This window comes from Aeromicrobium camelliae (genome assembly GCF_003850045.1).
In the GTDB taxonomy this organism is placed as follows: domain Bacteria; phylum Actinomycetota; class Actinomycetes; order Propionibacteriales; family Nocardioidaceae; genus Aeromicrobium; species Aeromicrobium camelliae.
The window spans coordinates 57,672-112,804 of sequence record NZ_RQJX01000008.1 but is presented as its reverse complement, the minus strand read 5'-3'; the positions used below and the strand labels follow the sequence as shown (position 1 = coordinate 112,804).

59 protein-coding genes, 1 tRNA gene, 1 pseudogene and 1 riboswitch (2 of these 62 cut by a window edge) are annotated in these 55,133 nt (G+C 70.5%); of the genes and pseudogenes, 36 read left to right on the top strand and 25 right to left on the bottom strand.

Going from position 1 to position 55,133, the window contains the following annotated elements; genetic code table 11:
• Positions 1-264: the 5' portion of a phage holin family protein gene (locus EHW97_RS07825; protein ID WP_124236605.1), read on the bottom strand. Its footprint begins 138 nt before the window's first position; only the first 264 of its 402 coding nucleotides appear in the window; the start codon lies at positions 262-264; its stop codon lies beyond the left edge, outside the window.
• Between the two features lie 136 nt (positions 265-400).
• Here EHW97_RS07825 and EHW97_RS07820 point away from each other — a divergent pair, with 136 nt between their 5' ends.
• A complete protein-coding gene (locus tag EHW97_RS07820; protein ID WP_166367439.1) occupies positions 401-1,537 on the top strand; it encodes an NAD(P)/FAD-dependent oxidoreductase in 1,137 nt (378 codons plus the stop codon).
• Here EHW97_RS07820 and EHW97_RS07815 read toward each other — a convergent pair.
• Positions 1,516-2,259, bottom strand: coding sequence for a PDC sensor domain-containing protein (locus EHW97_RS07815; RefSeq protein WP_166367438.1), 744 nt, complete (start codon positions 2,257-2,259; stop codon positions 1,516-1,518). The genes EHW97_RS07820 and EHW97_RS07815 overlap by 22 nt on opposite strands.
• On the bottom strand, positions 2,244-2,999 hold the full coding sequence (locus EHW97_RS07810) for a FadR/GntR family transcriptional regulator (protein ID WP_124236602.1): 756 nt from the start codon (positions 2,997-2,999) through the stop codon (positions 2,244-2,246). Before EHW97_RS07810 ends, EHW97_RS07815 begins: the two co-directional genes overlap by 16 nt.
• Before the next feature lie 205 nt (positions 3,000-3,204).
• Here EHW97_RS07810 and EHW97_RS07805 point away from each other — a divergent pair, with 205 nt between their 5' ends.
• From EHW97_RS07805 to EHW97_RS07780, 6 genes are read left to right on the top strand one after another with little or no spacing between them, the layout of a single operon-like run.
• The gene (locus tag EHW97_RS07805; RefSeq protein WP_166367437.1) at positions 3,205-4,749 is read left to right on the top strand and encodes an aldehyde dehydrogenase family protein; all 1,545 of its coding nucleotides are present in this window, start codon (positions 3,205-3,207) and stop codon (positions 4,747-4,749) included.
• Positions 4,746-5,939, top strand: coding sequence for an aminotransferase class III-fold pyridoxal phosphate-dependent enzyme (locus EHW97_RS07800; protein ID WP_208001948.1), 1,194 nt, complete (start codon positions 4,746-4,748; stop codon positions 5,937-5,939). The genes EHW97_RS07805 and EHW97_RS07800 overlap by 4 nt, the downstream gene beginning before the upstream one ends.
• Positions 5,936-6,694 (top strand): amino acid ABC transporter ATP-binding protein, encoded by a 759-nt coding sequence (locus tag EHW97_RS07795; protein ID WP_124236600.1) that lies wholly within the window; start codon positions 5,936-5,938, stop codon positions 6,692-6,694. The genes EHW97_RS07800 and EHW97_RS07795 overlap by 4 nt, the downstream gene beginning before the upstream one ends.
• Positions 6,694-7,335: an amino acid ABC transporter permease gene (locus EHW97_RS07790; protein WP_124236599.1), complete on the top strand. Its 642-nt coding sequence runs from the start codon at positions 6,694-6,696 to the stop codon at positions 7,333-7,335. Before EHW97_RS07795 ends, EHW97_RS07790 begins: the two co-directional genes overlap by 1 nt.
• 5 nt (positions 7,336-7,340) lie before the next feature.
• Entirely contained in the window at positions 7,341-8,006 is a 666-nt protein-coding gene (locus EHW97_RS07785; protein ID WP_124236598.1) for an amino acid ABC transporter permease, read from the top strand.
• A gap of 37 nt (positions 8,007-8,043) precedes the next feature.
• A complete protein-coding gene (locus tag EHW97_RS07780; protein ID WP_124236597.1) occupies positions 8,044-8,880 on the top strand; it encodes a substrate-binding periplasmic protein in 837 nt (278 codons plus the stop codon).
• Between the two features lie 158 nt (positions 8,881-9,038).
• Here the strand turns inward: EHW97_RS07780 and acs are convergent, their stop codons facing one another.
• The 4 genes from acs to EHW97_RS07760 all read right to left on the bottom strand — a co-directional run bounded on the left by acs (position 9,039) and on the right by EHW97_RS07760 (position 13,916).
• Complete coding sequence (acs, locus tag EHW97_RS07775) at positions 9,039-11,003, bottom strand: acetate--CoA ligase (protein WP_124236596.1); 1,965 nt, start codon at positions 11,001-11,003, stop codon at positions 9,039-9,041.
• A 116-nt stretch (positions 11,004-11,119) separates the two neighbouring features.
• Positions 11,120-12,772 carry a solute symporter family protein gene (locus EHW97_RS07770; protein ID WP_124236595.1) on the bottom strand — a complete coding sequence of 551 codons (1,653 nt, stop codon included), beginning with the start codon at positions 12,770-12,772 and terminating at the stop codon, positions 11,120-11,122.
• Positions 12,769-13,107, bottom strand: a complete 339-nt coding sequence (locus EHW97_RS07765; RefSeq protein ID WP_124236594.1) for a DUF485 domain-containing protein — start codon at positions 13,105-13,107, stop codon at positions 12,769-12,771. The genes EHW97_RS07770 and EHW97_RS07765 overlap by 4 nt, the downstream gene beginning before the upstream one ends.
• 179 nt (positions 13,108-13,286) lie before the next feature.
• Positions 13,287-13,916, bottom strand: coding sequence for a LysE family translocator (locus EHW97_RS07760; RefSeq protein ID WP_124236593.1), 630 nt, complete (start codon positions 13,914-13,916; stop codon positions 13,287-13,289).
• 126 nt (positions 13,917-14,042) lie between these two features.
• Here EHW97_RS07760 and EHW97_RS15960 point away from each other — a divergent pair.
• Positions 14,043-14,369: pseudogene (locus tag EHW97_RS15960) on the top strand (AraC family ligand binding domain-containing protein); the annotation flags it as partial.
• Positions 14,370-14,545: 176 nt separating this feature from the next.
• On the top strand, positions 14,546-14,872 hold the full coding sequence (locus tag EHW97_RS15735) for a helix-turn-helix domain-containing protein (protein WP_341770287.1): 327 nt from the start codon (positions 14,546-14,548) through the stop codon (positions 14,870-14,872).
• Positions 14,873-15,046: 174 nt separating this feature from the next.
• Here EHW97_RS15735 and EHW97_RS07745 read toward each other — a convergent pair whose 3' ends face one another.
• Genes EHW97_RS07745 through EHW97_RS15520 form a run of 3 tightly spaced genes read right to left on the bottom strand, consistent with a single transcriptional unit; the run spans position 15,047 to position 17,086 of the window.
• On the bottom strand, positions 15,047-16,159 hold the full coding sequence (locus EHW97_RS07745) for an MFS transporter (protein WP_208001946.1): 1,113 nt from the start codon (positions 16,157-16,159) through the stop codon (positions 15,047-15,049).
• Positions 16,160-16,206: 47 nt separating this feature from the next.
• Positions 16,207-16,761: an NAD(P)-dependent oxidoreductase gene (locus tag EHW97_RS15525; protein ID WP_279432307.1), complete on the bottom strand. Its 555-nt coding sequence runs from the start codon at positions 16,759-16,761 to the stop codon at positions 16,207-16,209.
• Positions 16,762-16,765: 4 nt separating this feature from the next.
• Complete coding sequence (locus EHW97_RS15520) at positions 16,766-17,086, bottom strand: NAD(P)-binding domain-containing protein (protein ID WP_208001944.1); 321 nt, start codon at positions 17,084-17,086, stop codon at positions 16,766-16,768.
• A gap of 179 nt (positions 17,087-17,265) precedes the next feature.
• Here EHW97_RS15520 and EHW97_RS07735 point away from each other — a divergent pair, with 179 nt between their 5' ends.
• The 3 genes from EHW97_RS07735 to EHW97_RS07725 are packed head-to-tail and all read left to right on the top strand — an operon-like array spanning position 17,266 to position 19,633.
• The gene (locus EHW97_RS07735; RefSeq protein WP_243696344.1) at positions 17,266-17,595 is read left to right on the top strand and encodes a cupin domain-containing protein; all 330 of its coding nucleotides are present in this window, start codon (positions 17,266-17,268) and stop codon (positions 17,593-17,595) included.
• Positions 17,592-19,019, top strand: coding sequence for a CoA transferase (locus EHW97_RS07730; protein WP_124236589.1), 1,428 nt, complete (start codon positions 17,592-17,594; stop codon positions 19,017-19,019). Before EHW97_RS07735 ends, EHW97_RS07730 begins: the two co-directional genes overlap by 4 nt.
• Positions 19,016-19,633 carry a hypothetical protein gene (locus EHW97_RS07725; RefSeq protein ID WP_124236588.1) on the top strand — a complete coding sequence of 206 codons (618 nt, stop codon included), beginning with the start codon at positions 19,016-19,018 and terminating at the stop codon, positions 19,631-19,633. The genes EHW97_RS07730 and EHW97_RS07725 overlap by 4 nt, the downstream gene beginning before the upstream one ends.
• A gap of 95 nt (positions 19,634-19,728) precedes the next feature.
• Here the strand turns inward: EHW97_RS07725 and EHW97_RS07720 are convergent, their stop codons facing one another.
• The 6 genes from EHW97_RS07720 to EHW97_RS07695 are packed head-to-tail and all read right to left on the bottom strand — an operon-like array spanning position 19,729 to position 24,250.
• Positions 19,729-21,231: a sodium/solute symporter gene (locus EHW97_RS07720; protein ID WP_124236587.1), complete on the bottom strand. Its 1,503-nt coding sequence runs from the start codon at positions 21,229-21,231 to the stop codon at positions 19,729-19,731.
• Positions 21,228-21,617, bottom strand: a complete 390-nt coding sequence (locus EHW97_RS07715; RefSeq protein WP_124236586.1) for a DUF485 domain-containing protein — start codon at positions 21,615-21,617, stop codon at positions 21,228-21,230. The genes EHW97_RS07720 and EHW97_RS07715 overlap by 4 nt, the downstream gene beginning before the upstream one ends.
• On the bottom strand, positions 21,614-22,339 hold the full coding sequence (locus EHW97_RS07710; RefSeq protein WP_208001943.1) for a LytR/AlgR family response regulator transcription factor: 726 nt from the start codon (positions 22,337-22,339) through the stop codon (positions 21,614-21,616). The genes EHW97_RS07715 and EHW97_RS07710 overlap by 4 nt, the downstream gene beginning before the upstream one ends.
• Before the next feature lie 38 nt (positions 22,340-22,377).
• Positions 22,378-22,986: a CbiQ family ECF transporter T component gene (locus tag EHW97_RS07705; protein ID WP_208001942.1), complete on the bottom strand. Its 609-nt coding sequence runs from the start codon at positions 22,984-22,986 to the stop codon at positions 22,378-22,380.
• The gene (locus EHW97_RS07700; RefSeq protein ID WP_243696343.1) at positions 22,983-23,666 is read right to left on the bottom strand and encodes an energy-coupling factor ABC transporter ATP-binding protein; all 684 of its coding nucleotides are present in this window, start codon (positions 23,664-23,666) and stop codon (positions 22,983-22,985) included. Before EHW97_RS07700 ends, EHW97_RS07705 begins: the two co-directional genes overlap by 4 nt.
• On the bottom strand, positions 23,663-24,250 hold the full coding sequence (locus EHW97_RS07695; protein ID WP_124236585.1) for a biotin transporter BioY: 588 nt from the start codon (positions 24,248-24,250) through the stop codon (positions 23,663-23,665). The genes EHW97_RS07700 and EHW97_RS07695 overlap by 4 nt, the downstream gene beginning before the upstream one ends.
• 66 nt (positions 24,251-24,316) lie before the next feature.
• Between EHW97_RS07695 and EHW97_RS07690 the strand changes: the two genes are divergently transcribed.
• Together EHW97_RS07690 and EHW97_RS07685 are read left to right on the top strand one after the other, a co-directional pair.
• Positions 24,317-24,808, top strand: a complete 492-nt coding sequence (locus EHW97_RS07690) for a TetR/AcrR family transcriptional regulator (RefSeq protein WP_124236584.1) — start codon at positions 24,317-24,319, stop codon at positions 24,806-24,808.
• A 161-nt stretch (positions 24,809-24,969) separates the two neighbouring features.
• Complete coding sequence (locus EHW97_RS07685; protein ID WP_124236583.1) at positions 24,970-25,908, top strand: hypothetical protein; 939 nt, start codon at positions 24,970-24,972, stop codon at positions 25,906-25,908.
• Positions 25,909-25,993: 85 nt separating this feature from the next.
• Here EHW97_RS07685 and EHW97_RS07680 read toward each other — a convergent pair whose 3' ends face one another.
• From EHW97_RS07680 to EHW97_RS07670, 3 genes are read right to left on the bottom strand one after another with little or no spacing between them, the layout of a single operon-like run.
• Positions 25,994-27,451, bottom strand: a complete 1,458-nt coding sequence (locus EHW97_RS07680) for a GuaB1 family IMP dehydrogenase-related protein (RefSeq protein ID WP_124236582.1) — start codon at positions 27,449-27,451, stop codon at positions 25,994-25,996.
• Positions 27,452-27,498: 47 nt separating this feature from the next.
• Positions 27,499-28,629, bottom strand: a complete 1,131-nt coding sequence (locus tag EHW97_RS07675) for a sensor histidine kinase (RefSeq protein WP_124236581.1) — start codon at positions 28,627-28,629, stop codon at positions 27,499-27,501.
• Between the two features lie 4 nt (positions 28,630-28,633).
• Positions 28,634-29,317: a methyltransferase domain-containing protein gene (locus tag EHW97_RS07670; protein WP_124236580.1), complete on the bottom strand. Its 684-nt coding sequence runs from the start codon at positions 29,315-29,317 to the stop codon at positions 28,634-28,636.
• Positions 29,318-29,365: 48 nt separating this feature from the next.
• Here EHW97_RS07670 and EHW97_RS07665 point away from each other — a divergent pair, with 48 nt between their 5' ends.
• Entirely contained in the window at positions 29,366-30,079 is a 714-nt protein-coding gene (locus EHW97_RS07665; RefSeq protein ID WP_124236579.1) for a Fic family protein, read from the top strand.
• 226 nt (positions 30,080-30,305) lie between these two features.
• Here EHW97_RS07665 and EHW97_RS07660 read toward each other — a convergent pair whose 3' ends face one another.
• The gene (locus EHW97_RS07660) at positions 30,306-31,103 is read right to left on the bottom strand and encodes an HAD family hydrolase (protein WP_124236578.1); all 798 of its coding nucleotides are present in this window, start codon (positions 31,101-31,103) and stop codon (positions 30,306-30,308) included.
• Positions 31,104-31,240: 137 nt separating this feature from the next.
• Here EHW97_RS07660 and ssd point away from each other — a divergent pair, with 137 nt between their 5' ends.
• The 8 genes from ssd to EHW97_RS07620 all read left to right on the top strand — a co-directional run bounded on the left by ssd (position 31,241) and on the right by EHW97_RS07620 (position 36,187).
• Entirely contained in the window at positions 31,241-32,272 is a 1,032-nt protein-coding gene (ssd, locus tag EHW97_RS07655; protein ID WP_124236577.1) for a septum site-determining protein Ssd, read from the top strand.
• A 5-nt stretch (positions 32,273-32,277) separates the two neighbouring features.
• A complete protein-coding gene (locus EHW97_RS07650; RefSeq protein WP_124236576.1) occupies positions 32,278-33,435 on the top strand; it encodes a TadA family conjugal transfer-associated ATPase in 1,158 nt (385 codons plus the stop codon).
• The gene (locus EHW97_RS07645; RefSeq protein ID WP_124236575.1) at positions 33,432-34,232 is read left to right on the top strand and encodes a type II secretion system F family protein; all 801 of its coding nucleotides are present in this window, start codon (positions 33,432-33,434) and stop codon (positions 34,230-34,232) included. The genes EHW97_RS07650 and EHW97_RS07645 overlap by 4 nt, the downstream gene beginning before the upstream one ends.
• A gap of 119 nt (positions 34,233-34,351) precedes the next feature.
• Positions 34,352-34,918 (top strand): type II secretion system F family protein, encoded by a 567-nt coding sequence (locus tag EHW97_RS07640; RefSeq protein ID WP_166367436.1) that lies wholly within the window; start codon positions 34,352-34,354, stop codon positions 34,916-34,918.
• 108 nt (positions 34,919-35,026) lie between these two features.
• Positions 35,027-35,206, top strand: a complete 180-nt coding sequence (locus EHW97_RS07635) for a DUF4244 domain-containing protein (RefSeq protein WP_124236573.1) — start codon at positions 35,027-35,029, stop codon at positions 35,204-35,206.
• A gap of 56 nt (positions 35,207-35,262) precedes the next feature.
• The gene (locus EHW97_RS07630) at positions 35,263-35,505 is read left to right on the top strand and encodes a DUF4244 domain-containing protein (RefSeq protein WP_124236572.1); all 243 of its coding nucleotides are present in this window, start codon (positions 35,263-35,265) and stop codon (positions 35,503-35,505) included.
• 14 nt (positions 35,506-35,519) lie between these two features.
• The gene (locus EHW97_RS07625; RefSeq protein ID WP_124236627.1) at positions 35,520-35,837 is read left to right on the top strand and encodes a TadE family type IV pilus minor pilin; all 318 of its coding nucleotides are present in this window, start codon (positions 35,520-35,522) and stop codon (positions 35,835-35,837) included.
• On the top strand, positions 35,834-36,187 hold the full coding sequence (locus EHW97_RS07620; RefSeq protein WP_124236571.1) for an Rv3654c family TadE-like protein: 354 nt from the start codon (positions 35,834-35,836) through the stop codon (positions 36,185-36,187). The genes EHW97_RS07625 and EHW97_RS07620 overlap by 4 nt, the downstream gene beginning before the upstream one ends.
• Here EHW97_RS07620 and EHW97_RS07615 read toward each other — a convergent pair.
• Positions 36,168-38,483, bottom strand: a complete 2,316-nt coding sequence (locus tag EHW97_RS07615; RefSeq protein WP_243696342.1) for a DEAD/DEAH box helicase — start codon at positions 38,481-38,483, stop codon at positions 36,168-36,170. The two genes, EHW97_RS07620 and EHW97_RS07615, sit on opposite strands and share 20 nt — an antisense overlap.
• Positions 38,484-38,586: 103 nt before the next feature.
• Between EHW97_RS07615 and EHW97_RS07610 the strand changes: the two genes are divergently transcribed.
• Positions 38,587-38,931 (top strand): STAS domain-containing protein, encoded by a 345-nt coding sequence (locus EHW97_RS07610; protein WP_124236569.1) that lies wholly within the window; start codon positions 38,587-38,589, stop codon positions 38,929-38,931.
• Complete coding sequence (locus EHW97_RS07605; protein WP_166367434.1) at positions 38,928-40,406, top strand: DUF7059 domain-containing protein; 1,479 nt, start codon at positions 38,928-38,930, stop codon at positions 40,404-40,406. The genes EHW97_RS07610 and EHW97_RS07605 overlap by 4 nt, the downstream gene beginning before the upstream one ends.
• Positions 40,407-40,424: 18 nt before the next feature.
• On the opposite strand, the gene EHW97_RS07600 is transcribed toward EHW97_RS07605, so the two are convergent.
• The gene (locus EHW97_RS07600) at positions 40,425-41,618 is read right to left on the bottom strand and encodes an MFS transporter (RefSeq protein ID WP_166367433.1); all 1,194 of its coding nucleotides are present in this window, start codon (positions 41,616-41,618) and stop codon (positions 40,425-40,427) included.
• 127 nt (positions 41,619-41,745) lie between these two features.
• On the opposite strand from EHW97_RS07600, the gene topA reads away from it, so the two are divergent.
• The 5 genes from topA to EHW97_RS07575 all read left to right on the top strand — a co-directional run bounded on the left by topA (position 41,746) and on the right by EHW97_RS07575 (position 48,629).
• Positions 41,746-44,442 carry a type I DNA topoisomerase gene (topA, locus tag EHW97_RS07595; protein ID WP_124236567.1) on the top strand — a complete coding sequence of 899 codons (2,697 nt, stop codon included), beginning with the start codon at positions 41,746-41,748 and terminating at the stop codon, positions 44,440-44,442.
• Between the two features lie 65 nt (positions 44,443-44,507).
• A complete protein-coding gene (gene aqpZ, locus EHW97_RS07590; protein ID WP_124236566.1) occupies positions 44,508-45,215 on the top strand; it encodes an aquaporin Z in 708 nt (235 codons plus the stop codon).
• Positions 45,216-45,280: 65 nt separating this feature from the next.
• On the top strand, positions 45,281-45,925 hold the full coding sequence (tmk, locus tag EHW97_RS07585; RefSeq protein WP_124236565.1) for a dTMP kinase: 645 nt from the start codon (positions 45,281-45,283) through the stop codon (positions 45,923-45,925).
• Complete coding sequence (locus EHW97_RS07580; protein ID WP_124236564.1) at positions 45,922-47,091, top strand: DNA polymerase III subunit delta'; 1,170 nt, start codon at positions 45,922-45,924, stop codon at positions 47,089-47,091. Before tmk ends, EHW97_RS07580 begins: the two co-directional genes overlap by 4 nt.
• Entirely contained in the window at positions 47,088-48,629 is a 1,542-nt protein-coding gene (locus EHW97_RS07575; protein WP_124236563.1) for an alpha/beta hydrolase, read from the top strand. Before EHW97_RS07580 ends, EHW97_RS07575 begins: the two co-directional genes overlap by 4 nt.
• Before the next feature lie 6 nt (positions 48,630-48,635).
• Here the strand turns inward: EHW97_RS07575 and EHW97_RS07570 are convergent, their stop codons facing one another.
• The gene (locus EHW97_RS07570) at positions 48,636-48,926 is read right to left on the bottom strand and encodes a chorismate mutase (protein WP_124236562.1); all 291 of its coding nucleotides are present in this window, start codon (positions 48,924-48,926) and stop codon (positions 48,636-48,638) included.
• Positions 48,927-49,018: 92 nt separating this feature from the next.
• Between EHW97_RS07570 and EHW97_RS07565 the strand changes: the two genes are divergently transcribed.
• Positions 49,019-49,094: transfer RNA gene (locus EHW97_RS07565), tRNA-Thr, on the top strand.
• 44 nt (positions 49,095-49,138) lie between these two features.
• On the opposite strand, the gene EHW97_RS07560 is transcribed toward EHW97_RS07565, so the two are convergent.
• Positions 49,139-50,326, bottom strand: a complete 1,188-nt coding sequence (locus tag EHW97_RS07560) for an acyltransferase family protein (RefSeq protein ID WP_166367432.1) — start codon at positions 50,324-50,326, stop codon at positions 49,139-49,141.
• A 32-nt stretch (positions 50,327-50,358) separates the two neighbouring features.
• Positions 50,359-51,516: a pyridoxal phosphate-dependent aminotransferase gene (locus EHW97_RS07555; RefSeq protein ID WP_124236560.1), complete on the bottom strand. Its 1,158-nt coding sequence runs from the start codon at positions 51,514-51,516 to the stop codon at positions 50,359-50,361.
• 213 nt (positions 51,517-51,729) lie between these two features.
• Between EHW97_RS07555 and EHW97_RS07550 the strand changes: the two genes are divergently transcribed.
• The 5 genes from EHW97_RS07550 to EHW97_RS07530 all read left to right on the top strand — a co-directional run.
• Complete coding sequence (locus EHW97_RS07550; protein WP_124236559.1) at positions 51,730-52,383, top strand: sortase domain-containing protein; 654 nt, start codon at positions 51,730-51,732, stop codon at positions 52,381-52,383.
• A gap of 42 nt (positions 52,384-52,425) precedes the next feature.
• Positions 52,426-53,070, top strand: a complete 645-nt coding sequence (pyrE, locus tag EHW97_RS07545; RefSeq protein ID WP_124236558.1) for an orotate phosphoribosyltransferase — start codon at positions 52,426-52,428, stop codon at positions 53,068-53,070.
• Positions 53,067-53,684, top strand: a complete 618-nt coding sequence (locus EHW97_RS07540) for a TrmH family RNA methyltransferase (RefSeq protein ID WP_124236557.1) — start codon at positions 53,067-53,069, stop codon at positions 53,682-53,684. Before pyrE ends, EHW97_RS07540 begins: the two co-directional genes overlap by 4 nt.
• 43 nt (positions 53,685-53,727) lie before the next feature.
• Positions 53,728-53,837: riboswitch (cobalamin riboswitch) on the top strand.
• A gap of 72 nt (positions 53,838-53,909) precedes the next feature.
• The gene (locus EHW97_RS07535; RefSeq protein ID WP_124236556.1) at positions 53,910-55,010 is read left to right on the top strand and encodes a CbiQ family ECF transporter T component; all 1,101 of its coding nucleotides are present in this window, start codon (positions 53,910-53,912) and stop codon (positions 55,008-55,010) included.
• On the top strand, positions 55,007-55,133 hold the 5' end (the start) of the coding sequence (locus tag EHW97_RS07530; RefSeq protein WP_124236555.1) for an ABC transporter ATP-binding protein. 1,466 nt of this gene lie beyond the right edge of the window; 127 of the gene's 1,593 nt are visible here — the first part of the coding sequence; its start codon is at positions 55,007-55,009; the stop codon falls past the right edge of the window. Before EHW97_RS07535 ends, EHW97_RS07530 begins: the two co-directional genes overlap by 4 nt.

Genomic DNA, 55,133 nt, shown 5'->3' with positions numbered 1-55,133 from the left:
GATGAGGAACGCCCACGCCGGGTGGAGTCCGGTCATGGTGAGGAAGAAGCCGATCGTGATCGACGCGAGGATCACGACGAGCAGCAGAATGAACGCCGCCACCGCGAGCAATGCCGCACCGATCCCGCCTGCCCGGACGCTCACCTTGAGCTCGGACTTGGCCAGCTGGATCTCGTGCTGGACCAGCGACGAGAAGTCGCGCGTGACGTCGGCCACCAGGCGGCCGATCGTGGGGTCCTCTGTGACGGGCTGACGTTCGCTCATGGCATGAGCCTACCGAGAAGCGCGGCGACGGCCAGCGGAATGCTCATGCGGCCACGATGTGGCGGGGGCCACCGACGGCGTAAACCTACAGCATTGTATGTTTATCGCGATCTTTTCCCCGCTGACAGGAGTGCCCATGAGCCAGCCGCGTGTCGTCGTCATCGGCGCCGGAGTCCTCGGACTGTTCACCGCCTACGAGCTGACCGCGGCGGGTGTCACGGACGTCGTCGTGCTCGAGGCGTCGCACCCCGGCGACGGGTCCTCCGGCCGATCGGTGGGCATGGTCGAGACGCAGTATCTGACCTTCCCCGACGTCCAGGTCCGCGCCTACGGGCGTGAGGTGTACGCGGCCCTCGAGCGCGACCACGACCTGCACTTCGTACACGGCGGCTACCTGCGGCTCGGACGCCAGCAGGCCGACATCACCGCCTTCGAGAAGAGCCTCGAGCACCAGAAGGCGTGCGGGGTCGATGACGCCGTCATCCTCTCGCCCCAGGACATCGCCGAGCGGTGGCCGCACATCGTCGTGGACGATCTGGTCGCGGCGCAGTTCGGCACCTGGGACGGCTACGTCGACGGCTACGCCGTGTCGCAGCTGCTCGCCGGCATCGTCAAGGGCCGCGGCGCGACCGTCGTGGCGCGCGCCGAGGTGCTCAGCGCCCAGCGCACGGGGGATGTCTGGCGCCTCGATACTGCGCAGGGCGTCTTCGAAGCCGAGGTCGTGGTGAACGCGGCCGGGCCGTGGGCCGGCCACGTCGGGGACCTCCTCGACGCGCCCGTCCCGCTGCTTCCCCAGCTGCACGGCGCCCTGACCATCGAGCTGGGCGCTCCGCAGCCGTTCACGCCCTTCGTCATGGACTATGTGCCGGGTTCGGGCACGGACGGCGTCTACTTCCGCTCCGAGCGCGCCGACCAGCTCATCGCCGGCCTGCACACCGACGAGGCGATCAAGGACCCGGTCTCCCCGGACGTGCCGCTCGGCGCCATGGGTATGGATCAGATCGAGCGGGTTATCACCTTGCTGTCCGAGCGTCTCGTGGGCGCCGACGACATGGAGATCGGCCGCAGCTGGTCCGGCATCTACCCGATGACGCCCGACCACCAGCCGATCGCCGGATGGCACCGAGACGCACCCGGCGTGGTGTGCGCGCTCGGCGCGGGAGGCTCGGGAATCCAGCTCTCACCCGCGGTCGGCCGGCTCGCCGCCGACGCGATCCTCGGGCGCTCCAGCGACTTCGAGATCGACTGGAGTCACGAGCGCTTCGGCGATTGATCGTCGAGCCGGGCGAGGGACCAGTTGAGTTCGTCGATGGTCTCTCGCCCGGTGACGTCATGGCCGAGTGAGGCGATCCGCGAACCGGTGTCGATGCTCGGGTCGCTGGAGACGACCACCCGGTCCTCGTCATCGAGGAGCGCGGAGACCTCCGTCTCGCGAAGCACGCCCTCGGCGAGGTCCAGGTAGCGCCGGGTGTCGAGATCGGCCGCGACCACGCCGACGCGCCGGTCGTCGACGACCAGCGCGATGGCCGCCGTCAAGGTGATGTCGTCTGTGCCCCACGAGTCGACGTAGGGCCCGAACAACGCAGGGCGACCGGTCGTCATCGGCACCCGGAACCAGCGCAGATGGCGCACGTCGTAGAACGAGTCCGACTGCGGGTTCGTGACGTGACGCTTGCGGCTCACGTGGCCGTCGCGGCGGATCCACCACGCCATCGACGCCGTGCCGTCCATCGACTCCTCGCCGATGACCGCGGCGCCGACGCCCGTCGCGAGCTGGTGGGTGACCAGCACGCGTTCGGCAGCCGGAGCAAGGGCCGCCCAGGACGCGACGTCGTCGAAGGGGCGGGCGAGGGTGAGGTCGACATCGCGCCGGCAGGCCTCGGCCAGCGCCTCGAGCGCGTCGAACAGCGGCTCGGTGAGGGCGATGATGTCGCGCGCCGCGCGGCGCAGACCGCGGTCGGAATGTTCCCCGGTGGTGTTCACGGCACTGGCCATCCTTCCGATCGCATGACGGTGGCACGCACCGCGACCCGGTCGATCGCGGCGGTCGCGTGGCGGCGCGCGGCATCGCCGTCGGCCTCCCGCACGGCGATCATCAGGTCCTGCAGGATCTGGGCGACCTCCGCGCGCAGTTGCTGGTCGGTGTAGACGAGCGTCAGCACGGGGGCGTACTCGACTTGCAGGTTGATCATCGCGCGGCTGAGGCGTACTGACTGCGAAGCCGCTGCGAGCTCGATGAAGAAGCGGCTGTCGGCGCGCCGGGACTCGACCTCGTCGCCGGCAGCGGCGAGCCGGATGGTGCCGCGCGCGAGGAGGGCGACGTCCTCGGTGGACGCGCGGGCGACGGCGAGCGAGGCGGCCTCGCAGGCGATGGCGCGTCGCCAGTCGGCCAGGTCGCGAAGGTCGAGCCGGGAGAAACGGGCGACCTGTTCGAGCGCGACGCGCAGCTGATTGGGCCGCGGCGCGCTCACCACGGTGCCGCCGCCGCGGCCTCGCCGGGTCGTGACCATGCCTTGCGCCCGCAACTGCGTCAGCGCCTCGCGCAGCGTCACGTGCGAGACGTTGAACTGCGCGGCCAGATCGGGCTCGGGCGGCAGTTGCTCTCCCTCGCCCAAGATGCCGAGCGAGATGGCGATCCGAAGCCGCTCGGCGACGGCGTCCGCCCGGCCCTGGTCGGCCAGCGGCGCGAACAGGACGCGGCGGGTCAGCGTCGAGAGCAGGTCATCGCTCTGCACGTCGCCTCCCTCGCCTGGTCCGCCGGTCGCGGCAGTCTATCCAGCGCTCCGTCCGGACCGCGTCGAGCTGGTGGTTCGCCGTCCGTTCTCGGGCCCTGCGCCGGTAACGACTGTGTTACAGGGCACACCCCCGCTTGGCTTTCAAATATACAGCGCTATATGTTTAGCGACATCACCACGGACGACGACTAGGGCAGGAACTGACATGACGGAACCTACGGTCAACTACGCGTCCTCCTCGCTGGGGGACGACGCGCTCGAAGCAGCCTTCGAGGAGGCGCTGCGCGCCATCCGCGCCGAGCGGCCCGCACCTCAGCCTCTCGTCATCGGCGGCGAGGAGCTCCACACCGGCGACGTCATCGTCCGTGAGGACCCGTGCCACGCCGGCGTCGTCATCGGTGCGGCACACGTCGCCACCACCGAGGACGTGACCCGCGCCGTGGCGGCGGCGAAGACCGCCGCCGGACCCTGGCGCCGCACGCCCTACGCGGAGCGGGTCGCGATGCTGCGCGCCGCGCGCGAGGACATCGCCCAGGAGATCGCCTACCTCTCGGCCGTCGTGTCGGCGGAGACGGGCAAGACCCGTCTCGAGGCCGTCGGCGAGGCGACCGAGGTGCTCGACATGATCGCGCACTACTGCGATCTCATGATCGAGAACGACGGCTACTGCGCGCCGCTCAAGCCCAGCGGCGGCGACACCAACTTCGACGTCATGGTCCCGTACGGCGCTTTCGCGGTGATCTCGCCGTTCAACTTCCCGGTCGCGCTCTCGATCGGCATGATGGTCGCCGCGCTCGTCACCGGCAACACCGTCGTGCTCAAGCCGTCGGACAAGACGCCCCGCTCGACCGCCGAGATCGCCGCGATCCTGCGTCGTCACCTCCCGGCGGGCGTCCTCAACGTCCTCAATGGCGGCGCCGGGGTCGGTCAGGCGCTCGCGAAGAGCGACGTCGACGGCATCGCGTTCACCGGCTCGGCGCACGTCGGCTGGGAGCTCGTCGCGACCCGCAGCCCCTCCGGACTGCCCCGCCCCGTGCTCGCCGAGATGGGCGGACAGAACCCGGCCATCGTCGCCGCCTCGGCCGATCTCGAGGCCGCGGCGCAGGGCATCGTCCGTTCCGCCTTCGGGCTGTCGGGCCAGAAGTGCAGCGCGTGCCGGCGTGTCGTCGTGGACCGTCGCGTCGCCGACGACCTGATCGACGCGCTGGTCCGCGAGACCGAGAAGCTCGTCGTGGGTGACCCGCTCGACCGGGATTCGAACCTCGGTCCCGTCATCGACGACTCCATCGCTGCACGCATCGACGAGGCCATCGCCACCGCGCAGCAGGACGGCCGCGTCGTCACCGGCGGCCGCATCGACCGTCCGGGCAACTTCTTCGCGCCGATCATCGTCACCGACCTGCCGCTCGGGCACCGTCTCACCCGCGAGGAGCTGTTCGCGCCGTTCCTCGCCGTGACCGCGGTCGACGACTTCGACGCCGCGCTCGCCGAGGCGAACGCCGTCGACTACGGCCTCTCGGCGGGTGTCTTCACCGGCGAGCAGGCCGAGATCGACCGCTTCCTCGACGAGATCCAGGCCGGCGTCATCTACGTCAATCGCGCGGCCGGTGCGACGACGGGCGCCTGGCCTGGTGTCCAGTCGTTCTGCGGCTGGAAGCTCTCGGGCTCGACCGGCAAGGGCGGCCTGGGCCTGTGGTACCTGCCCGGCTTCATGAAGGAGCAGAGCCGGACCTTCGCGGGGCAGCAGTGACCGGCGTCCAGGACTACGAGGGCCACCCGCTCGCCGAGCGGGCGCGCGCAGTCATGCCGCGTGGCAACACGCGGACGACGCTGTTCGTCCCGCCGACGCCGCCGTACGCGGTGTCGGGCAGCGGCCCCTATGTCCTCGATCAGCGCGGCCACCGGGTCATCGACTGCAACAACAACTACACCGCGCTGATCCACGGTCACGCCTTCGCCCCGGTGGAGAAGGCCGTCGCGGAGCAGTTGCCGCACGGCACCGCGTTCGGTCTGCCGACCGAGACCGAGGTTCAGCTCGCCGAGCTGCTCGCCTCGCGCACCGGCCTGCCGATGTGGCGGTTCTCCAACTCGGGAACCGAAGCGGTCATGACAGCCGTGCGGGCCGCTCGCGCGGCCACCGGGCGCGAACTGCTCGTGCGGTTCGAGGGCAGCTATCACGGCACCTCTGATGCCGTCGTCGCTGCGAACGCCCCCGGTGTCCCCGAGGCGGTCGCCGGGACGAGCCTGGCGCTGCCGCAGGGCGACGCCGAGGCGCTCCGCGAGGTCATGCGCACCCGCGGCGACGAGGTCGCGGCGGTACTCATCGACATCATGCCCAACCGGGCAGGGCTCGTCCCGGCGGCAGCGGAGTTCGTGACGCTCGTGCGCGAGCTGACCCGCCAGCACGGCGCACTCATGATCGTCGACGAGGTCATCACGTTCCGGATCGCCGAGGGCGGCCTGCACCGCGAGTACGGGATCGAACCGGACCTCATGACCGTCGGCAAGGTCATCGGCGGCGGATTCCCCGTCGGCGGGCTCGGCGGGACGGCCGAGGTCATGGCGATCTTCGACCCGCTGCGCGAGCTGGGAGTCTCGTGGGGTGGCACCTTCAGCGCCAACCCGATGTCGATGATCGCCGGCCGGGTGGCCCTGGAACACTTCACTGCCGAGGCCATCGAGCGCCTCAACTCGCTGGGCGACCAGCTGCGATCCGGCCTGACCGAGGCCGGTATCGCTGTCAGCGGACGGGGGTCGTTGACGCGTATCCGAGAGGACGTCGACCTACCCCGCCTCTGGTGGGCCCTGTACGGCGAAGGCGTTCTCGCGGGCACCAACGGTCTGCTGGCGTTGTCCACGCCGATGACCGATGACCACGTCCACACCGTGACCACCGCAGTGGTGACGGCTGTGCGCGGCCTTCGAGGAGGAAACCAGTGAAACAGGCAGAGTCGATCCTGTCCTTGCGCGACGTCGAGAAGACGTTCGCCGGGCACAAGGCCGTCGACGGGGTGTCGCTCGACATCGCACGCGGCGAGGTCGTCGCCGTCATCGGCCCCAGCGGTTCGGGCAAGAGCACGATGCTGCGCTGCATCAATCTGCTGGAGGTGCCCGACAGCGGCACCATCTCGGTGGACGGTAAGAACCTCGACACCTCCGGCACGGTCAGCGCCCGCGACCTGACCCAGCTGCGCCGCCGCGTGGGCATGGTGTTCCAGTCGTTCAACCTCTTCCCGCACATGACGGTGCTGCGCAACATCTCGCTGCCGCAGGAGCGCGTCCTCGGCCGCAGCCGCGAAGAAGCCGATCGTCGTTCGATGGAACTGCTCGAGCGAGTCGGCCTGCAGCAGAAGGCCGATGCCTACCCGGCCAAGTGCTCCGGCGGTCAGCAGCAGCGCGTCGCGATCGCCCGCGCGCTCGCGCTCGACCCGGAGATCATGCTGTTCGACGAGCCCACCAGCGCGCTCGACCCCGAGCTGGGGCTCGAGGTCCTCGCGGTCATGCGGCAGCTCGCCGACACCGGTATGACGATGATCGTCGTCACCCACGAGATCCACTTCGCCGCGACCGTCGCCGATCGTCTCATCGTCATGGCCGACGGCCGCATCCTCGAGCAGGGCCCGCCGCAGCAGGTACTCGACGACCCGCAGCACGCCCGCACGCGTACGTTCCTGTCGGCGATCAAGGACCGCTGATGGACGTCCTCTCCATCATCGTCGCCGCGATCCCGGTGACCCTCGGTGTCACGGCCGCGAGCTTCGCGATCGGTGCCCTCCTGGGCCTCGTGCTCGTCGCCGGGCGGCGTTCGCGGTGGACGGTCGTGCGCGGGATCAGCCGGTCGATCGTGGAGGTTCTGCGCGGCATCCCGCCGATCGTCCTGCTGTTCATCATCTTCTTCGGCATCGGCAGCGGCTCCCTGCGGATGGAGCCGTTCCAAGCCGCCGTCATCGGCCTGGGCCTGGTCTCGGCCGCGCACCTGTCCGAGGTCTACCGCGGCAGCCTGCTCGCCGTGCCCAAGGGACAGTTCGAGGCCGCCGACGCGCTCGGGCTGAGCCGCACGACGACGTCGGCGCGGGTCATCGCGCCTCAGGCCTTCCGCGTCGCGATGCCCGGCATGGTGACGTGGGCGATCTCGCTGCTCAAGGACTCGGCCCTCGTGTCGACGATCGGCGTCGCGGAGATCATGTCGGTCACGAACCAGTACGCGCGCTCGTCCGGCGACGGTCTGATGCCGTTCATCCTGGCCGCCGCCGTCTACATCGCGATCGGGACGCCGCTGGCCATCTGGTCGCGGTGGCTCGAGAAGCGCTTCGCCCGGATCCGGAAGGCAGCGTGAGCATCATGAAGTCTGCGATCTTCTCCGACTGGGCAGAGTGGCTCCCGCGCCTGCTCGACGGTCTCTGGGTGAGCGTCCAGGTCACCGGCCTGAGCCTCATCATCGGCCTCGTCGTCGGGCTGCTGCTGGCCCTTGCGGCCTTCGCCCGGACCCGGCTGCTGACGTGGCCCGCGGTGCTGCTCGTCGAGATCGGCCGCGGCATGCCGGCGCTCGTCATGCTTCAGCTCGTCTACTTCGGTCTGCCGAGCGTCGGACTCACGCTGGAGACCTACGCCGCCGTGGTGCTCGCGTTGTCGCTCACGACCGCGGCCTACACGAGCGAGATCATCCGCGCGGGTCTGCGCGCTGTTCCCGACGGCGAGCTGGAAGCGGCCGACGCGCTCGGCATGAGCCGCAGCGACGTCATGCGATTCGTGGTGATTCCGCAGGGCCTGCGGATCGCGCTGCCCACACTGCTGGGCTTCGCGATCCTCATCTTCCAGATCAGCTCGCTGGCGTTCTCCCTCGGTCTGCCCGAACTGCTGAGCCAGGCGTATTCGATCGGCGCGAACACCTTCCGCTACCTCGACGTGCTGACGCTGGCCGGTCTGCTGTACCTCGCCGTCACGATCCCGGCGGGCTGGCTGGTCGCGCGGTTCGAGCGGCGCCTGTCCCGTCACCTGACCACCTGACCCACCTGCACCACTCATCCATCCACAAGGAGACACCATGAAAACGCCGATTCGCGTCCTGGGCCTCGCGGCCGCCTCGCTGCTCACGCTCAGCGCTTGCGGGGGCGGCGGGGGAGCCAGCAGCGTCGACGCCTCGTGTGAGCCGACGATCGAGGTCGACACGGTCAAGGAGGGCGAGCTCAGCGTCGCCCTGACCAACACGCCGCCGTACTCCATGGAGGAGAACGGCGAGATGGCCGGCATCGACAGCGACATCCTCACGGAGTTCGCCGCCGAGTCGTGCCTGGAGCTGACCTACGCTCCCTACACCTACGCGACGGCCGTTCCGGCCACCGAGCAGGGCCGTGTCGACGTCGCGGTCGGCGGGTTCTACCGCACGGAGGCGCGCGGTGAGGTCGTGCGGCTCAGCACGCCGGTGTACCTGGACGAGCTGACCGTCATGTCGACCGACGGCAGCGCCACCGTCGACGATCTCGAGGGCAAGCGCATCGGCACGGTCGAGGGCTACCTGTGGGTGGACGACCTCAAGGCGCTGCCGAACGTCGAGACCCGGGTCTACCCCGACTCGCTCAGCCTGGCCAACGAGCTCAAGGCCGGCCGCCTCGACGCCGGTCTCGACGGTTACGGCGCGGCGATGATCTCGTCCGAGGGCACCGAGTTCGAACTCGAGGTGCTCCAGTCCGACGAGCGCGTCTCGTCGACCAACGAGCCGTCGCAGACCTCGATCCTCATCAATCCCAAGAACGAGGCGCTCGGCGAAGCGCTCGACGCGTTCATCGAGGAGCTGCGGGAGAACGGCGAACTCGTGAAGATCCTCGAGGACAACGGCCTGCCGGCGTCGGCGGCCGAGGTGGGCGACGCACGCCTCATCTGATCGTCCTCGATCCCACGCGCGGGCCCGGCAACCTCCCCCTCGGTTGCCGGGCCCGCGTCAGTTGGTGGGCGGTGCGTGAGCGCCCGTTTCCCCCGCCCGGCGGTGGGTGAGCGTCCGATTCGACCGTGCGAACGGACGCTCACCCACCGCCCTGGTGATCAGTCGTCGGTGCTCGTGCGCTTCATCCCCGAGGTGATGAGGTCCATGACCGACGAGTCCGCGAGCGTGGTGGCGTCGCCGACCTCGCGGTTCTCCGCCACGTCGCGCAGCAGACGGCGCATGATCTTGCCCGAGCGGGTCTTCGGCAGTTCGGGCACGACCATGATCTGCCGCGGCTTGGCGATGGGGCCGATCTCCTTGGCGACGTGCTGGCGCAGTTCCTCCGCCGTCTCCTCCCCGGAATCGACCGCGGACTCGCGCAGGATCACGAACGCCACGACCGCCTGCCCGGTGGTCGCGTCCGTCGCGCCGACGACGGCCGCCTCCGCCACGCTCGGATGCGAGACGAGAGCCGATTCGATCTCGGTCGTGGAGAGCCGGTGACCGGACACGTTCATGACGTCGTCGACGCGGCCGAGCAGCCAGATGGCGCCGTCCTCGTCCTTCTTGGCGCCGTCGCCGGCGAAGTACATGCCCTCGAAGCGCGACCAGTAGGTGTCCTTGTAGCGCTGGTCGTCACCCCAGATCGTCCGCAGCATCGCGGGCCACGGCTCGGTCAGCACGAGGTACCCGCCCTGGCCGTTGTCCACCGGCTTGCCCGCGTCGTCGACGACCTCCGCGCTGATACCGGGGAGAGGGCCCATGGCCGAGCCGGGCTTCGCCTTGGTGACGCCCGGCAGCGGGCTCAGCATGTGCGCGCCGGTCTCGGTCTGCCACCACGTGTCGACGATCGGGGTGCGGCCGCCGCCGATGTTCTCGCGGTACCAGACATAGGCCTCGGGATTAATCGACTCACCGACCGTGCCGAGGATGCGCAGGCTGGAGAGGTCGAACTCGGCCGGGATCTGCGCACCCCACTTCATGCACGTGCGGATCGCGGTGGGGGCGGTGTAGAACAGCGTCACCCCGTACTCCTGCACGATCTCCCACCAGCGGCCCTTGTGCGGGGTGTCCGGGGTGCCCTCGTAGAGCACCTGCGTCGCGCCGTTCGCGGTCGGGCCGTACACGATGTACGAGTGGCCGGTGACCCAGCCGATGTCGGCCGTGCACCAGTACACGTCGGTCTCGGGCTTGTGGTCGAACACGGCGTGGAACGTCGAGGCGACCTGCGTCAGGTAGCCGCTGGACGTGTGGAGGATGCCTTTCGGCTTGCCGGTCGTGCCTGAGGTGTACATGACGTAGAGCGGGTGCTCGCTGTCGAACGCCTCGGGAGTGTGCTCGGCCGAGGCACCGTCGACGACGTCGTGCCACCACACGTCGCGGCCCTCGGTCATCGAGGTCTCCTCGCCGGTACGGCGGACGACGAGCACCTTCTCGACGACGCCCGTGGTCTTCTCCAGCGCCTCGTCGACGGCGGGCTTGAGCGCCGAGGGCTTGCCGCGTCGGTAACCGCCGTCCGCGGTGATCACGACCTTGGCCTCGCAGTCCGCGACCCGGCTGGCGAGCGCATCGGAGCTGAACCCGCCGAAGACGACGGTGTGCGGGGCGCCGAGCCGCGCGCACGCGAGCATCGCGACGACGGCCTCGGGGATCATCGGGAGGTAGATCGCCACTCGATCGCCGGTGCGGACCCCGAGGTCGGTGAGGGCGTTGGCGGCGCGGCTCACCTCGTCCTTGAGGTCGGCGTACGTCAGGGTGCGCGTGTCGCCGGGTTCGCCGACGAAGTGGAAGGCGACTTTGTCGCCGCGCCCCTCGTCGACATGGCGGTCGACGCAGTTGTAGGCGACGTTGAGCTTGCCGCCCACGAACCACTTCGCGAACGGCGGGTTGGTCCAGTCGAGGACCTCGGTGAACGGGGTCTCCCAGTGCAGCCGCTCGGCCTGCGTCCGCCAGTAGCCCAGGCGATCGGCCGCGGCGTCCTCGTAGGCCTGTGCTGTGACGTTGGCGTGAGCCGCGAGGTCGGCGGGCGGCTCGAACACACGGTCCTCGTGGGCCAGGTTGTCGATGCCTGCTGTCTCTGTCACGAAAGTCTCTCCTCGAATCGGATCCTACTGACGATTGTGTCCCACCCCACAGCATCCGGCGCAGGGGTGGCAGAAAGGTTGCTGTGGGGCCCGGGTCCCGGGCCCCACAGCGTCCCTCACTTCTCGGCGCCGGCGCCGGTCAGGGACCGCACTTCCAGTTCGGCGAACCGCTCCTGCGAACCCTTGTCGCTCGACGTCACCGTGCCCAGCCAGCCGAGGAAGAATCCGAGCGGGATGGAGACGATGCCCGGGTTCTCCAGCGGGAACCAGCTGAAGTCGACGCCGGCCGGGAACAGAGAGAGGTTCGCCCCCGTCTCCGGATCGACCTTGCCCGAGACGACCGGGCTGAAGAACACCAGGCCGACCGCGGAGATCAGGCCGCCGTAGATGCTCCACAACGCACCGCGGGTGTTGAACCGCTTCCAGAACAGGTTGTAGAGGAGCGCCGGGAGGTTGGCCGACGCCGCGACCGCGAACGCGAGCGCGACGAGGAACGCCACGTTGAGGCTCTGCCCGGGGATGGCCAGCGCGATCGCGGCGCCGCCGATGACGAACGCGGCGATCCGCGCGGTGCGGACCTCGTCCTTCTCGCTCGCCGTGCCCTTCTTCCAGATGTTGGCGTACAGGTCATGGGCGACCGAGGAGGCCGACGTGAGCGTCAGACCGGCGACCACCGCCAGGATCGTCGCGAACGCGACTGCGGAGATCAGCGCCAGCAGGATCGCGCCGCCCAAGGTGCCTGGACCACCGCCGACGGCCTCGGCCAGGAGTGGCGAGGCCAGGTTGCCGCCCGATGCGGCGATCTGGTCCTTGGCGTCACCCGTGACGAGCGCCGCCGCGCCGAAGCCGAGCACCAGCGTCATGAGGTAGAACGTGCCGATCAGGCCGATCGCCCAGAGCACCGAGACGCGGGCCTGTTTCGCCGTGGGCACGGTGTAGAACCGCACGAGGATGTGCGGCAGACCGGCGGTGCCGAGGACGAGGGCGATGCCGAGGGACAGGAAGTCGATCTTGCTCGTCGCCGTCGCTCCGTACTTGAGGCCGGGCTCGAGGAAGGCCTGGCCCTTGCCGCTCGCGTCGGCGGCGGTGCCGAGCAGATCGGAGAGGTTGAAGCCGAACTTGGCGAGCACGAGCACGCTGATGAGCAGCGTGCCGAACATCAGCAGCACGGCTTTGACGATCTGCACCCACGTGGTGCCCTTCATGCCGCCGACGACGACGTAGAAGATCATCAGCACGCCGACGGAGACGATCGTGATGTTCTTCGCCGCCTGGCTGTCGACGCCGAGCAGCAGCGCGACGAGTGCGCCCGCGCCGACCATCTGCGCCAGCAGGTAGAAGATCGACACGACGACGGTCGAGATCGCGGCGGCCTGACGGATGGGACGTTGCCGCATGCGGTACGCCAACTGGTCGGCCATGGTGAAACGGCCGGAGTTGCGCAGCAGCTCGGCGATCAGCAGCAGCGCCACGAGCCAGGCGACGAGGAAGCCGATCGAGTAGAGGAAACCGTCGTAGCCCGAGAGGGCGATGGCGCCCGAGATGCCGAGGAATGATGCGGCCGACATGTAGTCGCCGCCGATGGCGAAGCCGTTCTGGACGCCCGAGAAGGACCGGCCGCCCGCGTAGTAATCGGCCGCGGTCTTGGTGTTGCGGCTCGCCCAGAAGGTGATGCCCACCGTCAGGATGACGACGAGGGCGAACAACGAGGCGGTCAGCGCCTGGTTGGACTCCTCGCTCGCTGCGAGGAGGACGTCCTGCGTGCTCACTGGCCGACCTCCCGCTCGAAGTCGTCGCGTAGCCCGTCAGCCAGCGGGTCCATCTTGCTGGCCGAGTAGCGTGCGTACCAGTAGGCGATGCCGAACGTCGTGACGAACTGCAGCAGCCCGAAGAGCAGGGCGACGTTGATGTTGCCGAACACCTGCGCGTTCATGAAGTCGGGCAACCAGTTCGATGCCACCACGTACAGCAGGTACCAGACCATGAAGGCGACGGTCATGGGCAGGACGAACCCGCGGTAGATCCTCTTGAGCTCGGCGAACTGCGGTTCGTTGTGGATGCGTTCGTACGCACGGTGCGTCTCACGCGAGATCGGTTCGGCCATGGCTCCTCCTCTCGGACGTCACGACACCCGGATCGGTGTCCTTGTGTGGACCGTAGGGCGGATGCATGGTGTGCGACAGGTCACACGAGCACGGGATCGGCCAACCGACCGCAGCCGACGGCTGTGTGGCGCAGCTCACGCGACGAGCGGTCGGATCGCAAGGACGAGCGGCGGCCCGGTCAGAGAGCGTCGGCGAGGAGCGGGAGGGTGGAGACGGCCAGGAGCAGCGCGAGCGCGACGTTGACGCCGCGGGCGACGGCCGGCCGCTGCAAGAGCCGAGCGGCCGTCGATCCGAGTGCGGCCCAGGCGACGTGAACGAGGGCCACGAGGCTCGCGAGCCCCCCGAGCGCCAGGGCCGCAGCGGGTGTGCTCGCAGCGGCGAGGCCGTGGCCGCTCACGAGGGCGCCGAGGGCGAGATACGCCTTCGGATTGGACACGCCGAGGAGGAAACCGGCCAGGAATCGGGGAACGCGGGCGCGCCCGTCGCCGGCACCCTGTGGAGGTGCGGTGGCGATCTGCCAGCTCAGCCACAGCAGGTACGCCACCGCGAGGACGATCACGACGCTGCCCAGGTCGACTCCTCCCGGTCGCGGTCCCGAGGTGGGGAGCGCGCCCGCGCCCGCGATGAGCAGCGTCAGCACCGCGATCGTCCCGACCGCGCTGCCCGTGACGTAGGGGAGGGCGCGGCGCAGACCGAAGGCGGCGGCGGTCCCCGCCGCGCCGATCGTGGCCGGTCCGGGACTCCCCATGAGGGCCAGGGCGCCGGTGACCAGCGAGGGAAGAGTCTCGATCGTCTCGGCGACCGTCATGGCACCTCCTTCGAGCTGGGTTCACGGTAGGCGGGGGTGGCCGTCGGGGTCTTGAACCCGTGTGCGACGTCCACTCACCCGCGACTGGCCATTGCCGTCGGGCCGCTTCGCGGGTGGAATGGCGTCATGGAGGTGTCGGACGACCGATCCCGGAACCGGCAGCATTTTCGCCGCCTCGAGCTCGCCGAGGGGCTGGAGCGGATGGACGCGCGCCTCGTGGGTGAGGGCTTCTCGCCGCACCGGCACGAGACGTACGCCGTGGGCGTCACACGTTTCGGTGTGCAGGCCTTCGGTTATCGCGGGAGCCGGCGCGCGTGCCTGCCGGGCCAGTGGCACGTCCTCCATCCGGACGAGCCGCACGACGGGATGCCCGGGACCGAGGACGGCTTCGGGTACCGCATCCTCTACGTCGACCCCGCGCTCATCCGCGAGTCGCTCGGCGGGCGTTCTCTGCCGTTCGTGCCTGACCCCGTGGTCGATGCGCGCCGGGTCCCGGCGGTCCTCGCGGAGGCGCTCGCCGACGAGGACCCTCCCGCTGACGGCTTCCATCACGTCGACGTCGTCTGCGCACTCGCCCAACTTCTCGCCCGTGAGGGGGGGCGTCCGCCGCCGGCGCACCGCCCCCCCCCCTGCACGAGGCGGCCCTCCGCCGAGTCCGTGATGCGATCAGTGACGAGCCCGCGCGTCTTCACCGTGCCGAGGAGCTGGAGGTCATCGCCGGTCTCGACCGCTGGACCCTCGCGCGGCAGTTCCGCGCGGCCTACGGCACCAGCCCGAGTCGATTTCGGACGGCGCAGCAACTTCAGACCGCCCGTCGGCTCATGCTCGAAGGGAGACCCCTCGCGGAGGCGGCGGCACTCGCCGGCTTCGCCGACCAGGCGCACCTGACCCGCATGTTCAAACGCGCCTATGGCATCACGCCCGCCGCTTGGCGCGCCGCGACCACCATCCCCTGAGCCGCCACGTCCACCACCGCCCCGCCCGCCCTTCATCATCCGGCCCGCCCGCCCTTCACCGCGAGTGGCGCAATTTGGGGCCGATTCGGCCGGAAACACCCCCGAACTGCGCCACTCGCTGTCCACTTTGCGCCACTCGCGGGGAACGGCGCCCCGCGTCGTCGGTGACTGCCCTCAGGCCTTGCGAATGAGCGCGACCGCGAGCAGGGTGAGCGTCGCGAAGACGAGGGCAGCCGTCGCGTAGGACCCGGTCAGGTGCGCGACCGCCGCTCCGGCGGCCGGGCCGAGCGCCATGGCGGCGGCGATCGGCGCGTGGAAGCGTCCGAGGATCGTCGCGTAGGCCTCCGAGCCCCAACGATCCGACACCGCAGTCGCCGCCGCGAGCGTGTGGGCACCGCGCACCGCTCCGGCGAGCACGGCCGCAAGGGCGAAGGCAAGAAGCGGTCCGTGGACGACGCCGAGGACCGTGATGACCACGGCGCTCGCCGCGACCTGGACGAGGAGGCGAGAACGAGGGTCGCCGAACCGGCTCAACGGATGGAAGGCGAGACGACCGAGCACTTGGCCGGCACCGACGAGACCGAAAATCACGGCCGCCTCCCGGTAGGGGACGCCGCGTTCGGTGAGCAGCGGGATCAGGGTGAGAGTGACGGCGTACAGGCCGAGGGCCGCGATCGCCAAGGCCGCCCGCGAAGCGCGGAAGGCGCCGCTGCGACGGATCGTGTCCACGTACTCACGGTGCTCGCGGCCGCGCCGTTCCGGCCGCCGCCAATGCGGCGTCAGCAGTACGACCGCTGCGACCGTGCTGAGGACGCCGTAGCCGGTCGCGAGAACGAGTACGGCCTGCCGCCAGCCGAGTTCGTCGCCCAATCCCGCGATGACCGGCGCGAGGGCGGTCGACGAGATCCCGCCGGCGAGGGTGATCACCGTCAGCGGCCAGCCCCCCGCCCCGAACCACTGATGCGCCGCCGAGAACGCGGGCGGATACAAGGTGGCGGCCTGGGCGACCCCGACGACGCACCAGCTCAGCGTGAAGACGAGCAGCGAGGGGCCCGTCGTGGACAGGATCATCCCGGCAGCGCCAACGAGCGAGCCGAACGCCATGACGCGCCGCGGGCCGAACTGGTCCACGCATCTGCCCGCCAGCGGCGCGAGCGCTGCCGCGAGCAGCAGACCGAGCGTGTACACCGCGGGGACCGCGAGCGACGGCCATCCGGTCGCCTCGGTGATCGTGACACCGAGGACCGGCAGCGTGTAGTAGAGCACGCCCCAGCTGCAGAACTCCACAAGACACAACCCCGCCAGCGCCGGGCGGCGGGTGCGCCCGCCGGCCCTCACGACGCGGCGCCGCGGTCGCGGATCGCCTCCACGACGGCCGCCATGTCGGCGCCGCCGAATCCCAGCTCGCGGGTCCGGGCGTACAGCTCGCGGCACACCTCCAGCAGGGGGCTCACCATGCCGCTCTCCCGCGCCGCGTCGGTGATGAGCTCGGCGTTCTTCAACACGTCGACGATGGCGGCCTGGACGGAGTGGTCGCCACGCACCAGCTTGTCGGTCTTCGCCCGCGATACGGCCGACGCCATGGGCCCGGCGTCGAGGATGGTCTGCAGCAACCGGGGGTCGATGCCGTGCCGCTCGGCGAATGCGAACGACTCGGCGAGTCCGGTGACCGTCGCGATGAGGAAGACGTTGACCGCGAGTTTGGTGGTTAGGCCCGCCGGAACCTCGCCGCAATCGACGCTCCGCGCGCACATCGGCTCGAGCACGGGCCGCAGCTCCGCGCGAGCCTTGCGCGAGCCGGCGAGCATCGCGATGAGTTCCCCCGCCTCGGCCGGCCCGCGCGATCCCGACACGGGCGACTCGACGTACCCGCCGCCCGCCGTCGTGATCTCCTCACCGAGTCGCTCGGAGAATCGCGGGGGACATCGTGCCGAGGCTGACGATCTTGTGGTGACGGACGCGCCGCGCGAAGTCGTCGGTTCCGCGGGCGAGCACCGCGTCGGTGGCCGCTTCGTCCGAGACCATCATCAGCACCGTCGGACACTGCTCGAACAGGCTGGCGCAGTCGGCGGCCGGCTGCGCGCCTGCCGCCACGACGGGGGCGCAGCGGCCCGGAGTGCGGTTCCAGACCGCGAGCGGCACCCCTGCGCGGACGAGGTTGAGCGCCATCGGCTGTCCCATGACACCGAGACCGATGAACCCGATCGGCTCCACGACAGCTCCCCTCGACGATGATGTGGCGACATCTTCTGTCTAGGACACGAGGGCACGCTCGTCTTGAACGATCGTGCGCAGTCGGGGGCGAAAATCGGGCCAATCGTGATCGATTGGCCCGCGCGGACCTTCACGACACTGGCTTGAATGTCCGCGAGGCCGAGGGAAGGAGCGTCACGGTGGAGGTGATCCGAGCGCGCCGCGAAGGCGTGAGGGAGCGGGTGGCCTACGACGAGCATGTGCGGGTACCCGCGCTCAGCGTCGGCACGTACACGATCCCCGCAGGGGCGCACGATCCGCAGGGCGTGCACAGTGAGGACGAGGTGTACGTCGTGCTGTGTGGTCGAGCGCGCCTGCGAACCCCTGAGGCGATCACCGAGGTCGCGGCCGGGAGCGTCGTCTTCGTTCCGGCGGGGGAGGACCACCGTTTCGTCGACGTCGAGGAGGACCTCGAGGTTCTCGTCGTCTTCGGGCCGGCGGAACACACCGCGGTGGAGGTGTCGTCATGAGTGCCGGAGGGACAGTCTCGCGTCGTTGGGGTGCTGTCGCCTGCGCCGCCGCGGAGGCCCTCGACATCGACCTCGCGACGCTTCCCTTGGTCGAGACGTCCGGATGCGGTCCGGGCTGGCGATCGCGTCTCGCCGTGGGTGAACTGGCCGTCGATTCGGTCGCGTTCGCCTCGGCGGCGATCGCCTCGGTGAGGGGCACACACCAGACCCCATCGTTGGTCGTCGACCCGCGGCGTGTCGAGGCGTCCTTCGGCAGTGACAAGCTGCTGAGGATCGGAGGTGAGCACCCACCGATCTGGGCGCCCCTGTCGGGCTTCTGGGAGAGCGCCGACGGCTGGGTGCGCACGCACGCGAACTATCCGCATCACCAGGAGCGGTTGCTGCGTCTTCTGGGGTTGTCCGGATCCCCGGATCGCGATGCCGTCGCTGCGGCCATCGCCCGGTGGGACGCCGCCGATCTGGAGGACGCCGCAGCGCGTGCCGGTGCCGTCGTGGCGGCCGTGCGCGATCCCGCGACGTGGGCGGCCGGAGCGCAGGCCCGCGCGCTCGCGTCGGCCCCGCTGGTCGAGTCCGCGTGCCTCGGTGTGTCCGGACCGAGACCGTGGGCGCAGGATTCGCGGATGCCGTTGGCAGGCGTGCGCGTCCTGGACCTCACGAGGGTCATCGCGGGTCCGGTCGCGACGCGCGATCTCGCCTACGCTGGCACCGAGGTCCTTCGGGTCGACTCGCCCCGGCTCCCGGAGCCGGAGTGGCAGCATCTGGACACCGGGCAAGGGAAGCGCAGCACGTTGCTCGACCTGCGGCAGCGAAGCGACCGCGCCTTCTTCGACGCGCTCCTCGAAGGTGCTGACGTCCTGGTGACGGGGTACCGGCCCGGTGCGCTGGAGCGACTCGGTCTCAGCGGCCCCGAACTCGCGTCGCGCCATCCCGGCCTCGTGGTCGGGCGGATCAGCGCGTGGGGCCATGTCGGTCCGTGGGCGTTGCGCCGCGGCTTCGACAGCATCGTGCAGGCCGCGACTGGTATCGCCTGGGAGGAGGGCGACGTGGCGGGCGGAGTCCTGCGCCGACCCGGAGCGCTTCCGGTCCAGGCGCTCGATCACGGTGCCGGGCACCTGCTGGCCGGGGCGCTCGCGGTGGCCGTGCGCCGGCAACGCGAGGAGGGCCGCACGTTCGAGGTCGGTGTGGCGTTGGCGCGGTTGGGTCAGGAGCTCCTCGGCCACGAGCGATCGCCGCTGCAGCGTGACAGCGCGAAGCCCGGTGAGCTGCCGACGACGACGATGAACATCGCCCGCGAGGACGGAACGCGGCAGCAAGTCACCGTCGCGCCGCCCGCACTGGCCGTGAGCGGACCGGCAGGTGAGTGGCGTTGCCGGCCGCACGGTCGCGATGTCGCGCGGTGGCAGACGCCGGGAGGACAGGGATGAACGACGACACGCACATCGACTGGGCAACCCCGGCCGAGCGGCGCGACGCGGTCTACGGCGCCGGAGCCACCCCGGCCGAGCGCGGCCTCGCGGCTGGGACCGGCATCGTCGGCACCGCACTGGTGCTCGGGTGGGCGTTCTGGGGCCTGGGGGTGGAGTGGCAGTGGTGGCAGTGGCTGCTCGCGGGCGTCATCGGCTTCGACGTGCTCGGTGGCGTGGTCGCGAACTCCCTCAACAGTGCCAAGCGTTCCCACTTCGGTCCGCCGCCATCCGATCCCTCGCTCGGCGAACGACTCGTCCGCCGACCGGTCCTGTTCGCCGCCGTGCACGTCCAACCGTGGATCGTCGCGCTCGCCTACGCACCCGCGTTGTGGTGGTGGGGTGCGCTGTGGCACGTCGGCGTGCTTGCGGCGGTGGTCATCGTGGTGACCGTCCCGCTCTATCTGCGCCGCCCGACCGCTGCCGCGCTCGTCGTGCTGGCAGTCCTCGGCGGGACGATGCTCGAGGCGCCGGACGGCTGGTCCTGGCTTCCCGTCGCGCTGGCCGTCAAGCTCGTGCTCGCCCACGCTGTCCGCGAAGAGCCCTACCGCCCGCTCCCGGCTGGTGACCGATGACCAGGTGACGCCGATTCTCCCTCACTTCTCCGGCCGGACTTTCCCGGAGGAGTGACAGGGAACCTACGTCACCTGGTCGTCAGCAAACCCGCCGCTCACCCGCGGTCGAGGGGGAGGTGCTCGGGGGTGTGGAGGCGCACCATCGTGCGCGAGACGTCGGCGGGGACGCGCGAGCGCGTGGCGAGCGACACGCCGATCATCAGCGCGAATCCGATCGGCACCGACCACGCCGCCGGCTGCGACATCAGCGTCCCGACTACCCCCTCGGGACGAGCGACGAGGGTCAGGATCGGCGCCGATGTCGCGGCCAGTCCCCCGCCGACGAGACCGGCGATGGCCCCTGCCGCGGTCAGTCCGCGCCACCAGATCCCGAGCACCAGCAACGGGCAGAAGGTCGAGGCGGCCAGCGCGAACGCGAACACGACCGAGTTGGCGACCGGGATCGGCTGTGCCAGCAGTGCCAGCACCAGCGGTACGGCCACGCAGAGCACCGCCGCCCATCGCAGCGCGGTGACGGGTGCCAGCCGGCCGCGCCAGGGCCCGCGGCGGGCGAGGCCCTGACCGACGACACCGGCGAGGGCCATGGTCACGCCCGACGACGTGGAGAGGAAGGCCGCGAAGGCGCCCGCCATGAGCAGGGCGGCGAGGGCGTCACCAGCGACGCCGCCGAGGATCCGGGTCGGCAGCTCCAGCACCACCGTGTCCGCAGCACCGGAATCGACGAGGTCGGGTGCGTAGACGCGACCGAGTACGCCGTACAAGGTCGGCAGCAGGTAGAACGCGCCGAGCAGCGCGAGCACGATGAGCGTGGTCCGCCGTGCGGCCCGCCCGTCGGGGTTGGTGTAGAAGCGGACGACGACGTGCGGCAGGCCCATCGTGCCGAGGAACGTGGCGATGATGATCGAGTAGGTCCGGTACAGACTCTCCGGCGTCGCGGCTCCGAGCGGCTCGAACCACTGCTCCGGCGCGATCGGCGGCGGGGTCCCGTCGCCGCGCCAGGCGAACAGCAGGAAGACCAGCGGGACGAGCATCGCCGTGAGCTTGAGCCAGTACTGGAACGCCTGCACGAAGGTGATGCTGCGCATGCCGCCGGAGACGACGTTGATCACCACGATGACGGCCACGAGCGCCGTGCCCACCCACGACGGCGCGCCCGTGGTCGCGCGGACGGTGAGCCCAGCGCCTTGGAACTGCGGCATGAGATACAGCCAGCCGACGATGACCACGAGCCATGTCGACGCGAGCCGGGCGCCGTCCGAACGCACGCGCACCTGCGCGAAGTCGGGGATCGTGTACGCGCCGGAGCGCCGCAGCGGCGCGGCGACGAACACCAGCAGCAGGAGGTATCCGGTCGTCCAGCCGATCGGGTACCAGAGCATGTCGGCACCGAAGGTCAGCACGAGTCCGGCGATGCCGAGGAACGAGGCGGCCGACAGATACTCGCCACTGATCGCCGAGCCGTTCAGCGCCGGCGTGACCGTGCGCGAGGCGACGTAGAAGTCGCTCGTCGTGCGGCTGATGCGCAGTCCGAGCGCTCCGATCGTCACCGTCGCGATGGCGACGACGACGATCGCGGTGATGGCCGCGCCCGGGCTCATCCAGGCTCCGTCTCGTCGTTCTCGGATTCGACGAGGGCGATGAAGTCGGACTCGGCGCGCTCGGCGTACCGGACGTACAACCAGCCGAGCAGCAACACCGCCGGGTATACCGCGATCCCGAGGAGGATCCAGGGCAGGGGCACCCCCAGGACCGACGCATCACCGACCGCGGGCAGGACGAGGAAGACCAGGGGGAGGGCGCCGACGGTCAGTGCGAGGGTCGCGAGCACGGTCAGCGCGGCGCGCAGTTGCGAGCGGACGAGGCTGCGGATGTACACCTGTCCCACGCTGGTCGACTCGTCGATCTCCTGCCGGACCGAGCGGGGGACGTGAGTGGGCGCCGTCGTGAGCGGATTGGTGATGCGGTGGCGCCGCGGCTCGGTCATGGCGTGTACTCGCCGATCAACTCGCGCAGGTCGCGCTGATGACGCCGCGACACCGGAAGTTCGACGGTGCCCTCACCGCGCGGCACGACGACCGTGGTGCGCCCGTCGTGCGAGCGTGCCTCGCGCAGGTGCGCGCGGTTGACCAGGATGCTGCGATGGATGCGATGGAAACCGGCGTCGTGCCACTCATCGGCCAAGGCGCTCAGCGCAGCACGGATGAGGTGGCTCGACCCGTCGAGCAGGTGAAGGCGGACGTAGTCGCCCTGTGCCTCCGCGTGCGTGACGTGCGAGCGGGAGACGAACCGGGTCACGCCGGCGAGTTCGACGGCGATGGTGTCGTCCGGTGAGGCCGCGTCCGGTCCCTGCGAGGCCCGCCGGATGCTCTCGCGGAGCCGTTCCTCGCGGATGGGTTTGAGCAGGTAGTCCACGGCGTCCAGCTCGAAGGCCTCGACCGCGTGGGCGTCGTGAGCCGTGACGAAGATGATCTGCGGCGGCTGCCGGAACCGCCCGAGGAGCCGCGCGATCTCGATGCCGGTGAGCCCGGGCATCGCGATGTCGAGGAACACCAGATCGATGTCGCCGCGCTCCAGTCGCCGCAGCGCCTCGGTGCCTGAATGGGCGGTGGCCACCGACGCGATCCGGTCGTCACGGCCGAGGAGCCACACGAGCTCGTCGAGCACGGGTTGCTCGTCGTCCACGACGAGGGTGCGCAGGCCAGTCACCCCAGTGATCGTAGTCACATGCGAGGCCTGCGGCAGCGTCAGTCGTCGCCGATGCCGCGCGCGTGGAGCGCAGCCCCGGTCTCGCGGGCTTGGGCCACGGCCCGCAGGACGAGGGGAGTCGCATAGGCGCGCGGGTTGCGCTCGAGGCCGCGGGCACGGGCGGCCGAGTGCGTCTCGTGAGCGAGTTCGAGCATGCGCGGCAGCGCGGCGAGGACGAGGGCGAAGGCGAGCCCGATCCGCTCCGGGTCGGCGCCGAGACGTCGCCATGGGCGCGCCGCCCGGGTGATCGTGTCGACCATGGCGTCGGTGGGCGTGGTCGCCGTGACCACGGTTGCCGCGACGATGAGCGCCAGGAGGCCGGCGACGACCTCGAGCCCGCGGTCGATGCCGTTCTGCCACGCCTGGAACGCGAACAACGCGACGGCGATCAAGGCGAAGGTCCGCAGCGTCTGCGCGAGTTCTCGTACCGTCAGCCCGGCGATCACCGCCACGACGAGGGCGACGCCGAGCAGCGCGAGGGTGAGGCCGGCTCCGGGGACGGCGATGACGACCACCGCGAACGCCACCAGACCCAGCAGCTTGGTGCCGGGCCGGAGCCGGTGCAGCGGACTGGTGCCGGGACGGTGCATGCCGAGCGGGGAATTCACACCAGACTCCGATAGTGCGCGACGGCGTCGGCCGGGGAGCCGTCGAAGACGACCTGGGCGTCGTCGACCACGAGGGCGCGGTCGCAGCGCTCGGCGAGCTCGAGGTCATGGGTGACGATGACGACCTGCTGGTCCAACGCCATGAGGAGGTCGCCGACGATGCGGCTGTTGCGCAGGTCGAGCAGCGTCGTCGGCTCGTCGGCGACGAGGACCGAGGGTTCGGTGGCGAGCACGCTCGCCAGTGCCAGCAGTTGCTTCTGGCCGCCCGAGAGGGTGTGGACGCTCCGGTCGCCGAGGTCATCGAGGCCGAAGCGAGCGAGGACGTCGATCGCGGCGAGGCGCCGTTCCTGAGTTCCGCGATGCCGTCGACGCAGGGAGAGCGCGACGTCCTCGACGACGGTCGGCATGACAAGTTGCGCGGCCGGGTCGGTGAACACGAAACCGACCCGGCGGCGCACGGCGGCACCGTCGCGCCGCACGTCCAGATCGTCGACGAGCACCCGCCCCTCGGTGGGTTCGACGAGCCCGTTGATCATCCGCGCGAAGGTCGATTTCCCCGAGCCGTTCGCGCCGATCACCGCGATCCGGCGCTCGGTCAGCGTCACCGTCGTCGGGCGCAGGACGACGACGTCGCCGCCCGGATCGGACGCGATGAAGCCGGCCTCGTCGAAGAGGATCACCGGCGGGGCAGCAGATCGGGGAAGGCGCGGTGCACTGCGGTCGCGACGAAGGCCATGAGGAGATTCTTCACGACGTCACCGGGCCAGAACACGACGTCGGTGGTGAAGGCCGCCGCGAGACTGAGGTCGGCGCGCCACATCAGCCCGGCGATGCCGAGCGTATGGATGAGTAGCGCGCTGCTGCCGAGCCCGGCGAGGAACACCAGAGGCACGCTGGTGGCGATCTTGCCGCGCGGGAGCCGCTCGACGATGGCTCCGCACAGGGCCGCCGCGAGCGGGAAGCCCGCCAGGTACCCGACGGTCGGACCGGCGAACGGCGCCAGGCCGGCGGCTCCACCCGCGAAGACCGGGATGCCGACGGCGCCGACGGCGAGGTAGAGCAGCACGGCCAGGAAGCCGCGTTTCGCCCCGAGGACGGCCCCCGTGAGCAGGACACCGAACGTCTGCAGGGTGATCGGCACGAGCCCCGCGCCGACGTTGATCGCCGGCAGCAGCGAGCACGCCGCGATGAGCGCCGCGAACGAGGCGACGAGGGCGAGGTCGGTCGTGGTGCCGCGGCGGGGCGCGGTGGCGGTCTCGGACATGGGGCTCCTCGGCGACTGAACGGTGTTCACCTGAACGCTGTTCAGGCTAGCCGATAGGATGGCGCCATGGCCAACAGCCTCCCCGATGTCGTCGCCGCGGCACTGCGCGTGCTGGACTCGTACGGCTTGGAGTTCTGCTCGATGCGGCGGGTGGCGGCGGAGCTCGAGGTGCAGCCCAGTGCCCTGTACCACCACGTTCCGAACAAGCAGTCGCTGCTCGCCCTGATGGCCGACGAGATCGTCCGCGACGTGGACGGGGAGGACCCGCGGGCGCTGTGCCACGCGTTGCGTGACGCCATGCTCGCGATCCGCGACGGCGCCGAGGTGGTGGCGACCGCCTCGGCCTTCCGGCTCGGTGTGTCCGAGGTGCAGAAACGTCTCGCGGACCTCGTCGGCGACGACGCGGCGCGCACCCTGCTGCTCTACGTCTTCGGGCACGCCCAGTCGACCCAGACGCACCGCCAGGCCAGCGCCGTCGGCGCCATCGACGAGGACCCCGATCTCGATCCCTCCTTCGACCGAGGCCTCACCCTCATCCTCGCCGGCCTGGGGCGGTGACTTAGCGTCCGTTCTCCGGCGGCGCCGGTGGGTATCCGTCCGTTTCCGCGAGCGAAATGGACGCACACCCACCGCCCTGCTGACTGTCCCCAGCCTCGGGCTATCCACAGGGCGCGCGAGCAGGGGTGGAGAGGGTGAGCCTTCCGGTGCTCACTGAGGGCATGACTCGACCGATTCCGGAGGCTCTCATGAGCGGCCCGTTCACTGTGGAACAGGCTCGAGAACTCGGCGTCACCGAGAAGATGTTGCGTGGCAAGCGTTTCGTCCGGCTTCTACCGCGCGTCTGGGCCGTCGCCGATCAACCCCTCACGCACCGGCATTGGCTCGACGCGGCTCGCCTCGCACTTCCGGAGCGGGCGAAGCTGAGTCACCTCAGCCGCATCCATTACCTCGGGCTCGAGCTCGGGTCTTCGGCACCGTTCCACTTCACGGTGGCGGGAGACCTTCACCTCGACCTTCCGAAGGTGTTCCTCCATCGCACGGAGGTCATGCCGCCGGTCGATGACATCGGGGTCACCCCCGCCGCCGCGTTCATTCAGGCGTGCGCAACCGAACGGTTGGTCGACCTCATCGTCGTCGGCGATTGGCTCTTGCAGCGCGAGCTGATGACGATCGAGGAGGTGGTCTGGCTTGCGCGTGAGCAATCCTGGCGCCCGGGAGCCGCGCAAGCGACGCGTGTCGTGCCGTGGCTCGACGCGCGGAGTGCCTCGCCGAAGGAGTCAGAGGTACGCGCGTATCTGGTCTTCGCCGGACTTCCCAGCCCCGAGCCGAACGCTCCCGTGTACGACGGCGACCAGCTCGTCGGCATCGTCGACCTGCTGTACCGCGCCTGGTGGCTCGCGCTGGAGTACGAGGGCCGTCAGCATGCGTTCGACACCGGTCAGTTCGCTCGCGACATCGAGCGCTACTCCCAATTTCGGGCGCTGTCGCTCGCGTACGTGCAGATCACGGCGTCGATGGCGGCGCGTCCTCGCGCGCTCGTCACGCGCGTGCACCACCTGCTGCGCGAGCGAGGTTACGACGGACCCGCTCCTGTCTTCGGCGCCCTGTGGAACTCGCTTTTCCGTCCTGTCCGCAGTGCGACTCGACAGCGGCGGTGACTCAGCGTCCGTTCAGTGCCCCGAAATGGACGCTAGATCACCGGTGGCCGGAAAAATCGGACGCTAACTCACCGCCCGGCCCGGGTCACCAGCTGGCGTGGAGCGGGCGTCCCTCGTCGTAACCGGCGGTGGACTGGATGCCGACGATGGCGCGCTCGCGGAACTGCGAGAGGTCGCGAGCTCCGGCGTACGTGAAGCTCGAGCGCACACCGGCGGTGATCTGGTCGATGAGGTCCTCGACGCCGGGACGTTCCGGATCCAGGTACATGCGCGAGGTCGAGATGCCCTCCTCGAACAGCGCCATGCGCGCCTTCTCGAAACCGGCGGCATCGCGCGTGCGGTTGGCGACGGCGCGTGACGACGCCATGCCGAACGACTCCTTGTAGGCGCGACCGTCGGAGGCGATGTTGAGGTCGCCGGGGCTCTCATGCGTGCCGGCGAACCACGAGCCGATCATGACGCTGCCGGCGCCTGCGGCGAGGGCGAGCGCGACGTCGCGCGGGAACCGTACGCCGCCGTCGGCCCACACGCTCGCGCCGAGCGCAGCGGCCTCCTCGGCGCACTCCAGCACGGCCGAGAACTGCGGGCGTCCCACACCGGTCATCATGCGCGTCGTGCACATCGCGCCCGGGCCGACGCCGACCTTGACGATGTCCGCGCCGGCCTCGACGAGTTCGCGCGTGCCGGCGGCCGAGACGACGTTGCCGGCCGCGATCGGGATGCGCCGCCCGGTGGCCTCCGCGTGTCCGTCGCGCACCTCGCGCACCACTCGCAGCGCTTCGAGCATCTTGTCCTGGTGGCCGTGCGCCGTGTCGACGACGAGCACGTCGATGCCGAGCTCGACGAGGGACTGCGCCTTGCCGCGGACGTCGCCGTTGATGCCGACCGCCGCACCGACGACGAGCCGGCCTTCCGGGTCCAGCGCGGGTGTGTAGATCGTCGAGCGCAACGCACCCTTGCGGGTGATGACGCCGACGAGTCGACCGCCGTCGAGCACCGGCGCGAACGGCACGTGCTGGGCGGAGAGATCGTTGAAGTACTCGCGCGGATCGCGCCCCGCCTCCACGGTGAACACGTCGGTGCGCATGACCTCGCGCACCTGGGCGAACCGGTCGATCTCGGCGCCGTCGCGCGGGGTGACGACCCCGACGAGCTTGTCGCCGTCGACGACCACCGCACCGCCGTGGGCGCGCTTGGGAATGAGGTTGAGCGCCTCACCGATCGTCATCGTGGGATCGACCGTGACCGGAGTGTCGAAGACCGGATGCGCGCCCTTGACCTGGGCGACGGTCGAGGCGACGACATCGACGGGGATGTCCTGCGGAAGGATCGCGATGCCCCCGCGGCGCGCCACGGTCTCGGCCATGCGGCGCCCGGAGATCGCCGTCATGTTGGACACGACGAGCGGCAGCGTCGTGCCGGTGCCGTCGGTCGCGGAGAGGTCGACGTCGAAGCGGCTGGTGACGTCGGACCGGCTCGGCACCATGAAGACGTCGCTGTACGTCAGATCGTGCGTCGGCAGCTGACCGTTGAGGAACTTCACCTGACGAGTCTACGTGCCGAAGCCGCACGGAAGCCGCGAGTTCGGGCTCACTCGACGCCGGGCGCGAACTTCGGCACACGCACGGTCACTTTGGTGCCGAGGCCGACGCCGGTCTCGACGACGATGCCGTGATCGTTGCCGTAGACGGTGCGCAGTCGCTCGTCGACATTGGCCAGTCCGACTGAGGGCGAGCCGGTCCGCCCTGAGAGCGCGTCGCGCACGGTGTCGGGGTCCGAGCCGACGCCGTCGTCCTCGATCGTGATGACGCATTCGGCGCCGGCGTCCTCGGCGACGACGGTGATGGTGCCGGTGCCGTCCTTCTTCTCCAGCCCATGCCGCACGGCGTTCTCCACCAGCGGCTGCACCGACAAGAACGGCACCGTCACGTTCAGGACTTCCGGCGCCACTCGGGTGACGACGCGAAGCCGATCGCCGAAGCGGGCCTTCTCGAGCACGAGGTAGCGCTCGATCGACCGCAGTTCCTCCGCGAGCGTCGTGAATTCGCCGTGCTGACGGAACGAGTACCGGGTGAAGTCGGCGAACTCGAGCAGAAGTTCACGGGCACGCTCGGGATCCGTGCGCACGAACGAGGCGATCGCGCCGAGCGAGTTGTAGATGAAGTGCGGTGAGATCTGGGCACGCAGCGCGCGCAGCTCGGCCTCCATGAGGGCCGTGCGCGAGGCGTCGAGTTCGGCGAGCTCCAGCTGGCTCGACACCCAACGGGCGACCTCGGTCGCGGTACGTGCAAGCCCGGCCGACGGAGCGTCGTCGACCGCGACGATCGTGCCGACGACGCGGTCCTCCACGGTCAGCGGCGCGACGATGACATGCCCGGACGCCTGGGGACGGCCGCTGTCGAGCACGTCCGCCACGACCGATCCGGCCTGGTCCCACGCGTCGCCACCCGTCCACGCGAGCGGGCCGTGCGAGTCGGTGAGACCGACGGTGCGTGCGCCGAGCAGCGAGCGAAGGTAGGGGAGGGCGCGGCTCGCGGTGTCGGCGGTGAGTCCGCCGCGGAGCGCCGGCGCCGCGAGCGAGGCGGTGTGGAGCGTCGCGTACGTCGCGCGTTCCTCCGGGGAGCCGAGCCCCGTCCGGCGTCCCAGCAGCCACCAGCGCAGCAGCAGCGCCGTGACGACGACGGCGAGCAGGAGTGCCGCGAGCAACAGGAGGTCGGCCATCGGCTCAGTGGAAGTCGATGAGCACCGTGTCCGGCGGCTCCGGCTCGGCGGCCAGCTGGGACTTGTCCACGCGGGCGCGCAGGCACTGGGTCTCGTGCCGCAGGCGAAGCGACCCGGTCTGCTCGCCGTACTCCCGCCACAGGTCGTGCACCGCGCTCAGTGCCGAGCCCGGCACGGTCGGGTGCTTGGTCGACTCGGCGAACCGCATGAGGGTGGGGAAGTCGAGCTCCTGCCAGGCGTTGAACTCCTGGCTCTCTGGCGGATGGAAGAGTCCGGAGGCGGTGAAGGTGTCGACCGGTGCGATCGATCCGGAGCGGTCGCCCGTGATGGTGCGGAGCTTGCGCATCCATGGGATGGAGTCGTCGTAGCGGCGGGCCATCGTGGAGAGGAGTCCGTCGTCGACCAGCACGCGGGCGTACTCGGCCAGGGCGGCCACCTCGTCATTGAGCTCGGGGGCGACGACGGCGTCGAAGCTGCGGGAGCGGAACGGCAGGTAGTCGCCTTGCGAGCGGACATAGGCGATGTGCCGGTGGCGGATCGTGGTGACGTCATCGCCGACGATCGTGACGTCGTGCCCCTGGTCGGCCAGCTCGTAGGCGAGCGGCCCGTCGCCGATGTGCAGCACGAGGGCGAGCCGGTCACCGACCAGCCATTTCATGGCCCGGGCCACGGGGACGACATCGTTCACCCTGCGAGCGTATCGGGGCTCGGGAGACCCGGAAGGTACGCTTCGGGCGTGTCCGATCCGTTCATCGCTGCGGCCTCGCTCGAAGGCGTCCCCTCGGCGTTCAACGCCGCTCGTGACGGCATCGACGCGGTGCTCCGCGACCGTGGTCTGCGCCGCAGCACACCCGAGGACACAGCCCGTGCGCTCCTGCTCGGGGCGTGGGCCACGGCCTCGCTCGAGGGATCGTCCTACTCCGTCGATGAGCTGTCCGCGGGCGAAGGTGACGCGACGGCTCGAGGCGCGGTGCGGCTGTCGACCGAGCTGCTCGGCCTGCTGCCGACGTGGCAGCGGTCGCCGGTGCAGGCGCTTGCCCGGCTCCATGCGATCGCCGCTGCCGGGAGCGTCCCCGACGAGGACCTCGGCCGGCCGATCAACCCCGACGGCGTGGCCCGCCTGACCGCCCTCGCCCGGATGCTCGCGACGCCCACCCGGGCGCCGGCGCTCGTCGTCGCCGCACTCGTGCACGCCGAGATCGCCGACGCCGGCGCGTTCGTGTCGCACAACGGCGTGGTGGCGCGCGCGGCCGAGCGGCTCGTGTGGGTCGCGAAGGGGGTTGATCCTGCCTCGGTCACGGTGCCGGAGGCGGGCCATGTGGGAGACGCGCCCGCGTACTTCGCCGCATTGAAGGGCTACGGACGCGAGGAGACGGGCGTGCACCAGTGGCTGCTGCACGCGGCAGAGGCAGCGACCCGCGCCGCCGAAGCCTCGCCGCTCGCGCGGTGATCCGGAGGTGGCGTGACAGAAGTGGCGGCGCCGCCCTCGCGTAGAGAGTGACGCCGCCGACCCGGAAACCTGGCTACCAGGCGTGCTTCCGTCAAATCATCGCCGCGGGGCCGCGATGCGGGTATCCCGAGACGATTTCCCTGTGCACGGGTTGATCGCCGCGTGGGTACCGGGTTCCGGGTGCTCGGAGTGGTGCTGACTCCAGCATGCCCGAGTGTGACCTGAATCACAAGTTGCGGCGGCGGGACAGTATCCCCGCGATCGCGGCACCGACCAGAGAGACCGATGCCGCCGCGCCCACCGCAGCCATGGCCTTGCCGGTCGGAGTACTGAGAGCCAGCGGATTCTGCAAGGCCACGGGCCGGGCGAACGTGAGCACGGGCCACCCCTCGGCCTCCGCGCGCTGCCGCAGCACCTTGTCGGGGTTGACCGCGAACGGGTGACCGACGGTCTCGAGCATCGCGATGTCGGTCTCGGAGTCGGAGTAGGCGAAGCTCGCGTCGAGGTCGTAGCCCTCGGTCTGGGCGAGTTCGCGGATCAGGCGCGCTTTCCCCGGCCCGTAGGCGTACTCGAGGATCTCTCCGGTGTACCGGCCGTCCTCGATCTCGAGCTGCGTCGCGATGACGCGGTCCACGCCGAGCATCGCGCCGATGGGTTCGACGACCTCGCTGCCGGACGCGGAGACGATGACGACGTCGCGACCGGCAGCGTGGTGCGACTCGATGAGTTCGACGGCCTCGGCGTAGACGATCGGGTCGATGATGTCGTGCAGGGTCTCGGAGACCACCTGGCGAACCGTCTCGACGTCCCAGCCGGCGACCATGCTCGTCAGGTAGGAGCGCATGGCCTCCATCTGCTCGTGGTCGGCACCGCTGGAGGCGAACACGAATTGGGCGTACGCGCTGCGCAATACTGCGCGCCGGGTGAGCAGGCCCTCGGCGAACAGCGGACGGCTGAACGCAAGAGTGCTGGACCTGGCGATGATCGTCTTGTCCAGGTCGAAGAAGGCTGCCGCGCGCCCCATGAGGTCAGCGTAATGGCTGGCCCCGACGTACCGCGCCGGTTCGCGCGCGTCGTCCACAGAATGTCGCGCTCCGCACCTGTCCACAGCAGCGCCCTCGCCCCTAGCGCTCACGTGCCCGGCGCCGCCACGGTGGCGTCATGTCATCGATCGCTGTGGTCACCGAGCAGGCGGACATCGCCGAGCGCGGCCAGCGCTGGGGCGCCGCCGTGCAGGCCCACGTCGACATCGTCCACGGTCCCGATGCGCTGCACCGCTCGTGGCGACGTTCCGAGGCGGTCATCGTCGATGCTGCGGCACTCGCGTGGGTGCGGTCGCTGGCTGTGCCACGGCGTGACCACGTGCTCGTCCTCGCCGAGTCGCCGGACGCGGCGGTCTGGGCCGACGCGCTCGCCCTCGGTGCGGTCGGAGTGTGGGAACGGCACGAGGACGACGCGGTCACCGGTGCGCTGACCCGCGCCGTCGACGGGCGCGGCGAGGCCTGCGTCCTCGCGGTCGTGGGAGCGAGCGGCGGCGTCGGGGCGTCCACCCTCGTGGTGGCGTGTGCGCAGTTGGCGCACCGTCGCGGCGCCAGCGCGCTGGCCGTCGACGGCGACCCGGACGGCCCCGGTCTCGATCTCGTGGCCGGCTTCGAGCACCGCGAGGGCCTCCGGTGGGACGAGATCACCCTGACCGACGGGCACGTCGCCGCCCGCTCGCTGTCCGAGGCGTTACCGCACAGCGGAGCGCGCGTGCTGTCATTCGGCCGGTCGGGCCGGGCGTCTCTCGATCCCGGGCCCGTGCTCACCGCTGCGCAGCGAGGCTTCGATCTCGTCGTCGGGGATCTGCCGCGCCACACCCTCGGGTTACCGGGACTCGGCGCCGATCTGCTGTCCCGCTCGTTGGCCGCCGTGCTGGTCGTCCCCGAGCACGTCACCGGGCTCGCCGCTGCTGAGCGGATCGTGGCCGAACTGGAGGGGCGCAGCGACCGCCTGCTCGTCATCAGCCGTGCCGTGAGCGGAGGTCTCGGGCCCGGGCAGGTCGAACGCGGTCTGGGCCTGCCCGTCTTGGCGAGGATCCGGCCCACGAAGGCGCTCGGGCAGGACGTCGAACGCGGACGTGGCCCGATGCGCTCGCGCATGGTGCGTGCGGTCGCCGGCAAAGTCCTCGACGCGGTCGGGATCGAGGCGTGACGGGGATGGACACAGCCCTGATCGACCAGGTCCGCCGACGCCTCACCGAACGTGGTGACGAGCCGACTCCTGCGACGGTTGCTGCGGCGCTCCAGGCCGACCATCGGCTCCTCGGCACTCAGCACGTCCTCGCGATCGTGGACCGGCTCCGCGACGAGACGCACGGTGCGGGCGTGCTGGCGCCCCTGTTGCAGATCCCCGGGGTCACCGACGTCCTGGTGAACGGCGCGTCCGACGTGTTCATCGATCGCGGGCAGGGGGTGGAGCGGCAGTCGATCACCTTCAGCGACGAGAGCGAGGTGCGCCGGCTGGCGCAGCGCCTGGCGGCGCACGCTGGACGGCGACTCGACGACGCCAGCCCCTGGGTCGACGCCAGGCTGCCCGATGGCACGCGCGTCCACGCGGTGCTGGCTCCGCTCGCGCGTCCCGGTACCACGATCTCGTTGCGCGTCCCGGCGCGTCGTCGGTTCTCGCTCGACGACCTCCGGACGGCGGGCTCGGTATCCGCTCGATTCGCCGACACCCTCCGCCAGCTCGTCGCCGCGCGGGTCGCCTTCGTGGTCACCGGGGGCACCGGGACGGGTAAAACCACTGTCCTCGCCGCGCTGCTGGGCGAGGTTCCCGGCGACGAGCGCATTGTGCTCGTCGAGGACGCGAGCGAACTGCGTCCCCACCACTCCCACGTCGTGGGGCTGGAGGCTCGTCCCGCCAACGTCGAGGGTGCGGGCCTGGTCACCGTCCGCGACCTCGTGCGCCAAGCACTGCGGATGCGGCCGGACCGGCTGGTCGTGGGTGAGGTGCGCGGCGCGGAGGTCGTGGACCTGCTCGCTGCGCTGAACACCGGTCATGAGGGCGGATGCGGCACCGTGCACGCCAACTCTCCGGGCTCGCTTCCGGCCCGGCTCGAGGCACTCGGCGTCGCGGCCGGCCTGAGCCGCTCGGCGGTTCACAGCCAGGTCGTGGCGGGGGTGCGGGTGGTCGTGCACGTCGCCCGAGACCCGCTCCTCGGCGGGCAGCGGGTCGTCCAGCAGATCGCGGTCCTGCATCCCGATGCCGACGGTTGGGCGCGGGTCGCGCCCGCACTCACGCGCACCGGCGACGGAAGCGATGTCGAAGGGCCGGGGCTTGCCGGGTTGCGGGACGCGCTCGACGAGGCCTCATGACGGTCCTCGCTGCGGTCGGCGTCGGGCTCGCCGTCCTCGCCTGGAAGCCGTCACCCGGCTGGGTCGTGGCGACGCGGTTGCACCGGACCGTGCAGCTGCCGCGCACGCGGCTTGCCGGCGGTGCGATCGTGGCGCTCGGACCGGTGGCCGGTGCCGTCGCGGTCTCCATGCGCCCCGCACTCCTACTCGTCGCCGGGGTGGGGACCGGGGTCGCGGTGTTCGCGTTGCGCCGGTGGCGCCGCGCCCGACGCCGTGCTGCAGCCGCGCGCCGGGAGGCCGAGGTGTGCGAGCTGGTCCTCGTTCTCGCTGCCGCCTTGCGTGCCGGACTTCCCGCTCCCACGGCGCTCGCACAGGTGGCTCGCGAGTTCCCGATGCTGCTCCCCGTCGCCCACGCGGCCCGGCTGGGCGGTGACGTTCCCGGGGCCCTGCATCACCAGAGCCGCGGCGAGGGCGGCAGCGCCCTGGCACGACTGTCCGCGGCGTGGAAGGTCGCCGAGACGAGCGGCGCACCGTTGGCCGCGGTGCTCGACCGCCTCACCGTCACCGAGCGCGAGGAGCGGGACGTGCGGCGGGAAGTCGAGGCAGGTGTCGCTCCCGCCCGAGCGACCGCCGTGCTCATGGCCACGTTGCCGGTCTTCGGTCTCCTGCTCGGGTCGGGGCTGGGCGGCGATCCGGTGCACCTGATCCTCGACAATCTGCTCGTCGCGGGCGTCGTCGCGGTCGGTGTCGCGCTCGCCTGCCTGGGCGTGTGGTGGATCGACCGCATCGCCGACGGAGCGGAGCGGGGCGCCGCATGACGGTCGTGGCGCTGGTCTGTGCGGCCGCCGCCGCGTATACGGCAGTCCCCGGTGGGGCCGCCGGCCGATGGCGGGCATTACGCAGTCCGAAACGGCGCGCGCGGAAGCTCCCACTTCCCATGATCGCGGGTGTGCTGGCTCCGTTCCTCGGTTTCGCGTTGGCCGGAGTATGGGGAGGGATTCTCGGTGGTGTGGTCGCGCCCGTCGTCGCTCGAGCCGTCGATCGGTTGGAACCGGCCTCGCGTCGCCGTGAACGGCGACTCGCCGCTGAGCAGTTGCCGTTAGCCGTCGACCTCACGGCGGCGGCTGTGGCGGGCGGGGTCCCGGTCCAACGAGCCATCGCCCTGGTGGCTGAGGCGATGCCACCGCCCCTCGGACCCCAGCTGGAGTCAGTGGCGCGCAGTCTGCTGGTCTCCGCCGATGCAGTCGACGCGGGCGGCGGCAGCCCGCTCGCCCCTTTGGTCCGGGCGCTTCAGCGAGCCGCCACCAGCGGCGTGCCCATCGTCGCGGTGCTCGACGACACCGCACGTGAGCTGCACCGCGATCGCCAGGCCTCTCGTCGCGATGCCGCGCGCCGGGTCGGTGTGCGCACGGCCGCTCCGCTGGGGGTGTGCTTCCTGCCGGCCTTCTTCCTCGTCGGCATCGTGCCCGCGCTCGTCGGGGCCTTCACGAGCATCTCGTGGTGAACCGTGCACACCTCGACCTCCGTCCACAGCTCCGGAGTTCCTTCGCCGACGACAGCCACCCGGCGTGATGTTCCGGTGTCAGTGTTTCCGACTCCCCTGGAGGTTCCCATGGTCGTCCGTCTTCGTCGTCGTGCTCGAGAGCGCGGCATGTCCACCGCCGAGTACACCGTCGGCACGCTCGGCGCCTGCACCATCGGCGGTGTGCTCGTGAAGATCGGCCAGAGCGACTGGTTCGGCGATCTCGTCACCGGGCTCATCGAGAAGATCCCCGGTCTGCTGCCGTTCTGACCCGCCGGCCGGTGGCGTGCTCCGGTGCGCCGCCGGCCCCTTTCCGGAGGTGTTCGATGTATCGAGAGCCGTTCCGCACGCGTGCGGAGAAGGGGATGTCCACGGCCGAGTACGCGGTGGGCACGCTGGGTGCCGCCACGATCGCCGCGGTCCTCATCGGCCCGGGGAACCCGATCCTGACCTGGGTGCACGCCGTCTTCGAGCAGGTGCTCACGTCCATGTTCACGATGGAGCCCGGCGACTTCATGACGCTTCCCCAGGTCTTCTCCCGAGCGATCGAGAGTCTCTGGCCGTGGTGAGGCGCGAACGAGCGATGGTCACGGCGGAGACTGCGGTCGTGGCTCCCTTCGTGGCCGCTGCGCTCGCGGGGGCGGTGTGGCTCGCCTCGTTGGGGGTGGCGCAGTCCCGCGCCACGGACGCGGCGCGAGAGGCGGCACGGGCCATCGCCCGCGGTGAATCTGAGGGCTCCGCGACGGCTACCGCGCGGGACGTCGCGGCCGAGAACTCGCGGGTCGAGATCGACGTGGAGGGGGAGCGCGTCCGGGTGGAGGTCCACACCCCCGCGCAGCTGCCGCTCTTCGGCGGCATCGGCACGACGGTCAGCGCGGTGGCGGTGGGGCGAATCGAATGAGAGCCGAACGCGGAGTCGCGACCGTCACGGCGGTGGTCATCGGAGCGGTCCTCGTGCTGCTCGGTGTGGTGGGCCTGCAACTCGCCCAACTCATCGGGCTCCGGCACGAGGCGAGCGCCGGGGCTGACCTCGCCGCGCTCGCCGGCAGCCAAGCGAGCACCGAGGGTGACGACGGCTGCGAGGCGGCGCGCGACGTCGCGGAGGAGAACGGGGTCGCCCTGACCGCCTGTCGCATGGACGCCGACGTCGCCACGGTGACCGCGCGCGCGGAGAGTCCGCGCTGGTGGGGTGGACGCTGGGCGGTCGAGCAGCGGGCGCGTGCCGCGCCCGTCAGTTATCTGGAGCCGTGAGGTGACGCAGCAGCGCGTCGAGCAGTCGGATGGCGCCGGCCTTGTCGAGAGGCTGATTGCCGTTCCCGCACTTGGGCGAGACGACGCACGAAGGGCAGCCGTCGCGGCACTCGCAGGCGGCGATGGCGTCACGCGTCACCGTGAGCCACTGATCGGCGATCGCGAAGCCTCGCTCCGCAAACCCGGCACCGCCGGGGTGGCCGTCGTAGACGAACACCGTCAACTCGCCGGTCTGCGGGTGTAACGCCGTCGACAGCCCTCCGAGGTCCCACCGGTCACACGTGGCGAGCAGCGGGAGCAGGCCGATCGCGGCGTGCTCGGCGGCGTGCGCCGCGCCGGGGATCTGCTCGGGCTCCAGCACTTCCGACACGGTGTCGGAGGCGAGCGTCCACCACACCGCCGTGGTCGGCAACGTGCGCTCGGGCAACTCGACCGGTTCCTCGCCGAGGATGCGGCCGGACTGCCGGTCCCGCTTCGCGTACGAGGTGACTTGATGCGTCACCTCGACGTCACCGAAGCTCAGCCGGGCCGGTCCCTGAGGGCGTTCGTCGCGGGCCTGCGAGATGGTCACCGTCGTGGTGGAACGAGCACTCGTCGAGTAGGGGGCGTCGCCGCGGCGCACCACCGCGATGCCGTGCTCGAGGTCGTACTCCTCCACCGTGAACATGTCGCCCTGATGGACGTAGACCGCACCTTCGTGCACCTCTCCATCGGCCGCCGCGGCGTCCACGGTTCCCACCAGCCGGCCCGTGTCTGCGTCGACGATCTGCACCGGCGTGCCACCGGCGGAGCGAAGATCGGCGAGCTGCGACGCCCGTTCCCGGCTGGTCCAGAACCACCCGGCGGCACGGCGGCGAAGCATCCCGGCCGCCTCGAGAGCAGCCACGCCGTCGGCCGCGCGTTCTCCGAAGAGGTCGAGGTCGGACTCCGTGAGAGGGAGCTCCTGCGCGGCCGCCGCGAGGTGCGGCCCGAGCACGTAGGGATTGTCCGGATCGAAGACCGTCGCCTCGACAGGAGCGCCGAGCACCGCGTCGGGATGATGCACGAGGTAGGTGTCGATCGGCTCGTCGCGGGCGACGAGCACGTTCAGACTCGCGTGATCGACACCGCCGCGACCGGCCCGCCCGAACTGCTGCACGAGCCCCGCCCGGGTGCCCGGGAATCCGACGCTCACCACCGCGTCGAGTCCGGCGACGTCGATGCCCAACTCCAGAGCATTCGTGCTCGCGAGGGCGAGCAGGTCACCCGAGCGCAGCCGGTTCTCCAGTTCCCGGCGTTCCTCCGGTAGATATCCGCCGCGGTAGGTCGCCACCCGCCCGCGGAGGCCGGGATCGATCTCGTCGAGCCGCTCCTGCGCCACCGTGGCGAGTTGCTCGGCGCCCCGGCGCGAGCGGACGAAGCACAACGTCCGGGTCGCGTCGACGACGAGGTCGGTGACCACCTCGGCGGCCTCGGTGGTGGCGGACCGGCGGGTCGTCCCGGGGCCGTCGTCGCGCCCGGGCAGCAACGGCGGTTCCCAGAACACGGTGGTGCGCGGACCACGTGGTGAGGCGTCCTCGGTGACCGCCGCCAGCTCCACGCCGGTGAGCCTGCCCGCCGCGACCTGAGGATCGCTGACGGTCGCCGACAAGGCGATGAATTGCGGCGAGGCGCCGTAGTGCGCGCAGACGCGACGCAACCGGCGCAGCACCTGCGCGACGTGGGCGCCGAACACCCCGCGGTAGTGGTGGCATTCGTCGATCACGACGTACGTCAGCCCCGACCAGAACCGCGCCCACCGCGCATGTCCGGGCAGCAGGGTGTGGTGGAGGGTGTCGGGGTTGGTCAGCACGTACGTCGCGTGATCGCGAGCCCAGGCTCGCGCTTCGCGGGAGTTGTCGCCGTCGACGGTGGCGGCGCGCAGCCCGGGCCAGTCCGATGGCAGCCGACGGCATTGATCAGCGGCGAGAGCCTTGGTCGGCGAGAGATACAGCACCGTGGGGCGTTTGTGACCGGCGAGCGCGCGCCCGTCGCGGCCCTCGCTCAGCACCTGCATCGCGGGCGCGGTGAAGACGAGGGACTTGCCCGACGCGGTGCCCGTCGCGACGACGACATGCTCACCGCGTTCGAGATGGCGCAGCGCCTCGGCCTGATGCGCCCACAGCACCTCCGCGCCCTCGGCGGCGAAGTGCTCCCGGACCTCGGGACCGATCCAGGCGGGCCACGGCTCGACCACCGCCTCGCGGGCGGGCTCGTCGACGCGGTGGAGGATACGTTCGGCCCGGCGTTCCAGGAGCGACGGTGCGACAGTATCCACGACATCGAGTCTGACGCATGGCTGGTCATGTCGAGGGACGGCGGTGCGTCGTGGCACCTCACGTGGTTGAATAACCAGGTCTGCGAGGAGGAGAAGGGACACCATGGAGCTCTCGCTCACTGAACGCACTGCAGCGCCCCATCACATCATCGAGGTGGAGGGCGAAATCGACGTCTACACGGCGCCCAAGTTCCGGGAGGCCGTCGTAGCGGCCATCGACGCAGGCCATACGCGGTTGGTGATCGATATCGAGAACGTGGCGTTCCTCGACTCCACCGGTCTCGGCGTCCTCGTCGGCGCCCTGAAGCGGGTGCGCGCCGACGGCGGGTCCCTCGACATCATCTGCACGAGCGACCGGCTGCTGCGGATCTTCAGCATCACCGGGCTCGACAAGGTCTTCGGGCTTCACGAGTCGTACGAGGCGCTCGCCAACGCCGACTCCGCGTGAGTTTCGCCCCGCAGCTTCTTGACGACGCGCAGGTCGCGGGCCTGCGCGAACGACTCACTGGCTTCACGGTCGACGCCGTGCACGGTGTGCTCGGCGACGATGCCTGGTACGCGCTGGCGCGCAACGAGACCGTCCCCGCGCGGCGGGCGACGAGCGACGGCAGTCGGCTCTCCACGCTGATCCGGCTGTTCCAGTTGCAGATCCCGGTGCCGGCTTCCGCCGTCTATGCCGTCTTCGGCGACCTCGACGATCCGCTCATCGCGGCGGGGGTCCTGGTGCGCGAGGGCGACGACGTCCGCGCCGCGGTCGACATTCGCCCCTACGGCGATGAGGGCCACGACTGGTGGGTCGTCGCGGACCTGACCCCTGGGCTGGACGGTCGAGCCAGCGCGATGGACCCGTCCTATGTTCTCGGCATCAGCGAGGCGTCGTCGTCCCTGGCCCAGCTGACCGTGCGCGCCGATGTCGGTCGAGTCCTCGATCTGGGCACGGGCTGCGGTGTGCAGGCGCTGCACCTGTCGACGCATGCCCGGCAGGTCGTCGCGACCGACGTCAACCCGCGGGCCCTCCAGATGGCGCAGTTCACGGCCCGGCTCAACGGCCGAGACTTCGACGTCCGCGAGGGCAGCCTCTACGAACCCGTCGCCGGGGAGCAGTTCGATCTCATCGCGACGAACCCGCCGTTCGTCGTCTCACCGCCGGACGGCGCTCGTCTGGTGTACCGCGAAACGGAGTTCCCCGCGGACGACGTCGTGCGGCGCGTGGTGGCCGGGGCCGCGGATCATCTCGCGCCCGGCGGTTGGTGCCAGGTGCTCGCTGCCTGGGTGCACCGGGCAGGGGAGCCGTGGCAGGAGCGCCTGGCCTCGTGGATCGAACCGACCGGTCTCGACGCCTGGGTCGTGCAGCGTGAAGCCGCAGATCTGGCCACCTATGCCGAGATGTGGCTCGCGGACGCCGGCCTTCGCGGCGCCCCGGACTACGCGGAGCGCTACGACCGCTGGCTCTCCTGGTTCGACGAGCAGCGGATCGAGGCCATGGGCTTCGGCTGGATCTCCTTGCGCAAGGCCGAGCGCGCGTCGCCCGTCGTGCGCATCGAGGAGTGGACCGGCGAGGTCGGGCAGCCGATGGGCGCGGCCGTCCTCGACTGGGGTCGCCGGGTCGACGCCCTGGCGGAGACCGACGACGTGCTGAACCGACGCTGGCGCCTGGCCCCGGATGCCCGACAGGTGACGCACGGGCCGGTCGGTGCGACGGACCCGGCGACGATCACGGTGCACCTGGACCGCGGCCCGCGGCGGGTCGCGCAGGTGGACACGGTCGAGGCCGGACTGCTGGGCACCAGCGACGGCGACCTGACGCCGGGGCAGATCCTCGATGCGCTCGCCACGCTCCTGGGGCAGGACCGCGAACAGCTGCGCGCCACGTACGCACCCGTCGTGCGTGAACTCGTCGCCGACGGCTTCCTCGTTCCCTGAGTGAGCGCGAACGCGCCCTCAGTCCAGCGAGCGGACGACCTCGCTGCTGCCGAACCGCTGGCCGACCAGCGCGACAAGCGCGATGACCACCGCGATCCCGCCGCCGAGCGCGAAGCCGCCGGCCGCTCCGAAGTGGTCGATCGACCAGCCGATGAGCGGGGCGGCTGACGCGCCCCCGACGGTGAATGCGGTGCCCTGCCAGCCCATCGCCACTCCGCGGTTGCGTTCGTCGACGAGGTGGGTGATCCACTCGGTCGCCGCCGCGAGCGAAGGCGCGCACAAGAAGCCCGCAGGGATCGAGGCGATCGCGAGCACGAGCACCGAGTCGGCCAGTCCGATGGGGACGGTGAGCAGGCCCATCGCGAGGAGGAGATAGGTGGGCCGGATCGAGCGGCTCTGCGCCCCGTAGATGAGGCCGCCCAGCAACGAGGCCGCGCCCCAGCCGAAGTAGACGACACCCACCAGGCCGACCGCGTCGATCTCGCGCAGGGCGGCGATGATGCCGAGATCGGTGGCCATGAGCGCGAACATCGTGCCCGCCGACAGCGCGAACAGGTACCCGATGGTCGGCGACATCCAGCGCATGGGTGCCACCGGCTCCCCGGCCTCGGGCGTGACCTCGTCCGGGGTGGCAGAGCGCGTGGGCGGGTCCATGGCGAAGAAGATGAGGCCGGCCAGGACCGTGCACGCACCGACCAGGAGCAGCGCGATGACCGGGCTCGCCTGGACGACGAGCACGCCGCCGATCGCCGGACCGATGATGAACGCCGCCTCGCCGACCACGGTGTCGGCCGCGAAGGCGGTGCGCCGCTGCTCGATCGGCGCGAGGATGCCGAGCGCGAGCCGTGCGATCGTCTGGACCGGGATGAGGAACACGCCGGCCAGGAAGGCGACGGGGACGAGCCCCCAGAAGCCCACGAACGGGACGAGCGGATACAGCAGCACGACGGCGACGAGCGAGGGGATGAGCGCGCGGCGGACCCCGAAACGGTCGATGAGCTTGCCGCGCCACGGCGAACCGACGGCGGCGCCGATCGTCTCGCACGCGGCGATGATCCCCGCTTCGGCGTAGGTGCGATCGAGCCCCTCCACCACGTACAGGGTGAAGACGAGGGGCAGCGCCATCATGGGGATACGCGAGAAGAACGCGGCGACGAACAACATGCCGACCCGCGGGATCCGTAACAGGTCTCGATAGACCCCGAGCCTCACGAATGGATCTTGGCACGCGGCACTGACATGCTGTTCACCGGGCGCATGCTGCGCCGTGGAGGGTTGACAGGGCACGCTACGGTGTGCTGCGTTCCCACCATTCTCGGGATCAGTCAGGAAGTGGGTCGTGGCCAAGCTCGTCATCGTCGAGTCGCCGAACAAGGTGCGCAGCATTCAGGCGTACCTCGGCGACGACTACGTCGTGGACTCCTCTGTGGGGCACATCCGCGATCTCCCGCGTGGTGCCGACCAGGTGCCCGACAAGCACAAGGGCAAGGCGTGGGCCCGGCTCGGCGTCGACATCGAGAACGGTTTCGAACCCGTCTACGTGGTGTCGGCGGACAAGAAGTCGCAGATCACGAAGCTCAAGAAGCTGCTGAAGGACGCCGACGAACTCGTCCTGGCGACCGATGAGGACCGCGAGGGCGAGGCGATCGCCTGGCACCTGCTCGACGAGCTCAAGCCCAAGGTCCCGGTCAAGCGCATCGTCTTCAACGAGATCACCAAGGAGGCGATCCAGCGCGCGATCGCCAACCCGCGCGATGTCGACATGGATCTCGTCGACGCGCAGGAGACTCGGCGCATCCTCGACCGGCTCTACGGGTACGAGGTCAGCCCCGTCCTGTGGAAGAAGGTCATGAGCGGCCTCTCCGCGGGCCGTGTGCAGTCGGTGGCCACGCGCCTCGTCGTGGAGCGCGAGCGCGAGCGCATGGCGTTCACCGCCGCCTCCTACTGGGATCTCGAGGCCACCTTCGACGCCGGTGAGGGACACGAGCCGCGGACGTTCGGCGCCAAGCTCGCCGCGCTCGACGGCAAGCGCGTCGCCAACGGCTCGCACTTCGACAACGAGGGCCGGCTCAAGGGCAAGGGCGACGTCGCGCATCTCGACGAGGAGAAGGCGCGTGCGCTCGCCGCATCGCTCGAGGGCCGCGACTTCACGGTCCGTTCGGTCGAGTCCAAGCCGTACACCCGCCGGCCGTACGCGCCCTTCCGCACCACGACGTTGCAGCAGGAGGCCTCCCGCAAGTTCGGCTTCGGTGCCCAGCGCACCATGTCGGTCGCGCAGCGCCTCTACGAGGGCGGCTTCATCACCTACATGCGTACGGACTCCGTGACGCTCTCGCAGACCGCCATCGCCGCGGCCCGTGCGCAGGTCAAGGAGCTGTACGGCGCGTCCTACCTGCCTGACAAGCCGCGCGTCTACACCGGCAAGGTCAAGAACGCGCAGGAGGCGCACGAGGCGATTCGCCCGGCCGGCGAGTCGTTCCGCACGCCGCGGCAGACGGGCCTCTCCGGCGACGAACTGCGGCTGTACGAGCTGATCTGGAAGCGCACCGTCGCCTCCCAGATGGCTGACGCGAAGGGCGAGCAGGTCAGCATCCGCATCGGCGCGGAGGCGGCCAGCGGCGAAGATGTCGAGTTCGCGACGAGCGGGCGCACCATCACCTTCTACGGCTTCCTCAAGGCGTACGTCGAGTCGAGTGAGGACCCCGACGCCGCCGACGACGACCAGCAGACCAAGCTGCCGGTCCTCGCCGAGGGCGAGCACGTCACCGCCGCCGAGCTCGAGGCCGCAGGTCACCAGACCAAGCCTCCGGCGCGGTACACCGAGGCCAGCCTCATCAAGGAGCTGGAGGATCGCGAGATCGGTCGTCCGTCGACGTACGCGTCGATCGTCAACACGATCCAGAACCGCGGATACGTGTACAAGAAGGGCACGGCGCTGGTGCCGGCGTGGATCGCGTTCAGCGTCGTCCGGCTCATGGAGCGCCACTTCGGCCGCCTCATCCAGTACGACTTCACCGCCGAGCTCGAGGACGTCCTCGACGAGGTCTCCCACGGCCGCGAGGACCGCGTCGCGGTGCTCCAGAGCTTCTGGGCCGGCGAGGGCGAAGGCAACACGGGTCTCAAGCGGCTCGTGGACAACCTGCCCGACATCGACGCGCGCGAGATCGCCACGTTCGAGATCGGCGAGGACATCCATCTGCGGGTGGGCCGGTACGGCCCCTACCTCGAGGGCCCGCCCATGGTCACCGGCAAGGACGGCACGGAGCAGCCCACGCGGGCGAACGTGCCCGAGGACCTGCCGCCGGACGAGCTGACGCTCGAGAAGGCCAAGGAGCTGCTGGCCAACCCGGCCGGTGCGGAGCGCGAGCTCGGCACGCACCCCGAGACCGGGCTCCCGATCGTCGTCAAGAACGGTCGCTACGGCCCGTACGTGACCGAGGTGCTGCCCGAGGACGCGCCGAAGAGCCAGAAGCCGCGCACCGCGAGCCTGTTCAATTCCATGAGCCTCGACACCGTCACGCTCGAGGACGCCGTCCAGCTGTTGACCCTTCCCCGGATCGTCGGCACGGACACCGACGGCATGGAGATCACGGCGCAGAACGGCCGCTACGGTCCCTACCTCAAGAAGGGCACGGATTCGCGGTCGCTGGAGTCGGAGGAGCAGCTGTTCACGCTCACCGAGGAGCAGGCGCGGGCGATCTATGCGCAGCCGAAGACCTTCGGTCGCCGCGCCGCCAAGCCCCCGCTCAAGGAGCTCGGCGAGGACCCGGTCAGCGGTAAGCCGATCGTCGCGAAGGACGGCCGGTTCGGTCCCTACGTGACTGACGGCGAGTACAACGCGACGCTGCGCAAGGACGACGACATCGAGACGCTCACCCACGAGCGGGCGGTCGAGCTGCTGGCGGAGCGGCGGGCCAAGGGCCCGGCGAAGAAGGGCGCCAAGAAGACGGCCAAGAAGTCGACGGCGAAGAAGAGCGCCACGAAGAAGTCGACGGCGAAGAAGAGCGCCACGAAGTCGACCGCCAAGAAGTCCTGACGCGCCGCAGATGCCGCGGTGCGTCAATACCGGGTGAGTCCGGGACGCGGACCTACTCTCGTGTCATGCCAGAACTCACTCCGGTTCACAGCACCGCGCAGAAGCTCGGCGCTGAGGCACTCGGTACTTTCTGGCTCGTCTTGGGGGGCTGCGGCACTGCGATCTTCGCCGGCGAATACGTCGGCTTCGTCGGTGTCGCGCTGGCGTTCGGTCTCACCGTGCTCACGGGGGCCTACGCCTTCGGTCCCGTCTCCGGCGGCCACTTCAATCCTGCCGTGTCCGTCGGCCTCGCCGTCGCGCGTCGCTTCGCGTGGAAGGAGCTGCCGGGGTACGTCGTCGCGCAGCTCATCGGCGCGACGATCGCCGGGGCCGTGCTGCTGCTCATCGCCTCGGGCGTCAGCGGTTTCACGACTGCGGACGGCTTCGCGACGAACGGCTATGGCGATCATTCCCCGGCGGGGTACAACCTCACGTCGGTGATCGTCGCGGAGGTCCTCCTGACCGCCTTCTTCCTCTTCGTCATCCTCGGTGCCTCGGCCAAGCGTGCGGCGGTCGGTTTCTCCGGCCTCGTCATCGGCCTGGCGCTGACCCTCATCCACCTCATCAGCATCCCGATCAGCAACACCTCGGTGAACCCCGCGCGGTCGCTCGGCGTCGCCTGGTTCGCCGGGGCGGAACCGCTCAGCCAGGTGTGGGTCTTCATCCTGGCGCCGCTCATCGGTGCGGCGATCGCCGGCTTCTCGTACGCCTTCCTGCTCGGTGACGACGACTGACCGTTCTCCACAACCGGATGCCCTGAGCGGGGCCTTCGTGGGCGGGCCCCATTAGGCTCGCTGTCATGGAGGCCTCGCTCTACACCGAGACCGGTGTGTTCATCGCGTTCGAAGGCGGCGAGGGGTCCGGCAAATCCACCCAGGCGCGGCTGCTCGCGGCATGGCTCGAAGAACACGGCCACGCGGTCGTGCTCACCCGCGAGCCGGGCGGCACCGCCGTGGGGCAGCGCCTGCGCGACATCGTCCTCGATCCCGCGACCGGCGACCTCTCGCCTCGGGCCGAGGCGCTCATGTACATCGCCGACAAGGCCGAGCACGTCGATCACGTGGTGCTCCCGGCTCTGGCTGAGGGCAAGGTGGTCATCACCGACCGCTACGTCGATTCCACGTTGGCGTATCAAGGCGCCGGCCGAGCGCTGCGAGCCGTTGAGCTCGAACCCATCGCGCGGTGGGCCACATCCGGTCTGCGGCCCCACCTCACCGTCGTCCTCGACATCGACCCCGTCCTCGGGCTGAAGCGCGCGGGTGCGCCCGATCGCATCGAGCGCGAGCCGCTGGATTTCCATCGCCGGGTGCGCGAGCACTTCGTCGAGCTCGCCGCCGCCGACCCGGGCCACTACGCGGTGGTCGCCGCCGACCAGGACCCTCAGGACATCCACGCCGCGATTCAGCAGGCCATCGCGCCCTGGCTGGTGCAGGTCAGCGCATGACCGCCGTGCTCTCGGGCGTCTGGGCCGATCTGGTCGGCCAGGACACCGTCGTCGCCTCGCTGCGCGACGCCGTCGATGCCGCCTCCTCGGCCGCCGGCACGCGCGAGCGCGGCATGACGCACGCGTGGCTCTTCACCGGTCCTCCCGGCTCTGGCCGGTCCAACGCGGCGGTCGCGTTCGCCGCTGCCCTGCAGTGCGAACGCGGCGGTTGCGGTACGTGCCAGTCGTGCACCACCGCGCGGGCCGGCAGCCATCCGGACATCACGGTGCTCAACACCGACGGTCTCTCGATCGGCGTCGCCGAGGCCCGCGAGATCGTCCGCACGGCCGCGTTGCGTCCGGCGGTCGGCCGCTGGCAGGTCATCGTCGTCGAGGACGCCGACCGGTTGACCGACCAGGCGGCCAACGCGCTGCTCAAGGCCGTCGAGGAGCCCTCGCCGTACACGGTCTGGATGCTGTGCGCCCCGGCCGTCGAAGACGTCATCACCACGATCCGCTCGCGATGCCGGCCGGTACTCCTGCGCACGCCCTCGGTCGAGGCCATCACTCGCCTGCTCGTCGAGCGCGACGGCATCGACGAGGCCGACGCACGCGCGGCGGCGGCCGCCTCGCAAGGGCACATCGGGCGCGCTCGGGGCCTGGCTCGCGACCCTGAGGCCCGGCGCCGGCGCGCCGACATCCTCGGACTCCCGCACTCGCTGCGCACCCTGGGCGACTGCCTGCGAGCGGCCAAGCGCATCGACGACGAGGCCACCGCCCGCGCCAACGCCTACTGCGATGTCGCCGACGAGCGCGAGAAGGCTGATCTCAAGGCCTCCTGGGGGGTCGAGGACCGCGGCAAGCGGCCCGCGGGATACGCCGGGGCGCTGTCGTCGCTCACCAAGGAGCAGGAGCGCCGTCGCAAGCGCATGGCGCGCGACAGCATCGACGGGGTCCTCCTCGATCTGCTCTCCTTCCTGCGCGACGTGATGGCCGTGCAGTTGGGCGCGGGCCAGCACCCGATCAATGCGGACGTCGCCGACGACGTCGCGGCGATGGCGCGCGACCGCAGCCCGGAGTCGATCGTGGAGGCGATCGATGCCGTCGTCCACTGTCGCGAGGCACTCGAGGCCAACGCCGCGCCCCTGCTCGCTGTCGAACACATGATGACGAGGTTCCTGCCGTGAAACGTTCCGTCGCCGTGGGGGTGGGCGTCGCCGTCGTCGCCCTCGCCCTGACCATCGCCGCCGCCCTCGGCGTCGCCAGCCTCCTGCGCGACGACGCCCCTGAGGCCACTCGTTCCGAGCCGACCGGCGAGCAGGCCCCGGAGGGCCTTGAGGACTTCTACGCACAGCGCGTCGAGTGGCGCGACTGCGATGGCGGGGCGCAGTGCGGCACGGTCGAGGTGCCGGTCGACTACGACGATCCCGACGGCGAGACGGTCGAGCTGGCCATGCGCAAGGTGCCGGCCACCGGCTCTGCGCAGAGCACGTTGTTCGTCAACCCCGGAGGGCCGGGAGGCTCAGCGCAGGAGTTCGCCGACTACCTCAGCTCGATGCTGGGCCGCGAGGTCCGCGAGCGCTACGACGTCGTCGGTGTCGACCCCCGCGGGGTGGGCGAGAGCACCCCGTTGCAGTGCCTCGACGACGCCGATTTCGGCGAGTTCATCGCGCTCGACCCCGATCCGGAGACGCCCGATGAGGTGGACGCCGTCCGCGAGGGGATCGTCGAGATGGGCGAGGCGTGCGCCGCTAACTCCGGCGACCTCGCCGCCCACGTGTCGACCGAAGAGGTCGCCCGCGACCACGACATCGTGCGAGCCGTGCTGGGCGAGGACGAGCTCAACTGGTTCGGCGCCTCGTACGGCACCCAGCTCGGTGCCACGTACGCCGACCTGTTCCCCGAGAAGGTCGGGCGGATGGTGCTCGACGGAGGTCTCGATCCCAGCCTCGACTCGATCGAGCAGTCCCTCGGTCAGGCGCAGGGGTTCCAGCTCGCGCTCGAGTCCTACATCGACGATTGCGTCGCCAAGGGCTGCGTGCTCGGCGAGACCCGGCAGGAGGCGCTCGACACTGTCGCCGCCTTCATGCAGCGGCTGGAGCAGGAACCGATGGTCACCGAGAGCGGCCGCGAGCTGACCGAGGGGCTGGCGTTCTACGGCGTGGCGGTGACGCTCTACGCGCAGCAGTCGTGGTCCTACCTCACCGCGGCCTTCGAGGCGGCGCTGCAGGAGGACGACCCGTCGATCTTCCTGCAGCTCGCCGACATCTACTTCGACCGCAACAACCAGGGCCAGTTCATCAGCAACTCGGGTCAGGTCATCTACGCGGTCAACTGCCTCGACGGCGCTCCCGAACTCTCGCCGGAGGAGCTGGAACGTGACGTCCTCCCGCGCTTCCGCCAGGCGTCGCCGATCTTCGGGGGAGCGCTCGGTTGGGGCGTGCTGGCGTGCGCCGACTGGCCGATCGAGTCGAGCACACCGCAGGGGCCGGTGACGGCGGAGGGCGCCGCGCCGATCGTCGTCGTCGGCACGACGCGCGACCCGGCCACGCCGTACGCGTGGTCGGAGGCGCTCGCGGCGCAGTTGGAGTCCGGCGTGCTCGTCACCCGCGAGGGCGACGGTCACACCGGCTACGGCATGGGCAACGCGTGCGTCGATGAGGCGATCGACGCGTATCTCGTCGACGGCACGGTGCCCGAGGACGGGCTCGTCTGCGGCGAGTAAGGCGGGTCAGTCGCGGGCGATGGCCTCGTGGTGGTGGATGACCTCGTCGATGATGAACGTCAGGAACTTCTCCGCGAACGCCGGATCGAGGTCGGCCTCCTCCGCCTTCGCGCGCAGGCGCGCGATCTGGCGGGCCTCCCGGTCCGGATCGGCGGGCGGCAGATGGTGCTCGGCCTTGAGCTTGCCGACCCGCTTCGTGCACTTGAAGCGCTCCGCGAGGAGGTGCACCAGGGCGGCGTCGATGTTGTCGATGCTGGCGCGGATCTCTTCGAGCTCGGCGCGGATGTCGTCGTCCACCCCGCGATTCTACGAAGGCCCCCCTCGATTCGATCCGGCGCGGGTCGCCAGGTAGACTCCCTGTGGTTCGACGGGCGATCCTCGTCGACCGCGCCGCCTTAGCTCAGTCGGTAGAGCATCTCACTCGTAATGAGAAGGTCGTCGGTTCGATTCCGACAGGCGGCTCCACTCTTCGACAGCGCCGGTCCTTGAACCCGGCGCTTTTTTCATGCTCAGGCGCCGCGGTGCGACGACTCGACGAGCTCGTCGGAGCGTCGCACGGGATCGCCCTGGCGCGCGGACTCGGTGCGGAACCAGACCCCGACGCGCTTGGCGAGGCGGTGCGACGGGCGTTCCACCAGTCGGTAGAACGCGGCCGAGGCCGGGATGGCGACCGCGAGCGCGATCGGGAGGACGAGCGGCCCCCGCCCCGGGCCGAGCAGCTCGGCAGTCGCGATGACGATCGGCTCGTGGATGAGGTAGAGGCTGAACGAGATGCCGCCCAGCCACACCACGGGACGCAGCTCGAGCATCCGCACGAGCGGGCGAGCGTGCACGGCCGCGGCGACGAGCACCGCGGCGCCCAGCACGACGAGCGCTCCGGTCAGGGCCGTGGCGCCCGCCGACGGAGCCACCGCGGGCGCGAGGCTCCACCGGCTACTGATCAGCAGCAGCCCGCCCACCGCCGCGACGGTCCAACCCCAGCGGGCACGTCGCGACGTGCGCGGGGTGGTGGTCACGAGATCGGACAGTGCGACGCCGACGCCGAACATCGGCAGGTAGGTGAGCCAACCGTCGCCGGCGTAGTACCCGACACTCGACGCGGCGATGCACAGTCCCGCGAGCAGTAGCGGCGTCCGGCGCAGCGCCACCGCCGCGACCATGTAGAGCGGCAGCAGCATCGAGAAGATGACCTCCCACTGCAGCGACCACAGCGGGCTGATGAGCCGGGACGGCCCGAAGACGAGGGTGAGGTCGTGGATGACGCCGGTCAGCGACGGGCCGGTGGGCCGTTGCGCGATCCACGGTCCGAGGGAGCCGTTGCCGGTCCGCGGGAACGCTGAGGCAACCGCGACGCCGAAGGCCACGGCGGCGACCACCGGAAGGTACAGGCGCGCGAGCCGCTCGGGGAAGTACCCGCCCCAGTCGAAGCGCGGGCTGCGGGCCTTGAGGCCGAGCACGAGACCCGAGAGCACGAAGAACACGACGACGGCCTCGCCGCCGGCCCACAGCAGGTGCAGCGGGGTGTAGCTGAGCCACCAGGCCGGCGAGCCTTCGGTCGTGGCCTCGTAGGGTGCGAAGTACGGCGTCGCCAGTGCGGGGATGGTGAGGACCGCGTGGTGCACGACGACAACGAGGGCTGCGAGTCCACGAAGTCCGTCGAGCGACCGCAGGCGCGGCGTCGTCTGGGGCTCGGGCACGCGCTCCATCCTGGCACGGCAGGGGAAACTTCTCAGTTCACGAGGCGTTGCAGGCGGTGGACAGCCTCGTCGAGGACCTCCGGGCGTTTGCAGAACGCCCAGCGTACGAGCGGTCGCCCGGCCGCTCGATCGTCATAGAACACCTCGTGCGGGACGGCGACGACACCGGCGAGCTCGGGAAGTCGCCGACAGAAGTCCAGCCCGTCCTCGAAGCCGAGCGGTCGGACGTCGGTCGTGGCGAAGTACGTGCCTTCAGGGACGTAGACCTCGAAGCCGACCGACGCGAGCCCCTCGCACAGCTGGTCGCGCTGGCGCTGGAGCCGTGCGCGGAACTCGTCGAAGTAGCTCGCGTCCTGACCGAGCGCGAGCGCAGCCGCCGGCTGCAGCGGGGCGCCCGAGGTGTAGGAGAGGAACTGCTTGACGCCCATGACGGAACGGACGAGGTCCGCGGGGCCCGTGGCCCAACCGATCTTCCATCCCGTGAGCGAGAAGCTCTTGCCGATGCTGGAGATCGTGATGGTGCGTTCGCGCATGCCGGGCAGGGTGGCGATGGGGATGTGCGGGGCGCCGAAGGTCAGGTGCTCGTACACCTCGTCGCTGATGACGACGAGGTCGCGGTCGCGGGCGAGCTGCGCGATCGCCTCGAGTTCCTCACGCCGCAGCACCGCCCCGGTCGGGTTGTGCGGGGTGTTCAGCAGGATCGCGGTGGTGCGGTCGGTGACGGCCGCGCGCAACTCGTCGATGGGCAGGCGGAAGTCCGGTGCGCGCAGCGTCACGGGGACGCGTGTCCCGCCCGCCATCTGGATCATCGCCACATACGAGTCGTAGTACGGCTCGAGCGCGATGACCTCGTCGCCGGGATCGACGAGGCCGAGGAGCGCTGCCGCGATCGCTTCGGTGGCTCCCGTCGTCACCACGATCTCTCGCTCGGGGTCCAGTTCCACGTCGTACCAACGGCGCTGATGCTCGGCGATCGCTTCGCGCAGGGCGGGGATGCCGAGGCCGGGCGCGTACTGGTGGTGCCCGCCGTCGCGCACCGTGAGGGCGGCCGCCTCGATGACCGGGGCCGGACCGTCAGTGTCGGGGAAGCCCTGGCCGAGGTTGATCGCGCCGGTGCGCAGCGCGAGAGCGCTCATCTCGGCGAAGATCGTGGTGCCGAGACCGTCGAGCCGCGCGCTGGAAGCCTTCACTGACGCGACGATAGTCGAACCGGCGGAGAAAAGAGGTCGGCCCGCCGTTCTCGGGGGGTGAAACGGCGGGCCGTCGGCAGCTGCGAGTCGTCCTCTTTGCTGCGGCTCTATGGTATCCCGGCCGCGACGACGGGGGCAAGGAGATTGAAGAAAAAATTTCTTGAACTTTGCGGTCTCTCGTCAGACCGCGGGAAGCAATGGAACACTAGGGGCGTGAGTACGGACGTGAAGCCCCGCAGATCGGGTCGAGTGCTCGGTGCCCTGGGTCTGGCGCTGATCCTCGCCGGCCTCGCCGTGCTCGGGTATGTGGGCTGGCAGTACTTCGGCACCACGTACATGGCGAAGCGTGAGCACGCTGCGATCATCCAGCAGTGGGAGCGCGGCGAGGAGGTCGTCCACGGCGAGGGCCTGCTCCGCGTGCCGCGGTTCGGCGAGGACTACGTCGTCCCGATCCTGCTCGGCTTCGACGACCCCACCTTCGCCAAGGGCGTCGGCATGTATCCCGAGGGCGCGCGGCCTGGTGAGGTCGGCAACCTCGTCCTCGCCGCGCACCGCGTCACCCACGGCGAACCGTTCCGCAAGTTCCCCGACCTCAAGCCCGGCGATGAGGTCATCATCGAGACGCGTACCGACATCTACACCTACAAGCTGCGCACCGACGGCAACTCGATCCGCGTCGACTTCCGCACCACCTGGCCGTTGCAGCCCGTGCCCGATCCCGAGGCCGAAGGCCAGGAGCCGACCGAGAAACTCCTCACCCTGCTGACCTGCTCGGAGCTGTTCCATACCGACGACCGCAGCGTCGCGATCGGCGAGTTGGTCAATGTGCAGGCCAAGAGCGGGGTCTCCAAGTCGACGCCCGATTGAGCGGCCGTCGGCACGGCGACGCGACGCCCTAGGCTGATCGGCATGCACGACTACCAGCGCGAGTTCATCGCGTTCGCGATCGAGCACGACGTCCTGCGCTTCGGTGAGTTCACACTGAAGTCCGGTCGCGTCTCGCCGTACTTCTTCAACGCCGGCAGCTTCGACACGGGGGCTCGGCTGGCGGCGCTCGGGCGCTTCTACGCCGCGACGATCGATGCGAGCGGCATCGACTTCGACGTCGTCCTCGGTCCGGCCTACAAGGGCATCCCGCTGGCCGCGGCCGCGACGATCCAGCTGGCCGACGCGTTCGGCCGCGACGTCCCCTGGGCGTTCAACCGCAAGGAGGCGAAGGACCACGGCGAGGGCGGCATCTTCGTCGGCGCGCCGGTTCAGGGACGGGTGCTCATCATCGACGACGTCGTGACCGCCGGCACCGCGGTCCGCGAGATCCTCGACCTCATCGACGGCGCTGGGGCCGCTGCGGCGGGTGTCGTCGTGGCGATCGACCGGCAGGAACGGGGCACGGGCGACGTCTCCGCGATCGAGCAGATCGAGCGCGAGCGGGGCGTTCCGGTGCGGGCGATCGTCACCCTCGACGACGTCATCGCCTACCTGGAGGAGACCGGGCGGTTCGCCGAGCGGCTCCCCGCGATGCGTGCGTACCGCGAGAGCTACGGCGTGGCGTGAGCGAGGCCGAGGAGGTCGGCGTCGGGCCGTGGGAGGGCCCCTGGCCGGACGACCCCCGATACGACCCCGACTTGCTGCGTGAGGGGGACCGGCGCAACGTCGTCGACCGATACCGCTACTGGCGCGTCGAGGCGATCGTCGCCGATCTGGACACTCGCCGTCACCGCTTCCACGTGGCGATCGAGAACTGGCAGCACGACTTCAACATCGGATCCATCGTCCGTACCGCGAACGCGTTCGCGGCCGCGGAGGTGCACATCGTCGGCAAGCGGCGATGGAACCGGCGCGGCGCGATGGTGACCGACCGGTACCAGCACATCCGGCACCACGAGGACGTCGAGGCGTTCGCCGCCTGGGCGCACGGGGCCGGTCTGCCGATCCTGGCGATCGACAACCTGCCCGGCTCCACTCCGCTCGAGACCGCGAGCTTGCCGGAAGCCTGCGTGCTGGTCTTCGGCCAGGAAGGTCCGGGCATCACCGAGCCGATGCGGCAGGCGAGTGATCGCACGCTCTCGATCGCGCAGTTCGGCTCGACCCGGTCGATCAACGCGGGCGCCGCGGCCGCGATCGCGATGCACGCCTGGGTCCGCCAGCACGCCGAGATCACCGCGTGAGGGCAGGGCGTTCGCCACGCCGACGCCTATACTCGTGATGTTCATCCCTTGAACCACATCTCGTCGCGGGAAAGCCGGTCGGAGTCCGGCACTGTCGCGCAGCCGTGGGCCTTCGGGCGAGTCGGAAGACCGGGCGAGATGCGTCGTCACGTCACACTGTCGCGTGCTGCAGTGGAGTGACCGCCCGCCGGCGGCCACCCTCGGCCGCACGCCGGAAGGGCACTGATGGTCAGCACTGAGGCGCCGGCCCGGGTCCAGCGAGGACCCCTGCCGCGCGACCTCCACCCGGGTGCCTGGTGGGGGTGGGCGCTGGCCCTCGCCGCCGCCGCGTCGGCGACCACCAATCCCGTCGTGCTGCTGCTCGTGATCGCGGTCGCCTGGCTCGTCGTAGTCAGCCGTCGCAGCGAGGCCCCCTGGGCCCGAGCCTTCCGGTTCTTCCTGTGGTTCGGCCTCGTCATCGTCGTCCTGCGCGTCGCGTATCGGATCGTCTTCGGCGGCGGCTCGACCCCCGACGACGTGGTGCTGCTCTCCTTGCCGGAGATCCCGCTGCCCGACATCGTCCGTGGCGTCCGCCTGTTCGGCGACGTCACGCTGTCCTCGGTGCTCGCCGGCCTGTACGACGGTCTGCGGCTCGCCGCCGTCATCATCTGCATCGGTGCCGCCAACGCACTGGCCAACCCGCAACGCCTGCTCACGTCGATCCCGCCGGCGCTGTACGAGGTCGGCACCGCGCTCGTCGTCGCGTTGGCTGTGTTCCCCCAGCTCGCCGAGAGCGTGCAACGGGTCCGCCGCGCCCGCCGGCTGCGCGGCGAACCGAGTGCCGGAGTGGGAGCGCTGCGGCGCGTCGTCGTGCCGGTGCTCGAGGACGCGTTGGAACGTTCCATGACCCTCGCCGCCGGCATGGACGCGCGCGGGTACGGACGCAGCGGCGGAGTTCCTCGTCGCGACCGCGCCGTCACCGGAGTCCTCATGCTCGCCGGCCTGTTCGGCCTCTGCGTGGGCACCTACGCCTTCCTCGACCAGACCGCCCCCCGATTGCTCGCGTGGCCGATGCTCGCCGTCGGCGTACTGCTCGCGGCGCTCGGTTTCCACCGTGCCGGCCGCCGCGTCCACCGCACCCGGCACCGGCCTGATCCCTGGCGCTCCGCCGAGTGGCTGACCGTCGGCTGCGGTCTGGCGGCCGCCGTCCTGATGCAGTTCGTCGCGCCGGCCGCGGCGTTCCCGTCGCTCACCGGCGCACCGAAGGTCTCGCTCCTCGCGATCGCGGCCGTCCTCGTGGCGGCCGTTCCGGCGTTCGCGACTCCAGAACCGAGGCCGATGCGATGATCGACCTGCGCCACGTCACGTTCGCCTACGACGGCGAGTCCTCCGCGACCCTCCACCACGTCGACCTGCACATCCCCGAGGGTGAGCTGGCGCTCGTCGCCGGCCGTACCGGCTCAGGCAAGT

What these genes read in the sequence shown, in the direction of transcription:
- EHW97_RS07820 (WP_166367439.1), top strand. Translation starts at nt 401, where the DNA reads ATGAGCCAGCCGCGTGTCGTCGTCATCGGCGCCGGAGTCCTCGGACTG.
- EHW97_RS07815 (WP_166367438.1), bottom strand. Translation starts at nt 2,259, where the DNA reads ATGGCCAGTGCCGTGAACACCACCGGGGAACATTCCGACCGCGGTCTG.
- EHW97_RS07805 (WP_166367437.1), top strand. Translation starts at nt 3,205, where the DNA reads ATGACGGAACCTACGGTCAACTACGCGTCCTCCTCGCTGGGGGACGAC.
- EHW97_RS07790 (WP_124236599.1), top strand. Translation starts at nt 6,694, where the DNA reads ATGGACGTCCTCTCCATCATCGTCGCCGCGATCCCGGTGACCCTCGGT.
- EHW97_RS07785 (WP_124236598.1), top strand. Translation starts at nt 7,341, where the DNA reads ATGAAGTCTGCGATCTTCTCCGACTGGGCAGAGTGGCTCCCGCGCCTG.
- EHW97_RS07780 (WP_124236597.1), top strand. Translation starts at nt 8,044, where the DNA reads ATGAAAACGCCGATTCGCGTCCTGGGCCTCGCGGCCGCCTCGCTGCTC.
- EHW97_RS07765 (WP_124236594.1), bottom strand. Translation starts at nt 13,107, where the DNA reads ATGGCCGAACCGATCTCGCGTGAGACGCACCGTGCGTACGAACGCATC.
- EHW97_RS07760 (WP_124236593.1), bottom strand. Translation starts at nt 13,916, where the DNA reads ATGACGGTCGCCGAGACGATCGAGACTCTTCCCTCGCTGGTCACCGGC.
- EHW97_RS07730 (WP_124236589.1), top strand. Translation starts at nt 17,592, where the DNA reads ATGAGTGCCGGAGGGACAGTCTCGCGTCGTTGGGGTGCTGTCGCCTGC.
- EHW97_RS07725 (WP_124236588.1), top strand. Translation starts at nt 19,016, where the DNA reads ATGAACGACGACACGCACATCGACTGGGCAACCCCGGCCGAGCGGCGC.
- EHW97_RS07720 (WP_124236587.1), bottom strand. Translation starts at nt 21,231, where the DNA reads ATGAGCCCGGGCGCGGCCATCACCGCGATCGTCGTCGTCGCCATCGCG.
- EHW97_RS07715 (WP_124236586.1), bottom strand. Translation starts at nt 21,617, where the DNA reads ATGACCGAGCCGCGGCGCCACCGCATCACCAATCCGCTCACGACGGCG.
- EHW97_RS07695 (WP_124236585.1), bottom strand. Translation starts at nt 24,250, where the DNA reads ATGTCCGAGACCGCCACCGCGCCCCGCCGCGGCACCACGACCGACCTC.
- EHW97_RS07690 (WP_124236584.1), top strand. Translation starts at nt 24,317, where the DNA reads ATGGCCAACAGCCTCCCCGATGTCGTCGCCGCGGCACTGCGCGTGCTG.
- EHW97_RS07685 (WP_124236583.1), top strand. Translation starts at nt 24,970, where the DNA reads ATGACTCGACCGATTCCGGAGGCTCTCATGAGCGGCCCGTTCACTGTG.
- EHW97_RS07675 (WP_124236581.1), bottom strand. Translation starts at nt 28,629, where the DNA reads ATGGCCGACCTCCTGTTGCTCGCGGCACTCCTGCTCGCCGTCGTCGTC.
- EHW97_RS07660 (WP_124236578.1), bottom strand. Translation starts at nt 31,103, where the DNA reads ATGGGGCGCGCGGCAGCCTTCTTCGACCTGGACAAGACGATCATCGCC.
- ssd (WP_124236577.1), top strand. Translation starts at nt 31,241, where the DNA reads ATGTCATCGATCGCTGTGGTCACCGAGCAGGCGGACATCGCCGAGCGC.
- EHW97_RS07650 (WP_124236576.1), top strand. Translation starts at nt 32,278, where the DNA reads ATGGACACAGCCCTGATCGACCAGGTCCGCCGACGCCTCACCGAACGT.
- EHW97_RS07645 (WP_124236575.1), top strand. Translation starts at nt 33,432, where the DNA reads ATGACGGTCCTCGCTGCGGTCGGCGTCGGGCTCGCCGTCCTCGCCTGG.
- EHW97_RS07640 (WP_166367436.1), top strand. Translation starts at nt 34,352, where the DNA reads ATGATCGCGGGTGTGCTGGCTCCGTTCCTCGGTTTCGCGTTGGCCGGA.
- EHW97_RS07635 (WP_124236573.1), top strand. Translation starts at nt 35,027, where the DNA reads ATGGTCGTCCGTCTTCGTCGTCGTGCTCGAGAGCGCGGCATGTCCACC.
- EHW97_RS07630 (WP_124236572.1), top strand. Translation starts at nt 35,263, where the DNA reads ATGTATCGAGAGCCGTTCCGCACGCGTGCGGAGAAGGGGATGTCCACG.
- EHW97_RS07625 (WP_124236627.1), top strand. Translation starts at nt 35,520, where the DNA reads ATGGTCACGGCGGAGACTGCGGTCGTGGCTCCCTTCGTGGCCGCTGCG.
- EHW97_RS07620 (WP_124236571.1), top strand. Translation starts at nt 35,834, where the DNA reads ATGAGAGCCGAACGCGGAGTCGCGACCGTCACGGCGGTGGTCATCGGA.
- EHW97_RS07610 (WP_124236569.1), top strand. Translation starts at nt 38,587, where the DNA reads ATGGAGCTCTCGCTCACTGAACGCACTGCAGCGCCCCATCACATCATC.
- aqpZ (WP_124236566.1), top strand. Translation starts at nt 44,508, where the DNA reads ATGCCAGAACTCACTCCGGTTCACAGCACCGCGCAGAAGCTCGGCGCT.
- tmk (WP_124236565.1), top strand. Translation starts at nt 45,281, where the DNA reads ATGGAGGCCTCGCTCTACACCGAGACCGGTGTGTTCATCGCGTTCGAA.
- EHW97_RS07580 (WP_124236564.1), top strand. Translation starts at nt 45,922, where the DNA reads ATGACCGCCGTGCTCTCGGGCGTCTGGGCCGATCTGGTCGGCCAGGAC.
- pyrE (WP_124236558.1), top strand. Translation starts at nt 52,426, where the DNA reads ATGCACGACTACCAGCGCGAGTTCATCGCGTTCGCGATCGAGCACGAC.
- EHW97_RS07535 (WP_124236556.1), top strand. Translation starts at nt 53,910, where the DNA reads ATGGTCAGCACTGAGGCGCCGGCCCGGGTCCAGCGAGGACCCCTGCCG.